The organism is Halorubrum distributum JCM 10118 (genome assembly GCF_000337335.1).
Taxonomy (GTDB): domain Archaea; phylum Halobacteriota; class Halobacteria; order Halobacteriales; family Haloferacaceae; genus Halorubrum; species Halorubrum distributum.
Map to the genome: position 1 here is coordinate 164,250 of NZ_AOJN01000018.1, position 54,078 is coordinate 218,327.

General features: G+C 68.8%; 59 protein-coding genes (2 of these 59 running past the window's edge). 28 read left to right on the forward strand and 31 right to left on the reverse strand.

Annotated features, from left to right (window positions below):
• The 4 genes in view from C466_RS02875 to sdhC are tightly spaced (at most 53 nt apart) and all read right to left on the reverse strand, a layout consistent with a single transcriptional unit that may run on beyond the window.
• Positions 1-147 carry the 5' portion of an FAD-binding protein gene (locus C466_RS02875; RefSeq protein ID WP_004596879.1) on the reverse strand. 1,683 nt of this gene lie to the left of the window's left edge, so only the first 147 of its 1,830 coding nucleotides appear in the window; its start codon is at positions 145-147; its stop codon lies off the left edge, out of view.
• A gap of 53 nt (positions 148-200) precedes the next feature.
• A complete protein-coding gene (locus C466_RS02880; protein ID WP_004599561.1) occupies positions 201-1,091 on the reverse strand; it encodes a succinate dehydrogenase/fumarate reductase iron-sulfur subunit in 891 nt (296 codons plus the stop codon).
• 7 nt (positions 1,092-1,098) lie between these two features.
• Complete coding sequence (locus tag C466_RS02885) at positions 1,099-1,470, reverse strand: succinate dehydrogenase hydrophobic membrane anchor subunit (protein ID WP_004596874.1); 372 nt, start codon at positions 1,468-1,470, stop codon at positions 1,099-1,101.
• Between the two features lies 1 nt (position 1,471).
• Positions 1,472-1,897: a succinate dehydrogenase, cytochrome b556 subunit gene (sdhC, locus tag C466_RS02890; RefSeq protein ID WP_004596872.1), complete on the reverse strand. Its 426-nt coding sequence runs from the start codon at positions 1,895-1,897 to the stop codon at positions 1,472-1,474.
• A 210-nt stretch (positions 1,898-2,107) separates the two neighbouring features.
• On the opposite strand from sdhC, the gene C466_RS02895 reads away from it, so the two are divergent.
• The 4 genes from C466_RS02895 to C466_RS02910 all read left to right on the forward strand — a co-directional run bounded on the left by C466_RS02895 (position 2,108) and on the right by C466_RS02910 (position 5,613).
• Positions 2,108-2,302 (forward strand): cold-shock protein, encoded by a 195-nt coding sequence (locus tag C466_RS02895; RefSeq protein WP_004596869.1) that lies wholly within the window; start codon positions 2,108-2,110, stop codon positions 2,300-2,302.
• A gap of 169 nt (positions 2,303-2,471) precedes the next feature.
• Positions 2,472-3,188 (forward strand): TetR/AcrR family transcriptional regulator, encoded by a 717-nt coding sequence (locus C466_RS02900; protein ID WP_004596868.1) that lies wholly within the window; start codon positions 2,472-2,474, stop codon positions 3,186-3,188.
• A complete protein-coding gene (locus C466_RS02905) occupies positions 3,185-4,561 on the forward strand; it encodes an MFS transporter (RefSeq protein WP_004596865.1) in 1,377 nt (458 codons plus the stop codon). The genes C466_RS02900 and C466_RS02905 overlap by 4 nt, the downstream gene beginning before the upstream one ends.
• A gap of 575 nt (positions 4,562-5,136) precedes the next feature.
• On the forward strand, positions 5,137-5,613 hold the full coding sequence (locus tag C466_RS02910) for a 50S ribosomal protein L11 (protein ID WP_004596863.1): 477 nt from the start codon (positions 5,137-5,139) through the stop codon (positions 5,611-5,613).
• 99 nt (positions 5,614-5,712) lie between these two features.
• Here C466_RS02910 and C466_RS02915 read toward each other — a convergent pair whose 3' ends face one another.
• Positions 5,713-6,444, reverse strand: coding sequence for a DUF4013 domain-containing protein (locus C466_RS02915; RefSeq protein ID WP_004596861.1), 732 nt, complete (start codon positions 6,442-6,444; stop codon positions 5,713-5,715).
• A 107-nt stretch (positions 6,445-6,551) separates the two neighbouring features.
• Between C466_RS02915 and C466_RS02920 the strand changes: the two genes are divergently transcribed.
• Positions 6,552-6,839, forward strand: coding sequence for a hypothetical protein (locus C466_RS02920; RefSeq protein ID WP_004596859.1), 288 nt, complete (start codon positions 6,552-6,554; stop codon positions 6,837-6,839).
• Between the two features lie 100 nt (positions 6,840-6,939).
• On the opposite strand, the gene C466_RS02925 is transcribed toward C466_RS02920, so the two are convergent.
• Entirely contained in the window at positions 6,940-7,392 is a 453-nt protein-coding gene (locus C466_RS02925) for a universal stress protein (RefSeq protein WP_004596857.1), read from the reverse strand.
• Positions 7,393-7,536: 144 nt separating this feature from the next.
• Between C466_RS02925 and C466_RS02930 the strand changes: the two genes are divergently transcribed.
• Positions 7,537-7,950, forward strand: coding sequence for an RDD family protein (locus C466_RS02930; protein ID WP_004596854.1), 414 nt, complete (start codon positions 7,537-7,539; stop codon positions 7,948-7,950).
• 13 nt (positions 7,951-7,963) lie between these two features.
• Here the strand turns inward: C466_RS02930 and C466_RS02935 are convergent, their stop codons facing one another.
• On the reverse strand, positions 7,964-9,856 hold the full coding sequence (locus C466_RS02935; RefSeq protein WP_004596852.1) for an ATP-binding protein: 1,893 nt from the start codon (positions 9,854-9,856) through the stop codon (positions 7,964-7,966).
• A 125-nt stretch (positions 9,857-9,981) separates the two neighbouring features.
• Here C466_RS02935 and C466_RS02940 point away from each other — a divergent pair, with 125 nt between their 5' ends.
• The 3 genes from C466_RS02940 to C466_RS02950 all read left to right on the forward strand — a co-directional run bounded on the left by C466_RS02940 (position 9,982) and on the right by C466_RS02950 (position 12,543).
• The gene (locus C466_RS02940) at positions 9,982-10,317 is read left to right on the forward strand and encodes a DUF7113 family protein (protein WP_004596850.1); all 336 of its coding nucleotides are present in this window, start codon (positions 9,982-9,984) and stop codon (positions 10,315-10,317) included.
• Positions 10,318-10,390: 73 nt separating this feature from the next.
• Positions 10,391-11,098, forward strand: coding sequence for a DUF2270 domain-containing protein (locus tag C466_RS02945; protein ID WP_004596848.1), 708 nt, complete (start codon positions 10,391-10,393; stop codon positions 11,096-11,098).
• 56 nt (positions 11,099-11,154) lie between these two features.
• Complete coding sequence (locus C466_RS02950; protein WP_004596846.1) at positions 11,155-12,543, forward strand: M28 family peptidase; 1,389 nt, start codon at positions 11,155-11,157, stop codon at positions 12,541-12,543.
• Positions 12,544-12,640: 97 nt separating this feature from the next.
• Here the strand turns inward: C466_RS02950 and C466_RS02955 are convergent, their stop codons facing one another.
• The 3 genes from C466_RS02955 to C466_RS02965 form a co-directional block, all read right to left on the reverse strand.
• Positions 12,641-12,832, reverse strand: coding sequence for a hypothetical protein (locus tag C466_RS02955; RefSeq protein WP_004596844.1), 192 nt, complete (start codon positions 12,830-12,832; stop codon positions 12,641-12,643).
• A 68-nt stretch (positions 12,833-12,900) separates the two neighbouring features.
• On the reverse strand, positions 12,901-13,641 hold the full coding sequence (locus tag C466_RS02960; RefSeq protein WP_004596842.1) for a helix-turn-helix domain-containing protein: 741 nt from the start codon (positions 13,639-13,641) through the stop codon (positions 12,901-12,903).
• A gap of 444 nt (positions 13,642-14,085) precedes the next feature.
• The gene (locus tag C466_RS02965; RefSeq protein ID WP_004596840.1) at positions 14,086-15,159 is read right to left on the reverse strand and encodes an aldo/keto reductase; all 1,074 of its coding nucleotides are present in this window, start codon (positions 15,157-15,159) and stop codon (positions 14,086-14,088) included.
• A gap of 146 nt (positions 15,160-15,305) precedes the next feature.
• Here C466_RS02965 and C466_RS16735 point away from each other — a divergent pair, with 146 nt between their 5' ends.
• Positions 15,306-15,482, forward strand: a complete 177-nt coding sequence (locus C466_RS16735; protein ID WP_159358901.1) for a hypothetical protein — start codon at positions 15,306-15,308, stop codon at positions 15,480-15,482.
• A 63-nt stretch (positions 15,483-15,545) separates the two neighbouring features.
• A complete protein-coding gene (locus C466_RS02970; protein WP_004596838.1) occupies positions 15,546-16,448 on the forward strand; it encodes an acyltransferase in 903 nt (300 codons plus the stop codon).
• A 32-nt stretch (positions 16,449-16,480) separates the two neighbouring features.
• Here the strand turns inward: C466_RS02970 and C466_RS02975 are convergent, their stop codons facing one another.
• On the reverse strand, positions 16,481-17,137 hold the full coding sequence (locus C466_RS02975; protein ID WP_049902369.1) for a helix-turn-helix domain-containing protein: 657 nt from the start codon (positions 17,135-17,137) through the stop codon (positions 16,481-16,483).
• A 216-nt stretch (positions 17,138-17,353) separates the two neighbouring features.
• Here C466_RS02975 and C466_RS02980 point away from each other — a divergent pair, with 216 nt between their 5' ends.
• From C466_RS02980 to C466_RS03000, 5 genes are all read left to right on the forward strand, one after another.
• Positions 17,354-17,533, forward strand: a complete 180-nt coding sequence (locus tag C466_RS02980; RefSeq protein WP_004596834.1) for a hypothetical protein — start codon at positions 17,354-17,356, stop codon at positions 17,531-17,533.
• Positions 17,534-17,622: 89 nt separating this feature from the next.
• Positions 17,623-18,678, forward strand: a complete 1,056-nt coding sequence (locus tag C466_RS02985; RefSeq protein WP_004596833.1) for a sensor histidine kinase — start codon at positions 17,623-17,625, stop codon at positions 18,676-18,678.
• Between the two features lie 198 nt (positions 18,679-18,876).
• The gene (locus tag C466_RS02990; protein ID WP_004596830.1) at positions 18,877-19,470 is read left to right on the forward strand and encodes a DJ-1/PfpI family protein; all 594 of its coding nucleotides are present in this window, start codon (positions 18,877-18,879) and stop codon (positions 19,468-19,470) included.
• Positions 19,471-19,488: 18 nt separating this feature from the next.
• Complete coding sequence (locus C466_RS02995) at positions 19,489-20,352, forward strand: Nmad3 family putative nucleotide modification protein (RefSeq protein WP_004596829.1); 864 nt, start codon at positions 19,489-19,491, stop codon at positions 20,350-20,352.
• Positions 20,353-20,412: 60 nt separating this feature from the next.
• On the forward strand, positions 20,413-20,823 hold the full coding sequence (locus C466_RS03000) for a DoxX family protein (protein ID WP_004596827.1): 411 nt from the start codon (positions 20,413-20,415) through the stop codon (positions 20,821-20,823).
• Between the two features lie 63 nt (positions 20,824-20,886).
• Here the strand turns inward: C466_RS03000 and C466_RS03005 are convergent, their stop codons facing one another.
• From C466_RS03005 to C466_RS03015, 3 genes are all read right to left on the reverse strand, one after another.
• Entirely contained in the window at positions 20,887-22,269 is a 1,383-nt protein-coding gene (locus C466_RS03005; RefSeq protein ID WP_193366040.1) for an ABC transporter substrate-binding protein, read from the reverse strand.
• Between the two features lie 209 nt (positions 22,270-22,478).
• Positions 22,479-24,137, reverse strand: a complete 1,659-nt coding sequence (ggt, locus tag C466_RS03010) for a gamma-glutamyltransferase (RefSeq protein WP_004596823.1) — start codon at positions 24,135-24,137, stop codon at positions 22,479-22,481.
• A gap of 91 nt (positions 24,138-24,228) precedes the next feature.
• Positions 24,229-24,432, reverse strand: a complete 204-nt coding sequence (locus C466_RS03015) for a hypothetical protein (protein ID WP_004596822.1) — start codon at positions 24,430-24,432, stop codon at positions 24,229-24,231.
• Between the two features lie 251 nt (positions 24,433-24,683).
• Here C466_RS03015 and C466_RS03020 point away from each other — a divergent pair, with 251 nt between their 5' ends.
• From C466_RS03020 to C466_RS16420, 3 genes are all read left to right on the forward strand, one after another.
• Positions 24,684-25,238: a hypothetical protein gene (locus tag C466_RS03020; protein WP_004596820.1), complete on the forward strand. Its 555-nt coding sequence runs from the start codon at positions 24,684-24,686 to the stop codon at positions 25,236-25,238.
• A 27-nt stretch (positions 25,239-25,265) separates the two neighbouring features.
• Entirely contained in the window at positions 25,266-25,721 is a 456-nt protein-coding gene (locus C466_RS03025) for a hypothetical protein (protein WP_004596818.1), read from the forward strand.
• Positions 25,722-25,881: 160 nt separating this feature from the next.
• Positions 25,882-26,913: a hypothetical protein gene (locus tag C466_RS16420; protein ID WP_152418565.1), complete on the forward strand. Its 1,032-nt coding sequence runs from the start codon at positions 25,882-25,884 to the stop codon at positions 26,911-26,913.
• A 922-nt stretch (positions 26,914-27,835) separates the two neighbouring features.
• Here the strand turns inward: C466_RS16420 and C466_RS03030 are convergent.
• A complete protein-coding gene (locus C466_RS03030; RefSeq protein WP_004596817.1) occupies positions 27,836-28,492 on the reverse strand; it encodes an HVO_0476 family zinc finger protein in 657 nt (218 codons plus the stop codon).
• 167 nt (positions 28,493-28,659) lie between these two features.
• On the opposite strand from C466_RS03030, the gene prs reads away from it, so the two are divergent.
• Complete coding sequence (gene prs, locus C466_RS03035; protein WP_004596815.1) at positions 28,660-29,520, forward strand: ribose-phosphate diphosphokinase; 861 nt, start codon at positions 28,660-28,662, stop codon at positions 29,518-29,520.
• Positions 29,521-29,523: 3 nt separating this feature from the next.
• Here prs and C466_RS03040 read toward each other — a convergent pair whose 3' ends face one another.
• Positions 29,524-30,087, reverse strand: a complete 564-nt coding sequence (locus C466_RS03040) for a maltose acetyltransferase domain-containing protein (RefSeq protein ID WP_004596813.1) — start codon at positions 30,085-30,087, stop codon at positions 29,524-29,526.
• A 420-nt stretch (positions 30,088-30,507) separates the two neighbouring features.
• Between C466_RS03040 and C466_RS03050 the strand changes: the two genes are divergently transcribed.
• Together C466_RS03050 and C466_RS03055 are read left to right on the forward strand one after the other, a co-directional pair.
• A complete protein-coding gene (locus C466_RS03050; RefSeq protein WP_004596810.1) occupies positions 30,508-31,158 on the forward strand; it encodes a LysE family translocator in 651 nt (216 codons plus the stop codon).
• A gap of 354 nt (positions 31,159-31,512) precedes the next feature.
• Positions 31,513-33,204: a Na+/H+ antiporter NhaC family protein gene (locus C466_RS03055; RefSeq protein WP_004599562.1), complete on the forward strand. Its 1,692-nt coding sequence runs from the start codon at positions 31,513-31,515 to the stop codon at positions 33,202-33,204.
• A 234-nt stretch (positions 33,205-33,438) separates the two neighbouring features.
• Here the strand turns inward: C466_RS03055 and C466_RS03060 are convergent, their stop codons facing one another.
• The 5 genes from C466_RS03060 to C466_RS03080 all read right to left on the reverse strand — a co-directional run bounded on the left by C466_RS03060 (position 33,439) and on the right by C466_RS03080 (position 37,852).
• Positions 33,439-34,569 carry an ATP-NAD kinase family protein gene (locus C466_RS03060; RefSeq protein ID WP_004596806.1) on the reverse strand — a complete coding sequence of 377 codons (1,131 nt, stop codon included), beginning with the start codon at positions 34,567-34,569 and terminating at the stop codon, positions 33,439-33,441.
• A 498-nt stretch (positions 34,570-35,067) separates the two neighbouring features.
• Positions 35,068-35,766 (reverse strand): competence/damage-inducible protein A, encoded by a 699-nt coding sequence (locus C466_RS03065; RefSeq protein WP_004596802.1) that lies wholly within the window; start codon positions 35,764-35,766, stop codon positions 35,068-35,070.
• A 75-nt stretch (positions 35,767-35,841) separates the two neighbouring features.
• Entirely contained in the window at positions 35,842-36,618 is a 777-nt protein-coding gene (locus tag C466_RS03070) for a DUF5803 family protein (RefSeq protein ID WP_004596801.1), read from the reverse strand.
• A 14-nt stretch (positions 36,619-36,632) separates the two neighbouring features.
• Entirely contained in the window at positions 36,633-37,328 is a 696-nt protein-coding gene (locus tag C466_RS03075) for a DUF2110 family protein (RefSeq protein WP_004596799.1), read from the reverse strand.
• A complete protein-coding gene (locus C466_RS03080; RefSeq protein ID WP_004596798.1) occupies positions 37,328-37,852 on the reverse strand; it encodes a transcription factor TFIIE subunit alpha in 525 nt (174 codons plus the stop codon). The genes C466_RS03075 and C466_RS03080 overlap by 1 nt, the downstream gene beginning before the upstream one ends.
• 215 nt (positions 37,853-38,067) lie before the next feature.
• On the opposite strand from C466_RS03080, the gene C466_RS03085 reads away from it, so the two are divergent.
• Entirely contained in the window at positions 38,068-39,033 is a 966-nt protein-coding gene (locus tag C466_RS03085) for a hypothetical protein (RefSeq protein ID WP_004596796.1), read from the forward strand.
• Between the two features lie 32 nt (positions 39,034-39,065).
• On the opposite strand, the gene C466_RS03090 is transcribed toward C466_RS03085, so the two are convergent.
• Entirely contained in the window at positions 39,066-40,574 is a 1,509-nt protein-coding gene (locus C466_RS03090; RefSeq protein ID WP_004596794.1) for an ATP-binding protein, read from the reverse strand.
• A gap of 74 nt (positions 40,575-40,648) precedes the next feature.
• Here C466_RS03090 and C466_RS03095 point away from each other — a divergent pair, with 74 nt between their 5' ends.
• Positions 40,649-42,127 carry an ATPase domain-containing protein gene (locus tag C466_RS03095; RefSeq protein ID WP_004596793.1) on the forward strand — a complete coding sequence of 493 codons (1,479 nt, stop codon included), beginning with the start codon at positions 40,649-40,651 and terminating at the stop codon, positions 42,125-42,127.
• A gap of 6 nt (positions 42,128-42,133) precedes the next feature.
• Here C466_RS03095 and C466_RS03100 read toward each other — a convergent pair whose 3' ends face one another.
• Entirely contained in the window at positions 42,134-42,751 is a 618-nt protein-coding gene (locus C466_RS03100) for a tRNA (cytidine(56)-2'-O)-methyltransferase (RefSeq protein ID WP_004596791.1), read from the reverse strand.
• A gap of 168 nt (positions 42,752-42,919) precedes the next feature.
• Here C466_RS03100 and C466_RS03105 point away from each other — a divergent pair, with 168 nt between their 5' ends.
• A complete protein-coding gene (locus C466_RS03105) occupies positions 42,920-43,966 on the forward strand; it encodes a phosphoribosylaminoimidazolesuccinocarboxamide synthase (RefSeq protein WP_004596789.1) in 1,047 nt (348 codons plus the stop codon).
• 97 nt (positions 43,967-44,063) lie between these two features.
• Positions 44,064-44,768 carry a DUF47 domain-containing protein gene (locus C466_RS03110; protein WP_004596787.1) on the forward strand — a complete coding sequence of 235 codons (705 nt, stop codon included), beginning with the start codon at positions 44,064-44,066 and terminating at the stop codon, positions 44,766-44,768.
• Positions 44,769-44,858: 90 nt separating this feature from the next.
• Here C466_RS03110 and C466_RS03115 read toward each other — a convergent pair whose 3' ends face one another.
• Entirely contained in the window at positions 44,859-45,416 is a 558-nt protein-coding gene (locus C466_RS03115; protein WP_004596785.1) for a diadenylate cyclase, read from the reverse strand.
• 69 nt (positions 45,417-45,485) lie between these two features.
• Positions 45,486-48,182 (reverse strand): AAA domain-containing protein, encoded by a 2,697-nt coding sequence (locus C466_RS03120; RefSeq protein WP_004599563.1) that lies wholly within the window; start codon positions 48,180-48,182, stop codon positions 45,486-45,488.
• Positions 48,183-48,317: 135 nt separating this feature from the next.
• Between C466_RS03120 and C466_RS03125 the strand changes: the two genes are divergently transcribed.
• Both C466_RS03125 and C466_RS16880 read left to right on the forward strand, forming a co-directional pair.
• On the forward strand, positions 48,318-48,869 hold the full coding sequence (locus C466_RS03125) for a hypothetical protein (RefSeq protein ID WP_004596780.1): 552 nt from the start codon (positions 48,318-48,320) through the stop codon (positions 48,867-48,869).
• 90 nt (positions 48,870-48,959) lie between these two features.
• Positions 48,960-49,127 carry a hypothetical protein gene (locus tag C466_RS16880; RefSeq protein WP_004596778.1) on the forward strand — a complete coding sequence of 56 codons (168 nt, stop codon included), beginning with the start codon at positions 48,960-48,962 and terminating at the stop codon, positions 49,125-49,127.
• 51 nt (positions 49,128-49,178) lie between these two features.
• Here C466_RS16880 and C466_RS03130 read toward each other — a convergent pair whose 3' ends face one another.
• From C466_RS03130 to C466_RS03155, 6 genes are all read right to left on the reverse strand, one after another.
• Positions 49,179-49,577 carry a hypothetical protein gene (locus C466_RS03130; RefSeq protein WP_004596776.1) on the reverse strand — a complete coding sequence of 133 codons (399 nt, stop codon included), beginning with the start codon at positions 49,575-49,577 and terminating at the stop codon, positions 49,179-49,181.
• Between the two features lie 82 nt (positions 49,578-49,659).
• A complete protein-coding gene (locus C466_RS03135; protein WP_004596775.1) occupies positions 49,660-50,817 on the reverse strand; it encodes a DUF7118 family protein in 1,158 nt (385 codons plus the stop codon).
• 3 nt (positions 50,818-50,820) lie between these two features.
• The gene (gene hisI, locus C466_RS03140; RefSeq protein WP_004596773.1) at positions 50,821-51,204 is read right to left on the reverse strand and encodes a phosphoribosyl-AMP cyclohydrolase; all 384 of its coding nucleotides are present in this window, start codon (positions 51,202-51,204) and stop codon (positions 50,821-50,823) included.
• A 70-nt stretch (positions 51,205-51,274) separates the two neighbouring features.
• Positions 51,275-51,712, reverse strand: coding sequence for a GNAT family N-acetyltransferase (locus tag C466_RS03145; protein ID WP_004596771.1), 438 nt, complete (start codon positions 51,710-51,712; stop codon positions 51,275-51,277).
• Positions 51,713-53,047: a DUF92 domain-containing protein gene (locus tag C466_RS03150; RefSeq protein ID WP_004596769.1), complete on the reverse strand. Its 1,335-nt coding sequence runs from the start codon at positions 53,045-53,047 to the stop codon at positions 51,713-51,715.
• Positions 53,048-53,322: 275 nt separating this feature from the next.
• Positions 53,323-54,078, reverse strand: the 3' portion of a protein-coding gene (locus C466_RS03155) for an HAD-IIA family hydrolase (RefSeq protein ID WP_004596765.1). It continues 24 nt past the right edge of the window; the window shows 756 of its 780 coding nt (coding positions 25-780); its start codon lies off the right edge, out of view; its stop codon occupies positions 53,323-53,325.

The following is a 54,078-nucleotide window of genomic DNA, read 5'->3' on the forward strand; positions in this document are numbered from 1 at the left end:
GATCCCGCCCTCTGCCGCGCCCGTGTGCGACCGGACGGGATGGAGCTTCGACACCATCGCCACGTCCGCGCCCGCCTCTTGTGCCGCGATCGCCGCCCGGAGTCCCGCCCCGCCGGCCCCGACGACGACGACGTCGTGTTCGTACATTGTTGGTATGAAAGTTGGTTAGGTCTGAATGCCCTTGAGCGTGTCTCCCGTCGCTACCAGAACTTCAGGTTGTTTTTGACCGCCTCGCGCTTCAGCTCCTGGATGTGCTCGGTGAGGGGGATGTCCTTCGGGCACACCTCCGTACAGGAGAACTGCGTCTGACACCGCCAGACGCCGTGTTCCTGCTCGATGATCTCCAGCCGCTTCTGTTTGATATCCTCGCCCTCGCGCTCGTCCATCGCGAACCGGTACGCCTTGTTGATCGCGGCGGGACCGAGGTACTCGTTGTCGCCCGCGGCGATGTTGCACGAGGACATGCACGCGCCACACCAGATACAGCGCGTGGACATCTTGATCTTCTCGCGGTTCTCCCGGTCCTGGCGCTGCTCTTCGAGCTCGCCGTCCGGGTACTCGTTCGTCTGGAAGTACGGCTCGACGGCCTCCATCTGGTCGTAGAAGTGCTCCATGTCGACGACGAGGTCCTTCGTCACCTCGGCGTGCGGGAGCGGCTCGACGCGGACCGGCTCGTCGAGGTCCGAGATCTGCGTCTTACACGCCAGCTTCTGGCCGCCGTTGACGAACATGGCGTCCGAGCCGCACACCGCCTGCCGGCAGGAGTGCCGGAACGTGAGCGAGGAGTCGTACGTGTCGCGCGCGTACATCAGCGCGTCGAGGACGGTCATCCCCTTCGTGAACGGGACGTGGAACGTGTCGAACCGCGGCTCCTGTTTCCCCTCGACCTGCGGGTCGTAGCGGAACACCTTCAGCTCCACCGTGCTCTCGTCTGCGGCCGCCTTCTCGGCCTCCTCCTCCTGCCGCTGTTCGCGGCGCTCGGCCGCGCGACGCCGCTTCTCCGCGCGGCGCTCCTCGCCCTTCGAGGCGGGCTGCGTCTCGGCTTCGGTCTCGCTCGATTCCTCGGTCTGCTTCGGAATTTGCGTGCTCATGGTCGGTTCAGTAGAGTCCGATACCCGCCCACGCGTTCGCGGTGCGGATTCCCTGGGCGATCAACACGACGCTCGCGGCGACGAGCGTCCACTTGATCACGGTGCGTTTCGTGCCGGTGAGCCCCTGGTTCACCAGCGCGTTGTAGACGCCGTTGACCCCGTGGAACGTCGCGGTCACGAGGAAGAGGATCATCAGCGAGTAGTAGCTCAGCTGCTCCATCCGAGCCGAACTGGCGAGGAACGACACCTCGTCCGCGTGGTGGACGAAGTGGAGCAGGAAGAAGTGGAACGCCAGCACGACCAGCAGGAAGACCGCCGTGACCCGCTGGAGGAACCACATGCGGCCGCCCGACTGGAACGAGGAGTAGCGCTCGGCCATCTCAGAACGCCCCCGCGATGAACGTCGGCACCGACGCGACGGTGATCGCTCCCGTGAGGATCAGCGACGCGTAGAAGCTCTTGTCCTGTGCCTCCAGCCCGATTCCGAGGTCCGTGAGAAGGAGGCGGGTCCCGTTGAGCATGTGGAACACCGCCACCGCCAGCAGGCCGACCTCCAGGAGGCGCACGAGAAGCAGCCCCTCCAGCGAGACGATGGTCTGGGTGTACACGTCGTTTCCCGCTGCGATCGCCGCCTCGCCGGCGCCGGCGGCCGGAATCCCCGTACTCAACACGGCGATGTGCGTGAACAGGTACCCGATGAGCACCCATCCCGTGAACTTGTGGAAGATCCACGCCCACATCCCCGCCTCGAACTCCCGCCAGCGGCCGAAGTCCTCGATGAGGCCTCGATTGTACGACTGACTCATACCTAACGGTTCTGAACCGGGGTCGTATAGTAGTTTCTAACACGGCGGCGCTCGCCCCCGCGTCCCCGGGCTCGGCGGCGGCTCGCGGCCGGGGCGGGTCGCCCCCTAGCCGCTCCGTGCCACGGCTCCGAGCCGCTCCGTGAGGCGGCGTTCCACGCCGCGGCACGTCACGGAAGCCTTATATGTTCCAGTCCCACTTCTACGGTCGCAATGGCGAAAGGCGAAGTTGACTTCTTCAACGACACTGGCGGCTACGGTTTCATTTCGACTGACGACGCGGACGAGGACGTGTTCTTCCACATGGAGGACGTCGGCGGCCCGGACCTCGAAGAGGGTCAGGAAGTCGAGTTCGACATCGAGGAGGCGGACAAGGGTCCGCGCGCGTCGAACGTCACCCGTCTGTAAGTCGGCGACACCCGAGGCGAATCGGCTTTTCGACTGTTCTCGTCCGCTGAGCGGCGGCGCCGACGCGCGTGCTGCCGCGGACGACGGGCGCTTTCGGCGCGGAACGCTTTCGGCGCGGAACGCCCCCGACCGATAGGAATTTACCGCTCGTTGACTGACCGGTCAGTCAATGAGCGACTCGCCGAGCGCGGCCGCGGAGATCATGGACGGGGTGTACAGCGCCCTCCGCGCTCACGGCTACGCCGACCTGACGATGCAGGACATCGCCGACGAGTGTTCGAAGAGCAAGTCGCTGCTCCACTACCACTACGACACGAAGGAGGACCTGCTCGTCGCCTTCCTCGACTACGTCGTCACCGACTCGGAGGAGCGGATCGCGGCCCGCGCCGACGACCCGCCCGTCGACCGACTGGTCCAGTTCGTCGGGTGGTTCGTCTTCGCGCCCGACGAGGCCGACCGCGAGGCGTTCCACATCGCCCTGCTGGAGCTCCGCACCCAGGGCCCGTTCAACGAGCGGATCCGCGAGCAGCTGGCGCGCAGCGACCGGCTGCTCCGGGGGACGGTCGCCGACATCCTCGCCGACGGCATCGAGGCGGGCGTCTTCCGCGACGTCGACGTCGAGGAGACGGCGGCCCTGCTCGTGGCGACCCTCGACGGCGCGCGGACCCGGCAGATCACGCTCGCCGGGGCCGAGCGCGACGCCGAGGGCGACGGCTACACCCGCGAGGTCGCGGAGGCGGCGCTCCGGCGGATCGTCGGGCCGCTGCTCGCCGACGGGGTCGAACTGCCGCCGCTCGACGACGCCATCGAGGCGCTCCGGCGCGACCCGGACGCATCTGAGAACGAGCGTCAGGAAGCCGACGCGGCCGCGGACGAGCCCGAATGACACGCTTCGGGTTCGAGCGACCGCCGCCGGTGCTACTCGCGGTGATCGCGAGCACGTTCTTCGTCGGCTTCGGCGGCGGCGTCGTCTTCCCGATCCTCCCGAACCTCGGCGCGGTGTTGGGGATCTCGGCGTTCATGGTGGGCGCGATCCTCTCCGCGAACCGGTGGGTCCGGCTCGTCGCGAACGCGCCCGCCGGCGCCCTCGTCGACCGGTACGGGACGCGCACGCCGTTCGTCGTCGGGCTGTTCGTGGAGGGAGTCGCCACGCTCGGCTACGTCGTCGCGCTCGCGATGCCGCCCGCCGAGACGCTCCGCCCGCTCGCGGCCTCGCTGCCGACGCTCGCGGCCGGCCCCCTCGCGGTCGGCCCCGAGGAGTGGTTCGCTCCGATCGGCGTCGCGGTCGCCCCGGAGACGTGGTTCCTGCTCGCGCGGATCCTGTGGGGGCTCGGCTCCGCGGCCGTGTTCGCGACCGCCTACACCATCGCCGCCGACCTCTCCGACAGCGGCTCGCGGGGGACGAACATGGGGATCGTCCGCGGCGGGATCACGATGGGGTTCCCGGCGGGCCTCGTGCTCGGGGGGATCGTCTCCGCGCTCGCGGGCAAAGTCGCCGCGTTCACCGTCGCCGCCGCGTTCGCGCTCACGGCCAGCGTGGTCGCGTACCGGTACGTTCCGGAGACCCACGTCACCGGCGACCGCTCGGGAGACTCGATCAAGCCATGGGAGGTCGACACCGCGATTCCGGCCGTGACGGTCGGGCTGGTCAACTTCGGGCTGATGTTCGCGTACATCGGCGCGCTGTTCTCGACGCTCGTCCTGTTCCTCGGCGCGAACGACATCTCGCTGTTCGGCCTCGCGCCGCAGGGCACCTCCGGGCTGTTCATGGCCGGCACGGTCGTCTCGGCAGCGTTCTTCATGCTCGTCGGCGGGCGGATATCCGACACTCGGAACTCCCGGACGCCCATTCTGCTGACGTTCCTCGCCGTCTCGTTCGTCGGGTTCCTGCTGCTCGCCAGGGCCGGGTCGGTCCTCTCCTTGGGCCTCGCCTGCGTCTTCATCGGCGCGGGGCAGGGCGGGACGAGCGGTCCGATGATGGCCCTGCTCGCGGACCTGACGCCCGACGAGCGGATGGGCCGCGCCTCGGGGACCAACAACGTCCTCGGCGACGTGGGCGGCGGACTCGGGCCGATGGTGTCGCTCCCGCTCATCGAGGCGGTCGGCTTTACCCCGATCTACGCCGCCTGCGCGGCCCTCCCGCTCCTCGCCGGGGGCGTCCTCCTCCTCGGGGTCCGCCGGGAGACGGGATCGTTCCTCCCCGGACGCGTCGCGGACGAGGCGGGTTCGAGCGACCCGTCGAGCGTCGTCGACTCGTAGTCGATTACGCCCTCGACCCAGCGTAGGCACGGTTTAAAAATGAACGAGGCGGTGGCGCGTGCCTGCGAGCGGCCCTCGGCCGCGAGCAGCACGCGCGAGGGAGTCAGTCGCCGGAGCGAAGCGACGGCGACTGACGAGGCTGGGGAGGTGTGAGGTGCGGTTGCTGTGCTGTGCGGGGTGGGAATCAAAGGGGCAGCCGCGAGGAGGCCGTAGGCGACGTAAGCACCGTAGCGAAGGAACGGAGTGACTGAGCGAGGAGCGCAGCGAGCGTACGGCCTCCTCGCGGCTGGGGCTTTGGAGGTGTTCTCCGCGGCAGCGACCACGTATCGCCGAGCGGGTGGGACTTTGGCGGTGTTTGCCGTTTGTCAGCAGTCAACGATTGATAAATAAACGGCGGGAGAGCTGGCGGAGCTCCACTCGACATCGAGTATTCATTTATAAGCACACACTGAACAGACGTGCTTCGTCAAACGAGTGGTTCACCGCCATGTAAGCCACTCGTAAGGTGTGCGAACCGCTGACTCCCCCTGCCCGAAAGAACAACCGTTAAAAGTCGGCGACGGGTTCGTACGGACATGGCTGGAACTATCGAAGCGCTCGTCCCCGGCGGGCAGGCCAATCCCGGTCCGCCGCTCGGTCCCGAGCTCGGACCGACGCCGGTGGACGTCCAGGACGTCGTCGCGGAGATCAACGACGAGACCGCTGCCTTCGACGGCATGGAGGTGCCCGTCACCGTCGAGTACGACGACGACGGCTCCTTCACCATCGAGGTCGGCGTGCCGCCCACCGCGGAGCTCATCAAGGACGAGGCCGGCTTCGAGACCGGCTCCGGCGAGCCCCAGGAGAACTTCGTCGCCGACATGTCGATCGAGCAGGTGAAGACGGTCGCCGAGCAGAAGTCGAGCGACCTGCTCGCGTACGACACGAAGGCCGCCGCCAAGGAGGTCGGCGGCACCTGCGCCTCCCTCGGCGTCACCATCGAGGGCGAGGACGCCCGGACGTTCGACGACCGCGTCGACGCCGGCGAGTACGACGACGTTCTCGACGAGTAGCTCCCTTTTCGCGGCTCTCCGACCTTCGGCGCCGCTTTCGATTCCGCCCGGTCAGACCGCGGACCGATCAGACCGTGGACCGATCAGACCGCGGACCGATCAGACCGCGGGCCGCTCCGCGAGCTCCGACTCGGGCGGTTCGGACGCGACCGGTCGCACGTCGGCCCACGTCCAGCCGACGATCGCGGCCGCGGCGACGAGCGCGTAGAACTGGACGAACACGCCGGCAATCGTTCCGAGCACGGGGACCACCGAGAGCACGCCGATCGCGAGCGCGCCGGCGAGGACGACGACGGCCGCGGCGATCCACCCCGTCGCGTACGCCCGCTTCGTGACGACGCCCCAGAGCGTCCCGACGGCGAACCCGTCGCCGACGCGCCCCGAGTCTGCCACCGCGGCCAGCGCCGCGGGCGTCACGTAGAGCCCGACCAGCGACAGGACCAGGGCGACGAGCCCCGCGACGAGGACGAAGATCCCGACTGCGAAGGTGCCGAGGAAGGTCCCCGCGCCGCCGTCGCCGGTTCCCGGCACCACGACGAACGCGCCGAGGCTCACCGCCGCGGCGACCGCGACGACCGCGAGCGGCAGCACCGAGTAGACGAACGCGACGGCGAACGCTTTCAGCCCGTCGACGGACAGGTCGCCCCACTCCCCGAAGACCGGCGGGGCGTCGTCGCCGTCGGCGGTGCGCCGCAGGACGCGCGTCAGGTAGCCGAGGACGAGGATCGAGGGGACGATCAGCGGACTCGCGAGGAGCAGGAGCCCGCCGATGACGGCGGTGGTGACGGCGTCGTCGCCGTCGCGGAGGTAGGTGAGCGATGCTTCTATCATGATGATTCTCACGCTCTCGACGCGCCGTGAGGTATTAAGGTAGTACGGCGGCGTTCAGCGGGCACCGGAGCCGACGGATTTTATCCGGCCCGACCCGACTCGCCGGTATGCCCGACCTCAACCCCGTCGCGAAGCGGATCCACAACGTCCAGCCTCGGCCGGTGCGGCTCGAACTCGACTCCGGCGAGAGCGGCGTCTTCGAGTTCTCGTCGACGGAGTTCTTCCAGCGAGAGTTCCGCGGCGAGGGCGTCCGGACCGACGCCGACGGCGACGCCGACTTCCGGCTGATCAGCTCCGACGACTACGACCGGATCCTGCTCGGCCGCTCGGGGCCCGACGAGGAGGGGTGGTCGATGGTCGGCGAGGTGGTCGCGGCCGAGCGCGCCGAGGAGTAGGGGCGCGCCGATCGCAGGTAGCGGCGCATCGATCGCAGGTAGCGGCGCATCGATCGCAGGTAGCGGCGCGTCGATCGCAGCGCTCGATTCAGTGGACGATTCAGCGGACGACCGTCACGGGCACCTCTGCGCGGCGCACCACGCCCTCCGCGACGCTGCCGAGGAGGACCCGCGAGAGCCCGGTCCGCCCCCGACTCGCCAGCACGACGTGGTCGAACGGCTCGGCCGAGTCCGGCTCCTCCCCGACCGGCTCCTCGCCGCCGGCCACCTCGAGGATCGTCTTCGTCGGCCGGCCGACCTCCAGGCGCGTCTCGATCTCTCGGTCGACCGCCTCGGCCGCCTCGCGTAGGGTCCGGTTGCCGCGCTGTTTGGCGCTCTCGTACCACTGGTCGGAGGCCCCCGGGAACCCGCCCTCCGCGCCTGTCGCCGAGTCCGCGGGGTTGATCACGTGGAGCGCCGTGAGTTCGGCGTCCGGCCACTCGCCGGCCGCGAACCGCAGCGCTTCGGCGGCCTCCTCCGACCCGTCGACCGCGACGAGGATGCGTTTGGGCATACGTGGCGGTTCGCCCGCTCCGGATAAAAAGAGCGGCGGCGACTCCGGCTCGGTGGCAATCCGCCGCCAGGGGGCAGCGGAACTCCTCGACTGCGTCGGCGCTCGGCCCAAAACACTTGCTGGGGCGCCGCTTCAACGATCCGCATGAGCAACACCCCGTACGCGCGGTCGCAGCTGGCGTCGGTCACCGCCCGCGGCGGCGCGTGGCTCGTCGACATGGTCGCGAGCCTCGCCGCCGCCGCCGTCGTCTCGTTGGCGGTCGGCGCCGTCTCGGGCGGCCTCGCCGACCTCGCTTTCCTCCTCGTCGCGGTGGGCTGGTACGTCGTCTCGGAAGCGGTCTGGGGGCACACGCCGGGGAAGTGGGTCGTCGGGATCGAGGTCGTCGACACGGACGGCGAGGAGATCTCCGCCAGCGCAGCGGTCGTTCGAAACGTCACGAAGATACTCGGCGGCGCCTCGCTCCTGCTGATCCTCGCTGGCGTCGTGTTCATCGCCGACGACCTCGACAACCAGCGGCTCGGCGATCGGTTCGCGGACACGCTGGTCGTGCGGGTTTAGGAAGGCTCCGCAGTCAGTCGTGCCGCGTCACGCACTCCGAGAGCCCGATCAGCTCGACGGGCTCGGAGTTGTCCGGCGAGTAGACGACCATCTGTCCCTTCTCCATGTACGGGACCTTCCCGGCGAGGTTCGTCGGGATGTTGACGCTGGAGATCGCGTCCTCGTCGCCGAGGTTCAACACGATCTTCGTGTTCACCTGTTTGAACACCGACTCGGCGACGTCCTGCGGGTCCTGCGTGATCAGGAAGAGGCCAAGTCGCTCCTTCCGGCCCTGCTTGGCGGCCTCCGTGAACTTCTGGACCACCTTCTGCGCTTGGACGTTGTCGGCGTCGGCGAGGAAGTTGTGCGCCTCGTCCATCCCGACCAGCAGCGGCGTCTCCTTGATCCGGTCGCTCGCCGGGTCGTTCGAGAGCTTGTCGTCGACGAGCAGCCCCGCGACCGCGAGGACGACGATCTCCTTCTGCCGGGAGGTCGGGAGGTGATACGTGGGGACGACGGAGAGCCCGCCGGGGCGCACGAGCGTGTGGTCCAGCTCCGTGATCGGCTTCGCGTCCTGGTCGAACACGCCGCTCGGGACGCCCCGGACCCGACGCTTGACGGCGTCGAACGTCGCCTCGTGGACCCGGCCGCTCTCGTGGAGCTCCTCTTTCAGCGCCGGGTCGTCGAGGTACGAGAGGAACTGGCTGTAGGTGCCCGAGTCCCCGTAGTTGTCGAAGAAGCGGTTGAGCAGCGTCAACAGCGCGGGGTACTGGTTGTCGTTGAGCCCGGAGCCCGCGACGAGCCACGGCATGTCGTCCGCCAGCGAGAAGGGGATCGTGAACTCGACGCGTTCGGCGCGGTGTCCCTCGCCGGGGTACGTCGCGTTCGCGACTCGCGGGACGAGGGCGACGGTGTCGTCGTGGCCGCCGTGGGCGATCCCCTCGCGCTCCAGCCGCCGCGCGAACGCGTCGTCGAGGTCGGGGTTGTCGTCGTGCATCTGCGCGTACTCGTCCTGCGGGTCGAACTGGACGACGGCCATTCGCGACTCGCGGCCGTCGCCCATGGGGTAGGTCCGGTCCGAGTCGAGGTACTGCCGGAGGACGTTCTTCGAGGCGTGGGTCTTCCCCGACCCGGTGCCGCCGGCGACGAGCGTGTGGCGGAACGCGAGCGGGTCGCCGTCGGCGTAGTCGTCCTTCACGCGGTAGTCGACCGTGGGGGGTTCCGCCGCGGTCCGGACCTTCTCGCCGCCGACCGAGAGGTGCCCGAGGAAGACGCCGTCGTCGGGGATCTTCAGCCCCGTCTTGATCTCGGCGTCGTCGGCCGCCTCCTCGACGACGGCGCCCGGCTTGGGCACGCGGTCCGTCATCCGCCGCTTCATCGAGTCGCCCTCGCCGTAGACGACGGACATCGGTTCGAGGTCGGCGACGAACTTGTAGTCGCGCTCGGCGAACTCGTCGCGTCGCATCTGCCGGCGGGCGTGGATCTCCGTCGCGTCGTCCGACTGGAACTCCTGTGCGTACTCCAGTCCGGTGATCCGACAGAAGAGGCGCTCGCCGTCGGGATACGGGATCAGGAGGTATTTCCCGAGCCGCACCGACTCGCGGTTCCCGGTCGTGACGAACGCCTTCAGCGACGTCTCGTCTTCCTCCTCCGCCACGCGGAGCCCCTGCGACACCGACACGACGCCCAGGCCCGAGTCGCTTCCGGCCGGCGTGGCGTCGTAGGCGGCGAACGCGTCGTCCCCGCGGTCGCCGCCCGCGTCGGGCTCGGGCGCGTCCGAGGGGGCCGCGCCCGCCGCGCTCCCGCCGTCGGCCGCGGACTCGCCGCCGTCTCCGGCCTCCCCGGCGCCGTCGGCCTCACCTCGAGCGCCGTCCTCGCCGTCACCGTCACCGTCACCGCTGAACTCGGTGAAATCCTCCAGCGTCATGGCGTATCCACCGGCCGCCGGGCCGAAAGCGTTTGCCCTCGCGTCGCCGGCAACCGTCTCGGCCCCGACCGGCCGCAGAGCGCCGGTCACGGCGCCCTTATCCGGCTCGGTCCCGTAGCCGTGGCATGATACTCGTTCGCGGCAGCGGCGGCGGGACGGACCTCACCGGCACGGTGTTCGAGCGCGGCGAGGAGCCGCCGGCGTACAAGGGCGCGCCGAACGAGGACGCGCCGTACGTGTGGGTGTGCGACTCCTTCTACGAGGTCGAGAGCGGCGGCTCCCCGCTCGTCGTCGACGGCGAGGAGATCCGCGTCGCCTTCGAGGAGCCGATGCCGCGCGGGTTCGACACCCGAGACCAGGCGGTCGAGGCGGCCCGCGACCACGTCCGGACGCAGTTCGCGCGGATCGGCGTCGACCCCGACGACGTCGCGGTCGAGGTGAGCGCGGCGGACCCCGCCTGAGCTTCGCTACCGAACTCCGGCCGCGTCCGCTACCGGCCCTCCTTTTACCCGTCCCGCTTCGGTACTGGTCGGTATGTCCGACCCGTCCGAAAATTTCGATCCCGAGTCGCGGGAGGAGCGCGAGGTCGCCGCCGAGGCCGCGACCGACCGCTCCGACTTCCTCTCGCTCATGGCCCACACCTACCGCGGCGAGCTCGGCCGGACGAGCTCGTGGCGGACCCGCATCGACCGGACGACCAACTGGGCGGTCGTGGTGACGGCGTCGCTGCTCACGTGGACCTTTTCGAACGAGTCGCGGCCGCACTACGTGCTGCTCATCGGGCTCGTCATGCTCAGCGTCTTCCTCGGCATCGAGACCCGCCGGTACCGAACCTTCGACGTCTGGCGGTCCCGCGTCCGACTGCTGGAGGAGAACGTGTTCGCGAACGCGCTCGACCCGGAGGGCGTCGAGCAGTCGAACTGGCGACAGCTGCTGAGCGAGGACCTCCGCGAGCCGACGATCAAGATGCCGAGCGTCGAGGCGGTGTCCCGGCGCCTCAGACGGGTGTACGCGCCGCTCTTCTCCGTCCTCATCGCGGCGTGGATCGTCAGGCTCACCGTGTTCACGCCGTCCGGGAGCGGCGTCGTCGCGACCGCCGCGGTCGGCGCGATTCCGGGCGCGCTCGTGCTGGCGATCGTCGCCTGCTTCTACCTCGTCGTGCTGGCGCTGACGCTGCGACGGGCCCCGAGGCTGGCCAAAGGCGAGATGCAGTCCGCCGAGAGCGTCGACGACTGGAAGTGAGCCGGGCCCGTCTCCGCTTCCCGAACCCCTTTTCGCCCGCGGTACAAGCGGATCGTATGACCGAGCTACCGGACCGCGTCGTCGGCGACGCGCGGACGAGCGACTTCGGGTGGAGCCTCCTCACGGACCTGACGGACATCGGAGATCGCATGGCGGGGTCGACCGGCGAGCGCCGTGGGGCCGAGCGCGTCGTCGAGGCGTTCGAGGCGGCCGGCCTGCGGAACGCCGGCCTCGACGAGTTCGAGATCCCCGGCTGGTGGCGGGGCGACTCGTCGCTGTCGGTGTCGGGCGCCGTCGAGCGGCGCCACGAGAACTCCCACGAGGTGATCGCGCTGCCCGGCACGCCGAGCGGCGAGGCGACGGCGCCGCTCGTCGACGTCGGGGACGGCACGGACGAGGAGTTCGCGGCCGCGGGCGAGGCGCTGGAGGGAGCGATCGCCATGGCTTCCTCGCGCACCCCCGACTCTCACGACCGGTGGATCCACCGGATGGAGAAGTACGTCGCGGCCGCGGAGCGCGGCGCGGTCGGGTTCGTCTTCCGCAACCACATCGAGGGGGCGCTCCCGCCGACCGGCGAGATCGGCTACCACAACCGACCGGGGCCGATCCCCGCCGTCGGCGTCTCGAAGGAGGTCGGCGAGCAGCTCGCGCGGCTCGCCGAGGCGGCCGAGGGCGACGGCGACGAGTCGGAACGCGGCGGCGCCGACCGCCCGATCGTCTCGCTCGACGTCGACTGCCGAAACGAGCCGACGACCTCGGTGAACGCCGTCGCGGAGGTCGGGCCGGACACCGAGGAGGCGGTGTACCTCACCGCCCACGTCGACGCCCACGACGTGAGCGACGGGGCCAACGACAACGGCGCGGGGTCGGCGCTCGTCGCGGAGGTCGGGCGACTGCTCGCGAGCGTCGAGGACGACCTCGACACGCGGGTACGCCTCGTCACCTTCGGCTCCGAGGAGATCGGGCTGTGGGGGGCGTATCACGCCGCGGAGACGACGCCCGAGGAGGAGATCGCCTGCGTGGTCAACCTCGACGGCGCCTGTAGCTCGCGGAACCTCCGCGTCGGGACGAACGGGTTCGAGGGGATGCGCTCGACGTTCGAGGCCGTCGCGGACGCGTTCGACGCGCCCCTGACGACCGGCGAGACGATCTCGCCGCACGGCGACCAGTGGGCGTTCGTCCAAGAGGGGATCCCGGCCGTGATGGCCTCGACGACCAGCGACCAGTCCGGGCGCGGTTGGGGGCACACCCACGCCGACACCCTCGACAAGCTCGACTCCCGGGACCTCCGCGAGGTGGCCACGCTCGTGACCGCGGCCGTCTACCGGTTCGCGACGGGGGAGGTCGAGGCCGAACACCGCTCGCGGGAGTCGATCCGCGACGCGATCGACGAGGGGTACGTCGAGGAGCTGAAGACGGGCGGGCGGTGGCCCTACGAGGAGTGAGGGCGGCGGCGGAGTTCGAACCGAAACGGGGGCGAGAACGGGTCCGAACGAGTCCGGCGCGGCGGCTCACGGACCGCTCGCCGGTCCCGCACCCGACTCACTCCTCGTCGGAGCCGTCGCAGACGCCGAGCGGGAGCGACTCGGGGGCGTCCCCCTCGCCGTCGAGGCCGGCGTACGCGTCGTCGATGAGCCGGGCCAGCTGCGTCTCGGGGCTCACGCCGCGGGCGGCGGCGAGGGCAGCGAGGCGCTCGTACTGCTCGTCCGGCACGGAGACGGTTCCGTCGTCCATACGCGCCGCTCCGTCCCGAAGCACCAAAAGCGTTGGTCCGAGTCGATTTTTCGCCTAATTCGACCGTTTCACGCCGAGTCCGTCCGGTCTCGCTCCCGGACGGCCCCGACCGGCTCCCCGTCCGCGAACCGGTCGAACAGCGCGTTCATCACCGTCGACTCCGCGCGCGAGAGATGTTCCCACACCGTCGTCGAGCCGAGGCCCAGCTCCGCGGCGACCTCCTCGACGCCGACGCCCCCGCCGTGGTCGTAGTAGCCCGCGGCGATCGCGGTCGCGAGGACCTCCCGCTGCCGGTCGGTGAGCCCGTTGAGGAGGCCGGACGCGGGGAGCTGCGGGGACCGCTCGATCGACGCCAGCTCCACGTTCCGTGCGAGCTCCACCTCGTTGCCGCCGCGCTCCAGTTCGCGCATCACCGCCGAGAGGTCGTCGTCGTCCTCCAGGTACGCCGTCCATCGCTCGACGCCGCCGGAGATGGTCGTCCCCGTCCGGTAGTGGATCCCCATCTGAGAGAACCGCTCGCCGATCCCGTCCCAGTCGGCCGCCGCGACGTCGATCGTCAGCGCGACGTAGGCGTGCGTCCCCTCGATCGGTGCGAGCGGCTCCGCGGAGACGATCAGGTCGAACTCGCGGAACTCCTCGACGAACGCCTCGATCTCCGCCGACGGCCCGGTGAGCTCGGCGATCCGCTTGTGCTCGGGGCCGCTGCCGGTCATCGAAGAGACCGACCGGTAGCGCACCTCCGGGTGGCGCGCGCTCACCTCGCACTCCGGCTCCCCCGCGTGGTGGATCCGGAACGTCACTTCCCGCATGGGAGTTCCGAGGGCGCCCGGGTTCAAACGGGTTCCGGAGCGTCGCGAGCCATTTATACCGGTGACCGCGCAATCGTCGGTGTGGTGGCCATGACGATCCGTTACCCCCTCTAAGCCCCTTGTGACGAAAGCCTTCAACCGAGCCACCACTTCTACGTGCCGAGTTACAACACCCGACACGCTCGCCACGGTCGCTTAGTAGTTCTCGATTTTCTCCACCGAGCCCCTCGTCAGTGGCCCACGACTGAAGCCGGGGGCTTCCTCCTCGTTACTCTGTGACGACGGGGTTCGACCGAGCCGCCGTTTCCGCGCTCGCCAGCGACGCGGCCGATCCGGGGCGGGGTGAAAGTGGTTCTTTTCGGGAAGAACCGCTCTCTGTCTGGCGCTTTCGAGGCGAAAGAAGCGGGTCGGCGGGACGCCGGGAGGGGCGGAGCCGGTCGCCGCTCAGTACGAGGCCGCGCGCTTGTCGAGGCCGGCGGCCTCGATGTCCTCGCCGTCGACGGAGGTGCGGAGGACGTCCATCCCGTCGTCGCGGTCGATATCGAAGTTCCGGGCGTACAGCTCTTCGAGGCGGTCGTACTCGCTGTCGGAGATCGGCGGCACGTCCGCCGCGGCGCTCCACTCGGCGATGTCGTCGCCGTCGCGGAACGTCGGCGTGACGGAGGCGACCTCGTCGTGCGCGAGCAGCCAGCGGATCGCGGCCTGCGCCATCGTGCGCGTCCCCTCGCTGTGCTCCGGATCTTCGAGGAAGCGGATCGCCTCGACCTTCTCCCAGCCCGTCTCGTACCACTCCTTCGGGCGGTGCGAGCGGTGGTCGCCGTCCTCGAGGACGGTGTCGGGCGTCACCTGCTCGTTGAGCAGGCCGGAGGAGTGCGGGACGCGGGCGATGACGGATGTGTCGGACCCGGACTCGCGAATACTGTCGACGAAGTGGCGACCGGGCTCCTGCTCGAAGAGGTTGAAGACGGTCTGGACAGCGTCGAACTCCTCGTACTCGACGGCGGCGTCGCCCTCGGCGAGCCAGCCGATCGAGGGGCCGAGCGCCCAGCCGAGCGCGCGGACGCGCCCCGACTCCTTCCACTCGCGGAGGAGGTCGCGCACCTCGGGCGTGACGTCGTCGACGTTCGCGTTGTGCAGTTGGAGCAGGTCGACGTGGTCGGTGTCGAGCCGGTCGAGCGAGCGCTCGAAGGCGGTTTCGAGGTACTCGCGGTCGAGCTCTTTCGGAAGCTCGCCGTGGCCGGCCTGCGGGTTGTTGTAGAAGTCGTAGCCGATCTTCGTCGCGAGCGTCACCTCGTCTCGGCGGCCGTCGATCGCCTTCCCGATTATCTCCTCGCTGTCGCCGTGGCCGTACACGTCGCCGGTATCGACGTAGGTGACGCCCGCGTCGAGCGCCTCCTCGACCATCCCGACCGCCTGGTCGTCCGAGCGGTCGCCCCACCAGTCGGTGCCGACGACCCACGCGCCGAAGCCGATTTCGGAGACCTCGACGCCCGAGTTCCCGAGTTCGCGGTGTTGCATGGCCACTGATTGGCAGTGGGGACACTTATCGGACGCGGTCGCTCCCGCGCCGGTGGAATCGGCGGGCCGCGGTCGCGAGGAATCGGCGGGCCGCGGTCGCGGTCTGAACCGGTATTTACTACTCGCCTCTCACCGATCCGACGCCCATGGACGACGCCCTCCGCCGTCGGCTCGACGCCGTCGTCGCCCTGCTCGCGGTCATCGCCGTGGTCTCGGTCACCGCCTTGTTGCTGTCGTTCAGGGTCGCCGGAATCGTCGTGGCCTTCGTCGTGCTGTTCGTCGGGCTGGTTGTCGCCCTGTTCGTCCGCGCCGAACTCCGCTGACCGGATCGGGCGTCGCGTTCGCACAACCGAATCCCTTTGAGTGACGGCGACGAAGGTGGCCCGATGACAAAGCGACACGTGTCCCTGCCCGACGGCGCCGAGGCCGGGGTCCGAGGGTTCATCGACGAGGTGGACGAGCGGCTCGCCTCGGACGAGGACACCTGCGAGGTCGTCCGCGACGTGCTGATCGACCTCCACGGCGACCGCGAGGCGTGGGAGGCGTGGCAGAGCGGCGAGTCGGTGTCGCGCGCCGAGCGCGTCCGCCTCCAGGGGTACGACCCGTGTAACGCGACGCTGGAGTCGGAGTACTACGCCGAGAAGGACGAGGACCGCTTCCAGCGCTCGAAACACCTCCAGTGGCTCTGGCGGCAGTTCGACGCCACCCCGATGGCCGACAACGTCGAGTTCGCGCTCCGCTTCCGGCAGATGCTCGGGAACCACCTGTTCGCCGAGTGCGGGGAGAACTGCCGCTTCTTTAAGGGAATCTCCGTCACCTACGGCCACAACATCGAGGTCGGCGACAACGTCGTGATCCACGACGACGTCCACCTCGACGACCGCGGGAAACTGACGATCGGCGACCGCGCCTCCATCTCCGACGGCGTTCACCTCTACAGTCACGACCACGATATCGTCGACCAGACCGAGGTCCGGAACTTCCACACGATCGTCGAAGCGGACGCCCGCGTCACCTACGACGCGATGGTCCGGGCGGGCTGTCGAGTGGGCGAGAACAGCGTCGTCGGCGCGCGGTCGGTCGTTCAGGGCGACGTGCCCGCCCATCACGTGGTCGTCGGATCGCCCGCCCGCAGTGTCCGCGTGAAGCCGGGGTGGGAGGAGGCCGCCGAGGAGATCGAGGACGGGCGGCTCCCCGACAACCAAGACGACCGGGAGATCGAGTACGACCTCCCGGACGACCTCGAACAGTTCGACGAGTTTCAGCGGGACCTCCGACCGCCGAACTGAGCGCGGAGCGGGCGAACAGAGCGCGACAGTTTCTACTCCTCCGGCTCCTCGACCAGCAGCGTGTTCCGCACCAGCGTGGAGATGCCGCGCCGGAGGCGTTCGGTGACGGCTTGGTCGGAGATGTCGAACGAGTCCGCGAGCTCTTGGGTCGATATCTGCCGCGGCAGCGAGTAGTACCCGGCCGAGACGGCGTCTGCGAGGGTCTCGCGCTGCGGCGGCGTCAGCCCGTACCACGGGCCGGCGTCGGGCTTCGTGGGGTTGTAGATGCGCTCCACGGTCACACCGATGTCCTCCTCGACGTAGTGGTCCTGGAACGCCGAGAGCGCCTCGTGGGTGGGGAAGCGAAGCTCCAGGCCCCACGAGTCGGTCGTTCCGGTCGCGCCGAGCAGGACGGCGTCTAAGTCGAGAATCCGGCGCAGCAGCGAGGCGTCCGACGGCTCCCAGTCCAACGCGTACAGCGTCTCGTCGTCGTGAGTGTCGACGAGCTGTATCTCGTTGACCGACGGGTGGTCGCTGACAGAGCGCTCGAACGTCTCCCGGGCGTCGTTCCGGATTCGGACGAACGGGGTGGGCTTGCCGCCCAGCGGGACCATCGTTTCGAGAGTGATCTGGGTCGGGCCTTCGACTCGGAGGATCCGTCCCAACTCGAAGGCCGTAGACGGAACAGTCAACTCGACGATAACGCTCATTAGATATCACCCCATTCTCCCGCAACTGCGTTAAAAACTCGGTAGGGAGGGTCTACCGGAGAAAAACCGACCTTGGTGTACCATGCGTTTCGCTGGTGTTATCCGTTCGGGAGACATATCAACGATCGTAGAAACACGCGGCTGCGGTTCTCGTTCGTGCGGCGGCGCGTTCGATGCCCCGACGGCGACGTATCGCAGTCGAGTGTGCGTTCCACCATGACAACTGATTCCACGCCCGACGACGAGGTATCGAGTACAGAGGAGTTCGAAGCCGCCCTCGGTCGGGTGATCCGTGACGCCTTCGAAAACGGCGTCAACCCCCGCGGAACGTGGGAGTACCGAAGCGATAGAGCAGGCGCGGACGTTGAAGTGATGGTCGTCGAGCTGGCGGACTGACGCGCGCGGAACCGCGGCGCTCAGTCTCTATTTAAATACCTTGGCAGGCCAGCCCGAAAGGATTCGTGATCGGAGGTTGACCTCCTCGCATGACGGACTCCCCCGATACTCCCGGTCCGCCGACCGGTCGGTCCGAATCGGGGGACGCAGTCGCCCGTCGGCTCCTGGAGGGCGTCTCCTCGCACGCCATCTTCATGCTCGACGCCGACGGGGCCGTCGCCACGTGGCCCGCGCCGTCGGCGACGCTCTACGGACACGACGCGGAGGCCGTCCTCGGTCGACACGTGCGGATGCTGTTCGCCGACGACGAGGGCGAGGCGGACTCCGACTCGCTCCCCGAGGACTTCTTCGCGGAGCCGAGGGAGGAATCGGTCGAGTTCGAACACTGGCACCGCTGCGCGGACGGCTCCGTCTTCTGGGGCACGCTGACCCTGTCGCCGCTGTGGAACGGTGATTTTCACGGGTACGCGGCGATCAGTCGGGACACAACGGCGACGAAGGAGTACGAGCGGATGTTAGAGCGGCAGAACGACCGCCTCAAGGAGTTCACCGACATCCTCGCGCACGACCTCCGGAACCCGCTGAACGTGATCGAGGGGAACCTGACGCTGTACGAGGCGACCGGCGACGAAGAGCACCTCGACGCGATCGACGAGACGACCGACCGGATGGCGCAGCTCGTCGACGACCTGCTCCGCGTCGCGCGACAGGGGAACGTCGTCAGCGACCCGGAGCCGACCGACATCGGCGAGGTCGTCGACTCGGCGTGGGCGGGACTGAACCTGGCCCCCGACGCGACGCTCGGCTACGAGACAGTCCGGTCGGTGAGCAGCGATCCCGACCGGCTCCGCGAGCTGTTCGAGAACCTCTTCCGCAACAGCGCGGACCACGGCGGCGATGACGTGGCGGTGCGCGTCGGGCCGCTCGACACCGGCTTCTACGTCGAGGACGACGGCCCGGGAATCGCCGCCGACCACAGGGAGGAGGTGTTCGATCACGGGTTCACCACGAGCGACGGCGGTCACGGGTACGGGCTCTCGGTCGTTCGAACCATCGTCAACGCCCACGGGTGGGACGTGGTCGCGGTCGACGCGGAGGGCGGGGGAGCGCGCTTCGAAGTGACCGGCATCGACTTCCTCGGCTGACGGCGGCGCCGGCGGCGCGTCCCGCGCTGCGGCCGAACGGAGAGCGGCGGGGAACGCGCGTCTAACGGCCGTCGAGCGCGTATCGCCCCGTCTCGGCGCCCCGCGGTCCGCGACCCTCGCCGGCTACTTCGCCTCGTGTTACCACAGGTCAGTATCGTTATTGGGCAGCAGCGCGTACGGGCGAGTGGTGTTACGCGCATGACAGGACAACGGATACTGCTGATCGTCGGCGACTTCGGCGAGGACTACGAGATAATGGTGCCGTACCAGGCGCTCCAGGCGGTCGGCCACGAGGTCCACGCCGTCTGTCCGGACAGGGAGGGCGGCGAGACGGTCAAGACCGCGATCCACGACTTCCGCGGCGACCAGACGTACCTCGAGACCCGAGGGCACGACTTCGAGCTCACCCACGGCTTCGACGAGATCGACCCGAGCGACTACGACGCCCTGGTCGTCCCCGGCGGACGCGCGCCGGAGTACCTCCGCGGCTACGACGAGGTGCTCGACGCGGTCCGGCACTTCTTCGAGGCCGACAAGCCCGTCGCGTCGATCTGTCACGGCCCGCAGATCCTCGCGGCGGCGGGCGTGCTCGACGGCTACGAGATGACGGCGTACCCGGCCGTCAAGCCGGAGGTCGAGGCCGCCGGCTGCTCGTGGGTCGACGGCGTGACGACCGACGGCAACCTCGTCACCGGGCAGGCGTGGCCCGACCACCCCGAGTGGATCGCGCAGTTCCTCGACCTCCTCGGGACCGAGATCGAACACGAAGGGGCCGCCGCGACGGCGGACTGAGTCCCCGCTTTTTTCGTCATGCCCGGTCCCCGCGCCGTCGCCGTCAACGTCGCCGCCAACACGAACGAACCGGGGTTCCGCGGCCCCGTCTACCCCGACGGCTCCTTCGCGTACGTCCCGATCCCGGAGTCGGCGGCGACGCTCCCGCGGGACCGGTTCCCCGTCGACGAGCCGCTCCCGACGTACGGCGACCTCGACCTCCCGTTCGCCGTCCCGGCGGACCTGCGCGAGACGGCGGTCCACGCCGACCCCGAGTTCCCGGGCGTCCACGGCCGCGAGTGCGCCACCTACGGCGACCCGCACGGCGTGAAGGCCGCCCGGATCGCCGACCTCGGCCCCGGAGACTGGCTCCTATTCTACGCGACCCTCACGCTGCGACCGCACGGGTGGGCGGGGCCGGGCGGCGGGCAGGTCGGCGACGCCGCCGAGCGCACAGGCGGCGGCAGCGCGGGCGACGCGGGCGCCGACGAGCGCGACGGCGCGTGGCTCCGCCAGCGCGGGGTCGCCGTCGACGACGACCTCGCGCCCGACTGGGGCGCGTACCTCTTCGCCGGGATGCGGGTCGAGCGAGTGCTCTCGGCGGCGGACGGCGACGGGGACGGCGGGGCCGTCGACCGCGCGGCCGCCGCCGCGGCCGCGCCGACGAACGCGCACCTGAAACGGGACCCGTTCGACGCCCGCGTCGTCGCGGTCGGCGATCCCGATGCGTCCGGGCTCTTCGACCGCGTCGCCCCGCTGAGCGCGCCCGACGCCGGGAGCGAAGCGAACCCGATCGTCACCGACCTGTCGAGCGACTCCGGGAAGGGCCCGTGGTGGCGCCGCCCCATGGCCTTCGACGCGGCGGCGACGAGCCGGTTGCTGGCGCGGATCGACGGGATCTGACGAAGCGTACCGCTCCCGGCGCCACCGCGATTTATGAGGCGCGGCCGCGTTGTACGGCGTATGAGCGACGAATCCACGGAGACGACGGACGAGGCGGTCGGCCGCGGCGCGCCGTCGCGGCTCGGCCGCGTCCTGCTCGGGGTCGGCCTCGCCGCGCAGGCCTCGGAGGACTTCCGCGACATGGAAGACACGATCGAGTACGCCGAGTCGGCCGGCGTCCCGATGCCGGACGTCGCCGCGCCGTTCGCTTCCGGTATGATGGTGGTCGCCGGCCTCGGGATCGCGCTCTGGCGACTCCCCAAGATCGCGACCGGGGCGGCGGTCGCGTTTCTGACCGTCGTGACCGGGACGATGCACGACTTCTGGAACGCCGACGAGGACGACAAGAGCGGCGAGCGGCTCGCCTTCTTCGGCAACCTCGCGATGCTGGGCGGGGCCTTGGTGTTCCTTCGCGAGGCGTACAAGAAGTGACCGACTAAGGCGAGCGCAGCGGCTCGCCCGCCGCGAAAAAACGGGAAAAGGTCGGCGAGTTCCCTACTCGTTCAGCACGCTCGACCACTGGCTGGTGTACGTCGCCTGGTTCGGCTCGAAGGAGACGCGCTGGTCGATCGTCCCGTCGCGCTCCTCGAAGGCGTTCACGTACGCCTCCTCCAGCGACTGCCCGTAGGCGTCGTTGAGGTACAGCGTGCCGGAGCTCTCGGCGCCGACGTTGTCGCCCACGGCGAGGTCCGCCATCGCGGGTCCCTGAAGCAGGTCGGAGGGGGCGGTCCGGAAGATGTAGCCGTTGTCCTCGAGGTCCGTGACGTTCGGGTCGGTCGAGGACGGCGAGATGCCGACGACGCCGTTGGGGATGAACACCTGTTCGGAAACCTGGAGGTTGACGTTCGACGACGCCGGGCCGACGACCGCGCCGTAGCCGGCGTTGACGATGGCGTTCGCCCCCGAGATGCCGGCCTGCGGGTCGGTCTGTGTGTCCTCGACTCTGGTCTCGACGTCGACGTTGATGCCGGCGTCGTTGACCTGCGTGGCCGCGAGCAGCGCGCCGTCGCGGATCGGCACGCCGAGCGGGCCGAGGTCGCCCGTCTCCGGCATCAGAACGCCGATCCGAGCGGTGAACGAGTCGACGCCGACCGGAGCCGCGGCGGTCGCGTTCAGGTCCTCCTCCGAGAGCTCGTTCCCGAACTCGACGGTGTCGAGGGTGACGAGCTCGCCGTCTTGGAAGTCGATGACGTCGTAGGCCGCGGTGGCCATGTCGCCGTTGACGTCGAAGTTGACGCTCGAGGACGCGCCCACGTAGTGGACCGGGTCGCCCCCGGCGACCGTCTCGACGGCCTCGGGGAGGTCCGCGGGACCGAACTCCTCGCCGCCGGGGTTGGCGACCGTCCGGACGCGGTCGCGAATCGCCTCGCCGTCGTTCTCGCCCGCCGCGGTCGCCGCGAGTATTTCGACCGCCATCGCGTCGTACGCCTGCGCGGTGAACACGCCCGGCTCCTCGCCGTACTCCTCCTGATACGACTCGGTGAAGAACTCCGCGCCGGGACCGCCCGCGGAGGGCGCGGTGCCGATGACGTTGTTCATGTCGTTGTCCACCTCTGCGGGGAGGTCGCCGTCGATCAGGCCGTCGGGGACGATGATGTCCAGGTCCGGCGCGCTGTCGGCGAACTCCGAGTAGAAGTCGCGGAACAGCTGGATACCGGACTGCGGGAAGCCGACGACCATCACGGCGTCGGGGACGTTGTTGGCGTCGCCGCCGTCGCTCCCGTCGCCGCCGTCGCCGCCGTCGGAGCCGTCGCCGCCGTCGGAGCCGTCGGAGCCGTCGCTCCCGTCGCCGCTCTCCGTCGAACAGCCGGCGAGCCCCGCGATGCCGACCGCGCCGGCGCCTCTGAGCACGTCTCGTCGCTGGATTCTTCGCGTCATCCTGTGAGAGTATACCATACGAGCCGTTATAAGTGTATCCACGACCACAAATACGACGCCGGTCGAATTCGAACCCATCAGGCGCGTTCTATTCCGCACAGGCACGCTCTACCGACCGTTCGTCGATCGGCGGTCGAGCGCGAAAGCGGCGTCGTTCCCGCTCGCTGATAGGATATTTGGCCGGCGCCACGAACGCGGTCGTCCCCGGCTCAGTACCCCTGTGCGTTCCCGTCCTTCCGGGGCTCCGTGGCGGCCGACAGCACTCCGTCTTCGTTCCGGGCGATCTGTGCGCCGCCGAACATCACCGGCGAGAGCGTCCGCACGTCGTGGTCCTTCCGGACCAGCTTCGCCGCGGCGTCGTCGTCGAAGTGCGGTTCGAGTCCCAGTTCGCCGCTCTCGCGGTAGCGCCACCGCGGCTCGTCGAGCGCGCGCTGGAGCGGCATGTCGTAGTCGACGATGTTCGAGATCACCTGGACGTGGCCCTGCGGCTGCATGTAGCCGCCCATCACGCCGAAGGCGGCCCAGTCGTCCTCGTCGAATCGGACGACGCCCGGGATGAGCGTGTGGAACGGGCGCTTGCCGGGTTCGAGCGCGTTCGGGTGGTCCGGGTCGAGCGAGAACGACGCGCCGCGGTTCTGTAAGGCGATGCCGGTGTCGCCGGCGACCAGTCCGGAGCCGAAGCCGGCGAACCGAGAGTTGATGTACGAGACGACGTTGCCCGCCTCGTCGGCGACGGTGAGGAGGACGGTGTCGGCGTCCTCGGCGTTCGCGTTCGGCACGCCGAAGGAGACGTCGTGCGAGGCGGTCGCGCCGACGCCGGCGGCGCGCTCGCTGGCCCATTCGCTCGACGCCAGCGGCGGAATCTCCTCGTACTCGGGGTCGGTGATGTAGCGGTGGCCGTCGTGGAACGCCCGCTTCATGGCCTCCGCGAAGTAGTGGACCCGCTCCGGCGAGTCGTAGTCGTACTCGCCCGCGCCGAGCTCGCTCGCGACGTTGAGCGCCTCCAAGGCGATCAGCCCCTGGTTGTTCGGCGGCAGCTCGTACACCTCGGCGCCGTTGTAGGTCGTCGACACCGGGTCGGGCCACTCGACCTCGAAGTCGGCGAGGTCGTCGACGGTCATGAACCCGCCCTGCGACTGGACCTCGTCGGCGATCGCCTCGGCGATCTCGCCCTCGTAGACGACGTCGGCGCCCTCCTCGGCGATCGTCCGCATGGACTCGCCGAGCCGCGGGAGCGTCACCGTCTGCCCGACGTCCGGCGGCTCGCCGTCGAACAGGAACGCCTCGCGGGCGTGGTCGTCGGTGAACAGCGCGTCGGCGCTCGCCCAGTAGGAGGCGATGACCTCCGACACCGGGTACCCCTCGGTCGCGTAGCGGATGGCCGGCGCGAGCGCGTCCGCGAGGCTGAGCCGCCCTAGCTCCTCGACGGTCGCCTCCCAGCCCCGCGCCGTCCCGGGGACCGTGACCGCGTGCGGGCCGTAAAACGGCATCCCGGCCTCGCCCGCGTCGTCGACCGCGTAGCCGCCGTCGTCCGGGTAGTAGGCGCCCGCGTCGTCGTCCTCCGCGAGCGCCGCCCTGACGTTCTCGATCGTCGCGTCCGCGGGGGCGCCGCCGCACGAGCGCATCGCGCCGACCTCGCCGTCGGCGGTCCGGTACAGCGCGAACACGTCGCCGCCGAGCCCGGTCGAGGTGGGCTCGACGACGTTGAGCGCGGCCGCGGTCGCGACCGCCGCGTCGAACGCGTTGCCGCCCTCGCGTAACACTTCGATGCCCGCCTCGCTGGCGAGCGGCTGACTGGTCGCCACCACGCCGCGCTGGCCGTACACGGTCGACCGGCGCGACGTGAATCGGTCCAGGTCTGGCTCCATACGCACCCCTCCGGCGCGGGGGAGAATAAAGGCCCGACCGGAACTGTCCGGTGTCGGTCGCGTGCGGTCGACGGTGCGGCGATCGACGCCGTCACTCCTCGAACTCGGCGTAGTGGCGGACCAGCCCGCACTCGGGACACATCACCGTCGTCAGCTCCTTTCGCTCGTTCATCCCGAGCTTCCCGAGGAGCCCTGACCGCTTCTCGCCGGTCCTGACGTGCGCGTTCCACGCGTCGCCCATGCTGAACTCGACCTCCTCCATCGTCACGGCGCAATCGGGACAGCGGTGGTCCATGGGCATCGGAACGCGCGGCGGCGTGAAAACGGTTGCTCGGGCCGCGACTATATCCTTCTCGTGTAGAAACTCAAGCACTCGTTCGTCAGCCTGCGTCATCCAGTCAACCCGCGGTCGCATTTAGTGACCGAAATACAGGGTTTGACTGTTTTAGAGGGCGTCAAAACGTGGTTATAGACATTAGAATACAGTTCTATAAACACAATTTCTTGTGGTTAATGCTATGTTGGTAGAGATGTTCCGCTGAGGTAATGGACTTGGGCCGGCGCGTACTCGAACAGCAAGAGCCACTGTACGCTGAAGAAGAGGAGATGTACGAGGACGAGGTCACCCGGCTCGAATCGTTACCAACTGCCTTCGAGGAAGACGAGTGGACACACGAGGACTTAGAGTGGATAATCGAATGGAAAGTCAGAGTGTTCACGAAGCCGACCCTGAAGCACCTCGATAAAAACGACGATGAAGAGATTCGAGCGCGGATCAACGAGGCAGTTCACGAGTCGAACATCAGGACGAAAGTCGAGGCGCTGACCTCTCTAAGCGGTATTGGTGTCCCGGTAGCCTCAGCAATCCTCCTGTTCATCAACCCTGACCGGTTCACTGTCATCGACAAACGGGCATGGAACGTCCTACAGGAGACAGGATATCTCCGGCAAGAGATTTCAGACGATCCAACTGTTGACGAGTATTTACTGTATCTCGGGGCGTGTTGGGCGATAGCGAACGAATACGGTGTGAGTCTCCGGACGCTGGACAGGGCGCTGTGGGTGCTCGATATCAAAGAGGACAGGAACTCTAGCGATTAAATACTGTCAGGAGACATACTACAACGCATGGACGACCCCGAACGGCCCGATCGCCCCGGTCCCGACGCTGATGCCGCCAAGATAGCGGAGTGGATGGAGGAAGATTTCGGACGGGCCGTTGCTGAGGGGATCGCAAACGCTGTCGACGAGGACGGTCCCGACGACGAGTACGGGGTCGTAGAGGTCGAGATACACGATCACGAGCGAGGCGAAGTCGTCGGGACAATAGACACAGATGGCAATCTAAACACGGAGAATGAGGCGCTCAGGTGCGTCTCACAGGAGTATATTGAGGAGGGAATTCCTGTTCTCATCCCCACGACCTACGAAAATGAAGACGGTGAGATGGTTCACGCGGACGCCGAGGTGATCGTGGAGCCGGGAACTATTGGATTCGTGCGAGCCTTTGTTGACCAACTGCCAAGTCCGTTTGACTGCGACTCTGAGGCGCTTGCTGACTTGCCTGTTCACGACGAAGAGTGACCGAACAGCAACTTGCTGGACTACGCTATTCCGGAATAAAGATATCTAAGAATCGGGATCTCTCGTTTTCAGAGAGAGACCTGTTCTCTGACTAGTTCAACCTGAATGGGGATTTAAACTGTATGGTACCTTATTCCGCAGACAAATCCCGTTTCGTGATATGAACGCTTCAAGCAAACCTGATGCTGAGGAACTAATCGTGAAAGCGAAGTATTTCGCTCCTATGGACGTTGAAGAGGCTAATTTGAAGCAATTCCAGCACGAATTAGTTCGAATTCTTCAACAAGAGGGGTACCGGCAATCGGATACTGAGTTGATTCCATGGGGGCCGACACAGCGAACAATGGATTTCTATCTCTATGATGGAATCCCGATAGAAAAAGAAAATTCAGTCAGCAAGCGATTACAGAGCCTCCTTGGATCTGGGCGCAGTACGGAACAACAGAAGATCAGCACGGAAGAATTCTTGAACGGTCTTGAAAAAGTGCGTGATGACCTTCCCTTTCGGTTTATCTTCCATTTCAAAACGTACCAAGACGAAGAAATAGAGGGGTTCGATATTGAGGTAGAGTCAATTCCCGCACTTCTTCAGAAATACCGCCAGCTGTCTGTCAGAGGAGATTATGAATATAATACGAACAATGTAGTAAATGAAAATAAGCGAGAACTGAAACGTATCATGGGAAAATTCGGTCTTGAGCCACTAGTCGGGCCCGAAGTTGAATCCGAATTAAATAACGAAGATAGGGACCCGAAATCCGGCTCGGCTGAGCTATTCAACCAACACAGCGTTACTGCACAATTACAGGCGATTGTTGAAACGGATGAGCAATTACATCAGGACTACCAGAAAGCGGTCAGGGAATTCAATGATGGTGAATATGAGGACGCCGTTCGCGATGTTGGCCGAGCAGGCGAGGCTATAATCGAATTACTGTGTGTTGATCTATACGAAGAAGAGGATGTTCCCGGAAATATGAGTGGTAGACTAAACAAATTAGATAATACTGAGGACGGCATTCCCTCGTATATTGGAAAAACGATCTCTCCCCTCTGGTGGCTCAGAAACAAAGTAAACCACCCCACAGAGTATGAAATCACGAAAGATGACGCTCATTACGCACTAATCTGTTTTCAGATGGCCGTCGAAAAATACGCAGAAAAATATTCTGACATAGATGTTGTTTATTGAACCGCTAGCGAGACCCTTCTTCGTGAATCCCCAGCTTTGATCAATAGACCTCCGACAAGAGTTACCCGTTCTATAGCTTGAGTGTGTGGCTGATGCCATTCTCTGGAATAGACATAAAACCGGATCTAGTCGGATCTCCCAGCCTTAACCGGTCAGCGACGAGGCGAGCTATTGATTACTGAATAAGTGCTCTCACATCGAGAGTGACAGTAAGTCGTCTCTCAATTGTAACTGCCTTCCGATCTCAGGTACTTCCGAGAGAGGCAAGTTGTCTGACTCTCAGAGTTCCCTCTATTCAGCTTTAATTACGACTGTCCTCTCTCAGAAGGTAGCAGACACGATTCTATGACGTTCGTACACTTCTCCTCGCAAATGTGTGGATAGAAAGCTGGCCTCGGCACTCATAGGGCTCGTCGTCGCCGGGTGCCGAGTCCGGCTCGGAGCGGTGGTTCGTCATCGGCCGCTCGTCGGTAGTCGCGCCGTCGAATAAAAGGATCCGGCCGCGTCGTCAGTGCGACGAGCCGGCGTACTCGTTCCAGCGGTCGGTGCCGTTCGCGATCCGCCGGGTGTCGGACGGATCGAACGTCGCCGCCGCCTGCGCGACCGCCTCGGCGGCGGTCGGCAGGTCTTGGATTCCGTCGTCGGCATCCGTCGCACCGTCGTCGGCCGGGTTCGTCGATGGACCCGATTGCTCGGTCGTCGGTTCGGTCTCGGTCGCCTCGCGCGTGCTCGGACCGCCGGGACCGGTCGTCGTCCCCGCCGTCGAGCGTGCGTCAGTCGTGTACTACGGGTGGCACGACTACGTCCACGGGCGTATCCTTCATAATTGTTTATGTTAGTATGAGGCTCGCCGGGCGCGTACGGGTCGACCGGGTCGACCGCGGCTGGCGCGCGGGCGCGGCGAGACGCGCGGCCGCCGCGCCTACCAGGCCGACCACGCCGTCAGCGTCTCGTCGCGGGCGTACACCCGCTTGAGGTCCTTCGCGTAGGCGAGGTCGCCGGGGTGGTCGAGCTTCTCGTGGCGGTACTCGGGGGCGTCCTCGCGGATCTGGAGCCCCTCGACGGTGAACTCCTCCTCGCCGAACTCCACCGTCTCGTCGACGGTGAACTCGTAGTCGCCGGGGACGTTCACGCGCAGCGAGCGCGTCTGGTCCGCCTCCCCGTCCTTCGGGTGGAGCGTGACGGGGACCGCGACGTTGTCGACCGCGCGGGTCCACAGCGTCGCCACGTCGGTGATGTCGGCCTCCTCGACGCGGTTCTCCGGGCCGAGCTCGATCCCCGTGATCCGCACCTGCATCAGCGCGTCGTCGGTGTCGACGACGAACTCCTCGCCGGTGCCGACGTCGCCGTCCGCGGGAACGTCCATCGTCGTCGTGAACGAGTCGCCGTCCTGCGAGACGACGATCGTGACGGCGACGGTCTCCTCCTCGGGGATCTCGGTCTTGTGGGTGTGGTCGCACTCGGTACAGCGCACGGTGGCCTGCCCGCCAGGGCTGAGGACCTCGTGGACGGTCGGCTCGTCGGGCGAACACGACGGACAGGGGAGTCCGACGCGCGCGCCGGCTTCGGTGTCGCTCATTGGGCGCTCGTACCCGCCGCGCCCGTAAATATCCGCCCCTGTGGGGCCGGTGTGGGTCGCGCTCGCGTGGCGCGCGGCGGCGCCGAGGGCGTTTCCGGTGGCCGGGGCCGCCGGCGGGGCCGCGCGGTAAGGAAACTGGTTTACCGGTGTCCGCGGAACGGTCGCCCATGATCGTACCCGGGTCCAGCTCGCAGCAGCTCGCGGCCGCGCTCGCCGCGGAGACGGGCCGGGCGCTCGCGACCCCGACATACGACCGGTTCCCCGACGGGGAGGGGCTCGCCGCGGTGCCCGACTTCGACGCCGACGAGGCCGTGATCGTCGCCGCGACCGACTCAGACGAGGCGTGGGTGGAACTGCTCCAGCTCCAGGACGCCGTCCGCGAGGCCGGCGCGACGGACGTGACCACCGTTGTCCCCTATATGGGGTACGCCCGCCAGGACGACTCCTTCGGCGACGGAGAACCCGTCTCGGCCCGCGCGATGGCGCGGGCGATCTCGACCGGGACCGACCGCGTCCGCCTCGTCAACCCCCACGAGGCGACCGTCGCCGACTTCTTCGACGTCCCCGCCGAGGCGGTCGACGCCGCGGGCGTCCTCGCGGACCCGCTTCCCGCCGACCTCGACGACCCGCTCTTCCTCGCCCCCGACGAGGGGGCGATCGACGCGGCCGCCACCGTCCGCGACGCCTACGGCGCCGGCGAGACGGACTACTTCGAGAAGCATCGCGACCGCGAGACGGGCGCCGTCGCGGTGTCGCCCTCCGACGCGCCGGTCGCCGACCGGGACGTGGTCGTCGTCGACGACATCATCGCCACCGGCTCCACGATGAGCGAGTCGGTCGCCGTCCTCACCGACCGCGGCGCCGCGCGCGTGCTGACGGCCTGCGTCCACCCCGTCCTCGCGGCCAACGCGGTGACGAAGCTCCGCGCCGCCGGCGTCGACCGGATCGTGGGCACCGACACCGTCGAGCGGGGCTGTAGCGTCGTCAGCGTCGCGCCCGCGGTGGCCGACGCGCTGGACTCGCGGTAGAGGTCACTCGTCGTCGACTTCTCGGATCACCTCGGCCGGGTTGCCGCCGACCACCGTCCGCGCCGGCACGTCGTCGACCACGACGGCGCCGGCCGCGACGACCGCGCCGTCGCCGACCTCGACCCCGGGCGTGAGCACCGCCCGTCCCCCGATCCAGACGTCGTCGCCGACCGTGACGGGGTCGCCGAACTCGCGCCCGGCCGCGCGCTCCTCGGGGCCGAGCGGGTGCGTCGGGGTGTAGACGTGGACGCCCGGCCCGAGCATGCAGTTGTCGCCGAACGCGATCGGCCCGGCGTCGAGGAAGACGCAGCCGAAGTTTGCGAAGAAGTCGTCGCCGACGCCGACGTTGTACCCGTAGTCGCAGTGGAACGGCGGCAGGACCGTCGCGTCGTCTCCGACGGCCCCGAACAGCTCGCGAAGGAGTCGGTCCCGGCGGTCGGTCTCCGTCTGGGCGGTCTCGTTGTACCGCCGGCAGCGGTCCCGGGCGCGCTCTCGCTCGCGCCTGAGTTCCGGATCGGTCGGGTCGTACGCCTCGCCGGCGAGCATGCGCTCCTTCTCGCGTCCCATACGATTCCCGGCGCTGCGAGCGACAAAGGCCTGTCCGTCGGCGGCGCCAACGGTCGGCGTTTATAAATTGAATCGCGTGTGGTCGGCCGATGATTATGATCTACCGCCATCTCGTGACGGCGTCTCAGCGGGGAGATGCGGAGCTCGGGGCCGCCGAACTGATCGGCCTACGCCTCGTCGACCGAGACACGAACAATGGCTCCCTCAGATACTGCGGTAGCCGTGTCGTCCTCGGAATCAACAAGGCAGACTGCCCCCAAGATCGCGGGAGGACCAAACGCTTTTTATCCGGCTTCGTTGAAATCTGCGGTAGCCGATAGCAGACCTGTGCTGAACACAGATCCCCACCCCGCATCGACGGTTTCGTCAGGAAATCATCCCGCATCGCCGGGGTGAAAATCCCGCAGTAGTCTCTTTTAAATGAACGCACTCGTTTTTGATCACGCGACCCTCGCCACGTTTATTTCGGCGGCGATAGTGGTCATTATTTCCCCCGGCCCGGATACGATATACACCTTGACGGAGAGCCTCCGTCGCGGGCGCTATGCCGGGGCGGCCGCCGCGTGCGGAACGGCCACAGGAATCCTCGTTCACACGACGGCAGCGGTACTCGGATTAGCCGCGATCCTCCGAACCTCGGCGCTTACATACACCGTCGTGAAGTACCTCGGCGCCGCCTATCTCGTCTACTTGGGCGTTCAGACGTTCCGACACGACGAGGAGTTCGAGGTTCGGAACACCATCTCAGAAACGAACACCTCGCTCAGACGGTCATACGGGCAAGCAGTGACGATCAACGTCTCCAATCCGAAGGTTGCCGTCTTCGTCCTCGCGTTCTTCCCGCAGTTCATCTCCCGGACCGCGAGCGTATCTCTCCAGATGTCGATTCTGGGGCTGACCTACGCCGCTCTCAGCGTCCTCTACCTCCTGGCCGTGGTCGCGTTCGCCAGTCGGGTCCGGCACATTATCGTCGACTCGGAGATGGTTTCCAGATTCATCCAGTACGCGAGCGGTAGCGTACTGATCGGGTTCGGGCTGAAGCTGCTAACCGAGAAGCAGCCCGGTACGTGACCCCGGAACTCTTAAGAATCCTACTGTACGGCCCCAGCGCGCGATATCTACGCCCAGTCTCTCGCACGGCCAGAGCGAACTGCGGATTGTTGGTAGAAACACCACACGCGATGTGGACGTGTCCACGGAGCGATATAAATGGCACCTGTGAGACGTAACTGATCCGGCTGTTTAGCGAACACTACTTATGATGTATTTCGACCGAGGAGAGTTCAGAATATTCCGGTATCCCACGGGAGCCGTTGTAGATATATACAAATATTTTTGATGGACCAATATTCAATCCTGTCTGTGACCACCACAACCTACGGTCTGTTGGCGTTGGCACCGCCACTTCTCGCAATCGTACTGGCGATGACGACACGGCAGGGGTTAGTGTCCCTGTTCGCCGGCGTCTGGATCGGTGCGATGATCGTGGCCGGGTGGAATCCTATCGCCGCGACAGCACTCACTATGGACTGGCTCGTCGAGGTGTTTCGGTCGCCGTTCAACACAAAGTTCATTATCCTCATCATGTTCATGGGGGCGGGCGCGGCGTTCATTCACCGCTCCGGCGGCATTCTGGCACTGGAGCAGTGGATCGGTGACCGGGTCGACAGCGCCCGCGAGTCGCAGATCCTCACCTGGCTCATCGGGGTGTTCATCTTCTTCAGCTCGTACACCAGCACGATCGTCACGGGCAACGCCACGCGGGACCTCGCTCAGGAGAACCGCTCCTCCCGAGAGATGCACGCCTACGCGCTCGACTCGACGACCTCGCCCGTGGCGACGTTCGGGCCGGTGTCGTCCTGGATCGGGTATCAGGTATCGATGATTATCGCCGGCTTCGAGGCTGCCACGGTCACCGCCTCGGAACTCGGGATGACTCCCTTCGGACTGTTCCTCCAGAGCATCCCGTGGAACATCTACTGTTTCATGGCGTTCTTCATGGTCGGGTTCATCGCGATCACCCAGCGGTTCTTCGGTCCGATGCTCGACGCCGAGTGGCGGGCGCGTTCCACCGGTCAGACCATTCGCGAGGACGCGACGCCGCTGTCGGACGTCTCGCAGGACGTCGGCGAACCCAGCGATAAGAATCCGACGCTCGTGAATTTCTTCGGCCCTATCTTGGTGCTGCTCGTCGTTAGCTTGGTCTCGATGTGGTGGCTCGGTGGTGGCCACAACCCTGGCGTCAGCGTCTCGGAGGCGTTCCAGGAGACCGACGTGGCCCTCGGCCTGCTGTACGGTTCCTTCGCGTTCATGGTGTCCGGCTTTATCGGCGCGCTCGGCTACCGGACGATGGACCTCGAAACGGCCAGCGACACCATCATCCAGGGATTCAAAACGATGAACATCGCCATCGCGATCATCGTGCTGGCGTGGTCGATCGGCTTAGCCGCCGAGAAGGTCGGCACCGCGCAGGTCATCGTCGACGCGATGGTCGGCAGCGGCATCCCCGGGACTTTCCTCCCGGTGATTATCTTCCTCGCGGCGATGTTCGTCGCCTTCACGACCGGCACTTCCTGGGGAACCATGGCCATCCTGACTCCACTGGCAATCCCGCTGGGGTACGAGCTGGTCGGTCCCTCGATCCTCCCCGTCCTCGTCGGGGTGCTGTTCGGCGGCGCCATCTACGGCGATCACAGCTCGCCAATTAGCGACACGACGGTCATGTCGTCGATCTTCTCGGGCTCTGATCACATCGACCACGTTAATACCCAGATTCCGTTCGCGGGAACTGCCGCGGTGGTCACGGTGTTCGTGCTCATACTATACGGTCTGGGCCTCCAGACGGCCTACATCGCCTTGCCGCTGGCGCTCGTTTTGACGACGGTCGCAGTGCTCGCCCTGAATAAGTTCGACGCCAGACGCAAGGGACTCCCCGAGGTAATGCCTTCTGCCGACGCCATCGAATCCGGCGAAGTCGACGTTGACGCCGTCGAGCGTGGTGAGGTCGACGGCAATAACGGGAGCCACAACCACTTCACGCTGGTCCCGGTGTTGGCGGTCGTCATCGTCGCCGCGTACCTCGCGGTCGTGTTCACGTTCGCGGCGATAGGCGCCTAAACCGAGCTCGACCCCCGACCGTTTTCCGCGTTCCGGCCGCCTTCCAACACCGGCTTCGCGTCCACGTCTTCGATTACGTCGGCGAGCGATCGTCCGGCGGGTGCGTCCTCGCTGCGGGCACGAGTCGGGCGAACTACCCTCTCGTCGAAGCCGTTCCGTCCGCCTGCCCGTCGCACAGCCGTCTCGGTGCGTTGTCCGCTCGAAGCGGCTCCGACGGGAGACGACACGGCCCGGTCAAACGATCTTCATCATCCGCGTCTCGAACTTCCCGACGCGGACGCGGACCCACCCCGCCAGCTCCGCGTCGAGGTCGGGGTCGTCGGTGTCGACGCGGAGCGCGCGCACGTCGTCGAGCTTGGCGCGCGAGGCGACGATCCGCAGGTCGCAGCGCCGGATCACCGCCGGCGAGATCTGGGGGTTGCCGCGGCCGAAGACGAACCCCTGCCCGCCGATGGGGGAGACGACGATCACGTTCTCCTCGCCGAGCGCGTCGAGGATTTCCGCCTCCGTCGCGTCCCGGACGATCACCTCGCCGTCGCGCCACATGTCGACGCCGATCGGCGACGGATCGAAGCCGAGCTCGTCTTTGATCGCGCCCACGGTCGACCCCGGGCCGAGGACGAAGGTGACGCCCTCGCCGTCGCGCTCGCGGATGTCCGCCGCGACGCCCTCAGCCAGCGACTCGACGGTGCCGCTCGCGGTCTGCTTCGACGACTGGAGGTCGTCCGCGACGGGGACGTGCGCGACCCCTCTGAGCTCCGGGTGGACCTCCCCCTCGCGGTAGGCGTCCTCGTCGATGTCCATCACCTCGCGGCGCTCGGTCCGCGAGAACGAGGCCGCGACCTCGGCGGCGTCCTCCGGCGACACCGCGAACACCGACGAGTACACCTTCACGCCGGCCGGGACGCCGAGCATCGGCACGTCGGTGCCCTCCAGCGCTTCCGCGACGTCCGCGGCGGTGCCGTCGCCGCCGACGAACAGGACGATCTCGACGGGGTCGGCGGTCTCACCGGCGTCGCTCCCGCCTTCTTTCCCGTCGGTTCCCGCGAACGCTCGGACGACGGCGGCGGTGTGGGCCGCGGTCGTCTCCGTCGGCTCGGGCGGCCCTCCGTCGAACGGGTCGACGACCCGGACTGGGTCGAAGCCCGCCTCGCGGACGATGGACTCGCCCATCGGGTCCGCGGCCACCGAGACGGTCGTCTCCGGGGCGACCGCGGCCAGCCGGTCGACCATCCGCCGCGCTCGATCCGGTGCCCGCGGCTCGGCGCCGCGCTCGACCGCCTCGGCCACCTTCCCGTCGGTCCCCTTCAGTCCGACGCGGCCGCCCATCCCGGCGACCGGGTTCACCGCGATCCCCACGTGCATGCCCGACGTTCACCGCGCCGGCCCCTTAAGCGAGCCGCGTCCGGCCGAGCCGCTGCGGTTCCCGAGAGCGCCGGCCCGTCCGACCGAGTTTAAAACTCCTCAACAACGAGGCACGGGAACCAACTGGTGTCTCCCCGTAGGACCGAACGCCGATGGAGTGAGCCCGCCATCGGCGAACCCATCTGCTCGTCTCACCGGGACTGGATCCCTCTCGCGGTAGCTGCCACACGCCCACGCCGCCCGGTCCCGTTTTCGCGTCGCGCGGCGGTACTCGTCCGTCGGATAGCTCCCTCCTCGCCCGAGAATCAATACTTAAGATGCCCCCAGAACAACCCCGAGATATGATCCTCGAAGCCGCCGTGACGGAGCCGCTGCCGATCAGCGCGACCGCGGGCGCGGTCCTGCTCGCGAGCCTCGCGCTCGTCGCCGTGTGGGTCGCGTACCTGTACCGGTAGGAACCGCTTTTTCCGGCCTCCTCCCGCCTCGCCGACCGACCGCTCAGGCGGACTCCTCCTCGACCGCGTCCGCGTGCTCGCGGACCCACGCCGCCGCGCGCTCGGCCTCCGCCTCGCTCTCGGCGGTGATCTTCACCGTCACGACCTCGCCCGGATAGGAGCCGACGCGCACGTCGAACCGCTCGCGCAGCGTCGCGACCCGGTCGAGCAGCTCGCTCTCTGGCTCGTCGACGTCGACCGTGACCACGTGGGTGAGCGTCCCCGCGAACTCGTCTTCGATCAGCTCGAACATCGCCTTCATCTCCGTCGGCACGCCGGGCAGGACGTAGACGGACTCGACGACCGCGCCCGGCGCGACCCCGGCCTCGTTCGGCAGCGGCCGGCAGTCGGCCGGGAGGTGCGTCGTCTCCGCCGCGAGGTCGCTCCCGCTGTACCCGCGCTCGGCGAGCCACGCGGCCGCCTCCTCGTTCTCGGCGAGGTCGCGGCCGAACGCGGCCGCGACCCCCGCCATCGTCACGTCGTCGTGCGTCGGTCCGAGGCCGCCGGTGACGATCACGGCGTCGTACTCGGCGTGGTACTCGTTGACGACGCGCGCGATCTCGCTCACCTCGTCCGGCACGACGGTCACCCGCCTGACCGTGACGCCCCGCTCGTCGAGGCGGTCGCAGAGCCAGGTGGCGTTCGTGTTCTCGGTGTCCCCGACGAGGAGCTCGTCCCCGACGGTGACGACGGCGGCGTTCATACCGAACGCAAGCGCCGCGCGGTAGAAAAGGACCGCGGCGCGGCCGTCGCGGGAAACTCGGTTCGGTCCCGCCCGCTACAGCCAGCCGTCGTCGTCGTCCTCGTTGACGCTCAAGCCGAGGTCGCGCCGGCGCTCGCGGAGCGCCTCCAGCTGCCGCCGGAAGTAGATCGTCCCGATGACCGCGGCGATCGCCGCGATGACGAGGATGACGCCGAACACCACGAGGTCGCCCTCGCGGTACGACTGGACGACGATCGAGCCGCCGGTCACCTCGTCCCACACGATCCGGTCGCGGTCGCCGACGGTCTCGACCGCGTGGTCGCGCGGCGACACGTGGCCGACGATCGGCACCTCCGTGCTGAACTGGGGCGGGAGCGTCACGGCGTACGACCCCTCGACGTACGCGCGCATGGTGAACCGGCGCGGCGATCCCGCGCCCGAGAACGCCGCCTTACCGCCGGCCATGTCGTCGGCGAAGCGGATCCACGTCTCGTCGGTCGTCCGCTCGATCTCGCCGCCGCGCGCGCGGAACTCGCTGCCCGTGATCACCTCGCCGTCGGGGTACTGATACCGGAACGCCTCGAACTCCAAGGGCTGGTCGCCCGCGTACGGCGTCTGCTCGTACAGCCGGATCTCCTCCCGGTCGCCGACCGCGTACACGGCGGTGTACCTCGCGTCCGTCGAGAGGGTGAACGCGGCGTCGCGGTCCGTGTCGAACTCGTACTCGCGGGGCGGCTCGGCGTCGAGCGTCTCGTTCGTCACCTCGCCCCCGCCCGTCGCGTAGCCGAGACAGCCGGCGCTGACCGCGAGGAGGGCGACCGCCGCAACCGCGAGCGCGAAGCGTCTGTTCACGTGCGTAGGTTCAGTTAGACGACACAGCGCATCTCGGCCGGGAGGTACGAGCCGATGGCGGCGAGTAACCCCGGCGGGTCGGTGCCTTCCGCGCAGACGATGCTCTGTTCGAGGAGGCCCAGCCGCTCGACGGTGACGATGTCCTGCGCGTGGCCCGCGCGGTTCACCGTCGCGCGCGTCTCGCCGCGCGTCGCCGAGTTGACGTTCACCCGGCCGTCGCCGCGCTGCCAGTCGTACAGGCGGTCGCGCTCCGCGTCGGCGAGCCGCGACGGCTCCGCGTCCGGGTCGCCGGCGTCGCCGCCGTAGACGAACCGCATCGGGAGGTGCTGGACGAGGCCGAACCGCTCGACGACCTGCTCCGGCGAGCCGACGCCGAGCCCGAGCTCGTCGGCGGGGACGAACACGTCGACGCCGGCGTCGAGTGTGAACCCGACGTCGTCCCACGACTCGAGGGTGCCGACGTACTCCTCGCCCGCCTCCAGCCCGCCGTCGTGGGCGACGATCTCGCCCCACGTCTCCGCGAGGACGTTGCGCGCGACCGGCGCGTCCTCGCCGCTCACGTCGACCTGGACGAACTCGTCGTCGCGGACGCCCACCTGCCAGTCGGCGTCGAGCTCACCGACGTCGTTGGCGACGAGCGAGTCCATCCCGTCGAGCGCTCGCTCGCGGGCGTCTCCCTCCACGTAGCACTTGGTTGCGAGGACGACCATCAGCCGGTCACGTCCACGTTGAGCTCGTCGCGGAGCGCCTCGATGCGCTGGTCCATCGCGTCGCGGAGCCGGTCGTTGTCCATCGCCTCCAGCGGGGAGCCGCACTCGGGGCACTCGAAGCCGAAGTCCATCGCCTCGCCGAACTCGAAGCGGATGGAACACACCTCACAGAGGTAGAACTCGTGGGTGCGCTCGTACTCCTCGCGCTCCTCTAAGGCGTCGAGCAGCCGGTACATCTCCTCCTGAAGGTTCTCCGGGATGTTGTCGTAGTGGAACGTCCACAGGTACGTGAGCCACCCGGAGTCCTCGTCGCGGACGCGGCGGTACGTCGCCAGGTCGTTCTCGTACAGGATGAACAGCGCGCGTCGGACGTCGTTGAGCTCCAGGCCCAGCTCCTCGGCCAACTCCTCGTCGGTGACCTCGCCGTCGGGCGGCGCGGCCGCGACCGGCATCCCCGTCGGCCCCACCAGCTCGTGGAGGTACTTCTGGATGACGGGGTCGTTCAGTAGATCCTCAAAAGCCATTACGGGAAACTGGTGGTGGAATCCGGTTAAAACCTCCGAAAGGAGCGGTCGCGACGCCCCCGATTCGCCGCCGGCCCGCCGGCCCGAACCCCTGCCGATGGACCGAACCCCTGCCGCCGGCCCGAACCCCTGCCGACGGCCCGAAAGCCCGAACCCCAGTCGATCACCCCGCGGGTCCGGCAGAGCTTTACGCGCCGTGGCTCACACTCGCCCGTATGGCAGACTCGGTCGACGGACGGGGGCGACGCGCGCTCGGCGCCCTCGCGCTCCTCGCGGTCCCGGCGGTGCTGGCTGCGGTTCCGCTGGTCCCGCTCGCCGCGCTGCTCGGCCCCGGCGGGCTCGGGCTCGTCCCGCTCGGCGCGCTCGGGGGACTGCTCGCGGCCGTCCTCGTCGGCCCGGCGGCCTCCGCGCTCCTCGGTCCGGTCCTCGCCGACAGGCGGATCGCCCGGCTCCCGGACGCCGACCTCGACGACCGCCGCGCCGACTTCGTCGCTGACCGCGTCGAGGCGCTCGCGGGCGAGGTCGGGGTCGACGTTCCCGAGGTCACGGCGGTCCGCGCCGACGCCGCGAACGTCGCCGTCGTGGACGGGTACCGCGGGTCGCGGCTGGTGGCCTCGACGCGGCTGCTCGCCCTCCCGAAGGCCGACCGCGACGCCGCGCTGCGCCACGCGCTCGTCAGGCTCCGGACGCGGCAGGCGCTGCTCACGACGGCGACCCTCCCGGCGCTGGCGGCCGTCGAGACCGCGGCGCTGCTCGCGACGCTGCTCGTGGGGCGCCGCGGGGACCGAACCGCCGCCGACCGGCGCGTCAACCGGATCCACGGGTACGAGCCGGACCGCGAGCGCGTCCCCTCCTGGGCGTACGCGGCCGCCGGCGTCCTCTGCTGGCTCTTGCTCCTCCCGGCCTGGGTCCCCGCGACGGCCGGCGACCGGCTCTCCGTCGCCGGCGGGCGCCGCGCCGCGGACGCGCTGGTCGCGCGGGCCGGGAGCGAGGAGCGGAACGGGCTCGGCAACGCGGTCGCGTTCGCCAGCGACGCCGCGGGCGCCGGCGACTGGCCGCCGCTCCTCGACCGGCTCTCCTTCGTCTCCATGGCAGACGCCGAGACGGGCCGCGTGCGCGGGACGAGCAGGCAGGAGGCGCGGACGCGGCTCGCGCGGCTCCGCTCGAAGCGGGCCTTGTAGCGGGCAGCACCATCCGGGACGCCCGGACTCGGTCAGGGGTGCGCCGGGACCTCCAGTCGGATCGTCGTCCCGTCCTCGCCGGTGTCGATGTCGAACTCACCGCCCGCCTTGGCCACGACCCAGTATATGAGCCAGATGCCGAGCCGGTCGGCGTGGGTCAGCGACGTCTCGCCGGACTCCAACACCTGCGTCTCGTGGTCCGGGATTCCGGGGCCGTCGTCCTCAACGCCGATCGTGACCCACCCCTCGGAGTCCTGTTCGACCCGCACCTCGACCGACGGTGAGGGGTCGTCGTTGTGTTTCACGGCGTTTTCGACCGCCTCCGAGATGGCGGCGGGGAGGCCGACGACCGTCACCTCGATCGGGTCGTCGCCCGGGATCGACAAGGCGATCTCGGCGTCCGGATAGCTGCTGCGGATCCGGTTCCGGAGCTCGATCAGCTCGTCGCGGAGGTCGATCGGAGCGGCGAGCGGGGGCGCGGAGGCCGTCTCGTCGACTTTCTGGACGGCGGTCGCGATGCCCGTGAGGTCCGAGGCCGTCTCGGAGATCACGTCGAGCGCCCGGCGTTGCGACTCCTCGTCTGGTGCGTCTCGGAGCAGGTCCGCGTACCCCGAAATGAGGTTCATCTTGTTCCGGAGGTTGTGGTTGAGTACCCGGGCCATCACCTCCAGTCGGCGTTCGCGGATCTTCCGCTCGGTGATATCCGTCTGGAACCCGACGAAGTGCGTGGTCTCGTCCGCCTCGTTCCGCAGGGGCTCGATCTGGAGCCGGTTCCAGAACTTCTGTCCGTTCGCTCGGTAGTTGAGGATGTCCACGTCGACCGACCGCTCCGCGTCGAGTCCTGCCCGGATCTCGTCGGTCGTCTCCTCGGCCGTGTCGGGACCTTGAAGGAAGCGGCAGTCCTCGCCGAACCGCTCCTCGCCGTAGCCGGTCAGCGCCTCGAACTCCTCGTTGAGGTACGCGAGCGGGTTGTCGTCGCCGTCCGTCGCCCGCGCGAGGGTGATCCCGACCGGCGCCTCGTCCATCGCCCGCTCCTTGAGCCGTAGGTCCGCGACGGTCCGCCTGAGGCGGAGCGAGGTGGCCCGGCGCTCGATCAGGTTCGAGACCCGCGTGAGGAGCGCCCGCCGGGCGACCGGCAGCTCGATGACGTCGTCGACGCGATCCCACGCGCGGTTGGCCGGCCGCCCCCGAGACTCCTCGCTCACCAACAGCACGAACGGAAGGAACGCGGGATCCGCGCGCTCGCGCCGGGAGTCCAGCGCGTCGCCGGCGGCGTCGAAGGCCTTCGCGTCGAGGACGCAGCAGTCGAACTTACCCTCGAGCGCGGACGGGTCGCTCCCGGTCCGGATCCGATAGCGCTCGCCCAGCGCCTCGGCGAGCAGGTCGCGGTCGCGGTCGGCGTCCATCTGGAGCAGCACGGTCGCCTCGGCGTCCGCGTCGGGGGTGGCGGCGCCGCTCCGTTCCGGGTCGGGCACCGCCCCGCGCTCCGCGGACTCGTCGCCGTCGGCGGCATGGTATGTCCGGTCCGGCCCAGAGTCCATCGTCAGTGTACCGACGGGCGGTGCCCACTAAGAACTACCCCATATATATGACAACCCCGCCCGATTGATAAGGCATGACACCACCGCTATCCGAGCGCGCGTCGACCGGCGTCGCCGGGCTCGACGAAGTGTTGTCCGGCGGGTTCGTCCCCACGCGGAGCTACATGATCCGCGGGCAGGCCGGCAGCGGCAAGACGATCTTGAGCTTCCACTTCCTCCAGCAGGGGATAGCGGAGGGTGAGACGGCGCTCTTCATCAACCTCGAGGAGGACGTCCGCGACCTGAAAGCGAACGCGGCCGCGCTCGGCTTCGACACCGACGCCATCGAGTTCCTCGATCTGAGCCCGAGCGCGGATGCGTTCGTCGAGGACGAGTCGTACGAGGTGTTCGCGCCCTCGGAGGTCGAACGCGAACCGCTGACCGACCGCATCGTCGAGGGCGTCACCGCGGTCGACCCGGACCGCGTCGTCGTCGACCCGCTGACCCAGCTCCGCTTCCTGCTGTCCGACGACTACCAGTTCCGGAAGCAGGTGGTCGGGTTCATGCGCTTCTTAAAAGACCGCGGGGCGACGGTGCTGTTCACCGTCCAGAACACCGAGTCGCTGCCGACCGACGACCTCGAGTTCATCACGGACGGGACGATTCGGCTCGACGCCGCGTCGTACGGCAAGACGGTCCGCGTTCCGAAGTTCCGCGGGTCGGCGACGCAGAGCGGCGACCACGCCTACCGGGTCACCGACTCGGGGATCGAGGTGTATCCGGCGCTCCAGCCCGGCGCTCATCGCGGCGAGGACGTCGCGTTCGAGCAGATGTCGTCCGGCATTCCCGAGATCGACGAGCTGCTCGGCGGCGGGCTCGAGCGCGGCACCGTCACCATCGTGAGCGGGCCGACCGGGGTCGGGAAGACGACCCTCAGCACCCAGTTCATGAAGGCGGCCGCGGACCGCGGAGAGCGCTCGGTCATCTACCTGTTCGAGGAGAACAAGGGGACGTTCCTCACACGGTCGCGCGCTATCGGCATCCCGGTCGACGAGATGATCGAGCGGGGGACGCTTCAGGTGAACGAGGTCGAGGCATTGGAGCGCTCGCCACAGGAGTTCGCGCGGATGGTCCGCGAGGAGGTCGAGGAGCGGGGCGCCGACATCGTCATGATCGACGGCATCTCCGGGTACCGGCTGACGCTCCGCGGCGGGGACGAGCAGATGCTCCAGCAGATGCACGCCCTCGGGCGCTACCTCAAGAACGCGGGCGTGACGTCGATCCTCGTCGACGAGACGCGGAACGTCACGGGGGAGTTCCGGGCGACGATGGAGAACGTGAGCTACCTCGCCGACAACATCGTCTTCCTCCGGCACCTCGAGGTCGGGGGCGAGCTCCGCAAGGCGATCGGCGTCTTGAAAAAGCGGACGAGCGACTTCGAGCGGACGATCCGCGAGTTCGAGATGACCGACCAGGGGATCACCGTCGGCGAGCCGATGTCGAACCTCCGGGGCATCCTGAGCGGCACGCCGGAGGTCGTCGACGGAGGGTCGAAGGAAGACTGCGACGAGTAGCGCGGGTCAGTCGCGCCCGGTGTTCTCGCCGGCGTCGCCGTCGTCGGATTCCCCCTCGGCGTCGACCACCGTCTTCCCGGTCGCTTCCGGCACCACGCGTCGGTCGGCGTTCTCCCACTCGCGGTCGAGTTCGGCCCCCTCGAACAGGCGGTCGAGGAACACCGCGAGCCCGGCGACCTCGGAGTGCGGCTGGTTCGTCACGCCCACATTGAAGTCGGCGCGCTCGTACAGCGCCCACGGCACCTTCTCGCCGCCGACGACGACGAGGAGGTCGCGCGGCGGCGACGCCTCCCCGATCACCTCGGGCTCGTCGAGGCCGACCGCCTCGCGGACCTCCGCCTCGACGTCTTGGACGCGCTCGCCGTACATCGTGAGGTGGACGACGACGCCCTCGAAGTTCTTGACGACCGCCTTCTGGTCGCCGCGGAGCTCGACCGCGAACGGCCCGCCGAAACGGCCGGTGATGTCGCGGACCGTCTCCGCGGACTGCCCGGCGTTGTCGGGGAGTATCAGCCGGTCGGCGCCGAGCGCCCGCGCCGTGAGCCCGACGTGCGTCGTCATGCGGTCGTCGCGCCCCGGCCGGTGACCGTACCGGAGGACGACGACCTCGCGCGCATCGTTCATGCCACTGGGTGCGAGGGCGAGCCCGGTGTCGCTTTCGATGCGAGCGCGGGCTCGGGGAACGTTACGCCGCCCAGAATGATGCGCATACGTGGATCAAAATGACTCAAAAATAACCGAGGTGACCACGTAACTGAAAGTTTCATGTGGGAGGCGGTCGCGGTATCCGCCATGACGAGCGTCAAGGAGTTCCGGGTCGACGAGCCGGCGACCGCCGAGGGGCTCGGTCGGGGGCGGTTCGTCTTCACGGACGCCTACTCGGTGTTCGACTGGGGGCAGATGCCCGACGCGATCCCGAACAAGGGCGCGAGCCTCTGCGCGATGGGCGCGTTCAACTTCGAACTGCTGGAGCGCGAGGGGGTTCCGACCCACTACCGAGGGGTCGAGGACACCGACTCCGGGGATGTCGTCCCGCTCGACGAGGCGACCGCTCCGCCGACCGAGATGGCGATCGACCTGACGCAGGTACCCGACCTCCCGTACGAGGGCCCGCACGCCGGCTACGACTACGAGTCCTTCCACGCCGCGGGCGGCGAGAACTACCTCGTCCCGCTCGAAGTGGTCTTCCGCAACCGGGTCCCGGTCGGCTCCAGCCTGCGGACGCGCGCGGCTCCCGCCGACTTCGGGCTCGACGACCTCGCCGGCGCCGACGGCGAGTGGCCGGACGAGCCGATCGACCTCCCCGAGCCGGTCGTAGAGTTCTCGACGAAGTACGAGCAGCAGGACCGCTACCTCGCCCGTGCCGAGGCCGACGAGGTCGCGGGCGTCGCCGACGTCGACGCCCTCGAATCGCTCGCGCGCGACGTGAACCGCGTCGTCACCGACCGCGCCGAGGCGGCCGGCTTCGTCCACGAGGACGGGAAGATCGAGTGCCTCTACCGCGACGGCGAGCTCCGCGTCGCCGACGTGGTCGGCACGTTCGACGAGAACCGGTTCTCCTACGGCGGTCGGGGTATCTCGAAGGAGGTCGTCCGCCAGTGGTACAAGGCGAACGACCCCGACTGGGTCGCGGCCGTGAAGGCGGCGAAGGAGTCGGTCGCGGGCCGCGACATCGACGACTGGCGCGAGCTCTGCGACGAGTCGCCCGATCCCCTTCCAGCGGACGTCGTCGAGGCCGTCTCGGACCTGTACGCCGCTGGGACGAACGCCTACACCGACCGCGAGTGGTTCGACGTTCCCGACGTCGAGGCGGCGCTGGACTCGGTCGACGCGCTGTAGGACGGCGCCGGCGAATCTCCGGCGAGCGGCCGTCAAATCTTCACGATCGACGAAACGCGAGGGAACCTCTTTACCGCCGACGCGCGTGATTCCGCCCATGGCCACCGACGCCGACTTCGGGGAACGGCTCGAGACCCGGACGGTCGCGTACCTCGACCGAATCGACGACTGCGTCGCGCTCCTCCCGCGAGCGCTCGACCAGTTCGCGACCGAGGGCGGGTTCGACGAGACGGTCGACGAGATCGCCGCGGTCGAAAGCGAGTGCGACGACCTCGTCCGGGAGCTCACGGCGCTGATCACCGACGCCGGGCCGGACGACATCGGGCTGTTGAACACGCGGATCAACTTCAACGAGTCCGCGCTGCTGGACTTCTACAACGAGCTCGACGTGGTCGCGAACCACACCGAGCGGATCGTCCAAGAGGTGGCGATGATGCGTCCCGCGGCCGACGTCGACCCGTTCGACGACATGCGCGAGATGGCCGACCGGATCGCCGAGATGACCGACGTCCTCGCGGACGTCGTCGAGGGGTTCGTCCGAGGCCTCGCGCGCGCCGACGCCACGGAGACGCTCGCCGAGGGGATCGAGTCGATCCGCGCGCTCGAAAGCGAGTGCGACGACCTCCGCAACGACGCCATCGAGACGGCGTTCGCCGACGGCTCGATCGACCAGCCGCTCGTCTACCGCGAGCTCGCGATCCTGTTGGACGAGCTCGCGAACACGATCGAGGACCTCACCGACCGGATCGTCGTGATCGCGAGCAAGGAACCGGGGATCGTCACCGACGCGGACGGCGAGTAGCGCGCGCCGCGCACCCCTCCCGCAGACGCGCCCCGAGGCGCGGCGGGCTCCCCGCCACGTGCCGATCGCGGCGTGTCGGCCACGCCGCCGCTACTCACCGGGCCGCCACCGACCGCCGATCTCCTCGCGGGGGTAGTCCTGATACGTGCCGTCGAGATACGTGGTGACGCGGCCGTCCTCCTCGCTGAGCGTGACCGCCCACAGGACGTTCTGTCGGAGCGACGTCTCCAGGGCGCTCATGTGTTTGGTCCCCATCCAGTCGGGGTATTCGAGCTCCGCGACCCCCGGCACTTCCGCGTGGTGAGGGCTCCGGACACGGACCATCTGCTGCTGGATCGTCCCGTCTCCCGTCACGATGATCGCGCCGTCACGGCTGAACCCGACGTCCTCGGCGACCCGTCGGAACGCCTCGGGCGAGTCGAGCACGATCTTACACCGGTCGGTCGGCCAGACGTTCTCTCCCAGCGGGTCGGTGTACGCCTCGAAGTCGGTCTCGGCGACGACGAGGAAGTACAGGCTCGGACCGCTCACGTACTGGTCGTCCCACTTGTCGAACTCCATGCTCAACGTCTCGGCCACGTATCGGATCCGGTCCATGAGATCCTGGCTGGTGGCGTACTTCTTCAACACCCGATCGAGTTCTTCCATTCGGCTCTACCGTCTGTAGCGGCGGGAGCGTGTTAAACGCTCTCCAGGCCGAATTCCTCCCGTGTCCGCCTACCGTCGCGCCCAGTCGAGCATCCGCGCGTAGAAGGGGTCGGAGCCGAGCGCGTCGGCGTCGCCCACGATCGTCAGCTGCTTTTTCGCCCGGGTGAGCGCGACGTTCACGCGGCGGTGGTCCTCGAAGATGGGGCCGTCGAGGTCGCCGGTCGCCACGAACGAGACGAGTATCACCTCCTTCGAGGAGCCCTGGAAGCGGTCGACGGTGTCAACTGTCACGTCGGTTCGACGGCCGATCTCCGCGACCTGCGCGCGGAAGGGCGCGATCACGCCGACGTCGTCCGGGTCGACGCCGGCGGCGACGTAGGCGTCGACGACCGCGGTGACGCGCTCGGCCTCGCGGACGTTCCGGTTCCCGTCGCGCTCGCCGTCGGGGTCGACGAACCCCACGCCGCCGGTCAGCTCCGGGGCGAGCGCGTCGGGATCGACCCCGAGGTCCGCGAGCGTCTGCCCCGCGACCTCGGGCGTGGCGGGCCGGAGCGCGCCGTCGTAGAACTCCGCGGAGGCGAACGCCTGGATGCGCTGGCTCATCCGGTACTGGCGGTCGAGCATGACGCTCGCGTCGGGGTATCGCTCGATGAGCCGCTGGAAGAGGGAGGTCTGAAGGTCGTTCTCGGCCCGGACGACCGGCGGCAGCTGCTCGTGGTCGCCGACGAGGACGAACCGGTCCGCGCGGTTGATCGCGGCGTGGGTGCCCGGCTCCGTGAGCTGGGAGGCCTCGTCGACCAGCGCAACGTCGAACTCGCACTCCCGCATGACGCGGGAGCCGCAGGCCGCGGTGGTGGCGGCGACGACCGGCGCGTCCCGCAGCTCGGCCGCCTTCGCGTTCGGCTCGCCGCGCTGGACGAGCCGCACGTCCTGCATGTCGCCGCGGACCCCTGTCTCGGTCCCGACCCGCAGCACGTCGTCGAACCCCTGGTCGCGCAGCGCTTCGAGCGCGTTGTCGACCGCGCGGTTCGTGAACGCCGACAGCAGCACCCGGTTCCCCTCCGCGACCAAGGCGCGGATCGTCCGGGCGATGGTGTACGTCTTCCCGGTTCCCGGCGGCCCGTGGATCAGCGCGAGGTCCTCGGCGTCGACCGCGAGCTCGACCGCCTCGTTCTGGGACGCGTTGTTGTCGATGTACGCGCCGGGGGCGTCTGCGGGGCGGTCAGCGGCGTCCCGGAACTCGGGCTCTCGGCGGCCGAACAGCACGTCCTTTCGGTCGGGCTCGCCTTTTAAGACGGCGTCGTGGAGCGCGGTGAGCGAGCGATCGACGGAGATCTCCGAGGGGTAGACGTCGAGCCGGCGCAGCTCGACCGGCTCGTCCGTCTCGACGACGACCTCGTCTTTCCCGAGTTCGGTGATCCGGCCGAGTTCGGCGTGGCCGGAGACCGGATCGCCGTCGCTCGCGAGCGCCACGTCGCCCTCGCGGAGCTTCGAGACGGCGTCCCCCGGCTTCCGGGCGCGGAGCTCCCACCGGGCGTCGTCGATCTCGGTCTGGGCGACGGGTTCGAGGTCGATCAGCGCGCGGTCGTCCGCGGCGCGCTCCGCGGGCGTCTGCTCCCACAGCTTCCGGTACTCGGCGTGGGTCTCGCGGCGCTCCTCCTCCAGGGCCGTATAAAAGCGGTCGAAGTAGTCGCGCTCCGCGTCGGGCACCGGCGTCCCGACCTGCCCCGCCTTCGACTCCTGGTCGAGCCGCCCGGAGACGACCATACACGTGTCCTGTTCGAAGCAGTAGCTACAGGTCGCGTCCGCCTCGTACCCCGTCGGGACCGTGGGGCGCTCGCCGGGGTCGTTGAGCGCGCGCCACTCCATCGCGGCGAGGGCGTTGCGCTCGCGCACGACGAACTCCAGGAAGCCGCGCCCGACGGTGAACTCCTTGGCCGGCGCGAGGTCGCCCGACTCCTCGTTGCGGTCGAGGGCGGTGTTCTTCGTGTACAGCAGCGTCCCGATGTCCGGGTCGACGCCGCGCTCGTCGAGCATCAGCGCGTAGCAGGCCGCCTGAACCTTGTCGTGGAAGCGCGGCTCCCGCTTGGTGTTCTTCCCCGTCTTCAGCTCGACCGGGGTGCCACGTCGGAGCGCGTCGGCGCGCCCTTTTAAACCGAACGTGGGCGAGATGAGGGTGAACTCCGAGCGCCACGTGTCCTCGTCGGCGAGCGTCCCCTGCGCGAGCCACCCCTCGACCGCCGCGGCGTTGCGGCGCACCTCGTCTTCGACTTCGTCGGTCTCGTAGCCGAGCAGCCCGAGTTCGAGGCCGGCCTCCGCGACGCGGTCCGCCACGGACGCCTCCAGCTCCATCCCGCGGAGCAGGTCGCCGAACACCTCGTGGACGATGGTCCCCTTGACGACCGGATAGTTGAGCGGGATCCCCGAGAGTTTATTTAAATAGTACATCCGCGGGCACTGGACCCACGAGCGGATCCCCGTCACGTCGACGAGGAAGTCGGGCTCGAGGACGACCCACGACTCGTCGGTCGTCGCGTACCCCGTCTCCCCGCGGTACTCGTCCTCCTCGGGGTCGGTGACGAGCAGTTCCATCCCGGGCTCCGCGTGCTCCGCCGTCTCCGTCCACTTCCCCCACAGCGTCACGTCGACCGGGTCGCCCGCGCCGCGGTCGGGCCGGACCCGCACCTCGCGGAGGTCGCGCTCGCCGTACGACGTCGACACCGTCCGCGCCTCCCCGACGGAGACGATCGGCCCGCGAACGTTCACGTCCCCGCTCGGCGGCGGCACCGAAAAACGCTGTCGGTGGGGGCGGTCGGCCGTCGCCCCCGGGCGCGACTCCGTCCCCTCGTACGCCCGCCACCGACACGCTCTTGCGCTCGCGCGACCGAGGAATCGACCGACATGCGCGTACGAGACTGGGACGACATCCTCGCGGACGTCGCGAGCGACTCGACCGACCCCGACGGCTGGCGCGCGGTCGCCGGCTCCCGCCGCGGCGGCCTCGGCGAGGACCTCTACTTCGGCCACCCGAGCGTCGGCCTCTACCACCTGAAGACGTACGCGAAGAACCCCCGCGACCTCCGCGGCGTCGGGGCGCGGGTCGCCCGGAAGGTCGACAACGAGCTCGACCCGCTCCTCCCGGACGCGGAAAGCGACGGGCGGTTCGCGGTCCAGTCGGCGCCCGAAGACGAGGACCACGCCGAGGAGATGGCCACGCGGCTCACGGAGACGCTGAAGGTCCACGCCGAGGCGCCCACCGACCCCGACCACCTCTTCGAGGACGTGATGGAGGCCGTCGAGTCGCCCGCGTTCGGCCCGATGGAGTACGAGTTCGACGGCCGACCCGACGAGCTCGACGAGCTCTCGGACACCTTCGAGGAGGCCGAGGAGCTGCTCACGGGCGAGCTCGACGACCTGATCGAAGACGACGACGTCGACCGCGGGTTCCACTAGGACGCGCTGGTCTCGTCGCGGTCGACCGTTCGCCGGGACGAGAGCGAGCACCGCCGCATCGGTTTTGTCGCTGCGCCGTCAACACCGGGTATGGGACTCAAAGAAGACACGGCGAACGGCGTCATCTCGCTCGGCATCGGCGTCGCAGTCACCTGGCTCACCGCCGGCGACGGCGACCACGACACGACGGACCTCCTCGTCGCGGTCGCGATCAGCTCGTTCCTCTCGGGATTCTTCACGAGCTACTTCGCGAAGTAGCGCGCGGAGCGGCGACGCGCGAGCCGCCGCCGGCGACCCGCCCGGTCGGCGTCAGATCGCCGTCACCCACGCCCGGTACTCCGCGTCGAGCCCGTACACCTCGCGGAAGGCGCGCTCGACGAACCCGGCGACGCGGTTCGCGTCCGAGCGGGCGGTGACGACGGCGTTCGTCCCCTCGGCCTCCTCCGGGCTGACGAGCTCGTCGATCCGGAACTCGGGGAACTCCGAGAGCAGGCCCTTCAGGCGGTCCAGCTCCTCGTCGGTACAGTCCATGATGAGCTCGGTGCCCGCCAGCTGGATCCACGGCGGCACCTCGCCGCCCTCGGTGTCGTCGCTGTCGGGGTCGACGTCGACGGTCATCACGTCGCCGGAGCGCGCGCGGTGCGCGGCCGCCGCGTCGGCGAACAGCTTCAGCCGCTCGTCTTCGGTCGCGGCGTCGAATCTGGTCATACCACCGCTCGGCCGCGACGCGGCTTAAAAATCCGCACTCCGCGGCGGCGGGCGTCCCGTCACCGAGCGCGCCGGGTCGGACCTACTCCCGCTCCGTCTCCGTCAGGACGTCGTCGACGAGCGAGCGCGTCCGCTCGGCCTCGGCGACGCGCTCGTCGGCCTCGCCGCGCTCGATCAGGGCGAGGTCGTCGCCGTCGAGCGCGTCGCGCACCTCGGCCGCGCGGCGGAGCCGCTCGTATCCGTCGCCGCGCGCGAGCTCCCGGACCGAGCGCAGGGTCGCGACGACGTCGTCGTCGGCGATCCGGCCGACGAGCGGGACCAGCTCGTCGATCTCGTAGGCGAGCTCGTCGCCCGGCTTCGGCGGCCAGTCGAGCGTCAGCGGCTCCCCGTCGAGCCGCTCGAGGTACGTCCGGTGGACCGCGACCGCGGTGCGGAGCGCCCCCGGGTCGTCGACGTAGTGCTCCAGCTTGGAGTTCGTGTAGTCGGCGTACTCCAGCAGCGTCGCGGGCGGCTCCTCGCCCGCCGCGTGCGTCTCGACGTACTCCGCGAGGTCCGTCGGCGGCACGTCCACGTCGACGAACGGCGTCGCGTCCGCGCGGTCGAGGAAGTCGAACACCTCGCGGGCGGACGCCGACTTGAAGAACTCCCGGAACGCCTCTCGGATCCCCTCGTCGTACGCCTCTATCGGCTCGCGGAGGCGGGCGAGGTCGGCGTCGAGGTCGGCGTCGGCCATGTCGGCGACCTCCCGGAGCTCCTCCAGCCGCGACTCCAGCCGCTTGCGGGCCTCCTTGGCCGCCTTCCGGGCCGCCCGGTAGTCGTCGACCGCGTCGTCGTACGCCTCCAGGAGGTCGACGAACTCCCCGGCCGGCTCCAGCGCCTCGCGCGCGGCCGCGAAGTCCGACTCCGAGAGCCGGCGCTTGTCGACCGCCTCGTCGGCCGCCTCGAAGGCGTCGCCTGCGGGCGTGTCGTCGTCCACGTCGACCGCGTCGCCGAACTCGCCGCGGAAGCGGACGTACGACTCGAAGTCGCCCGAGCCGACCGCGTCCTCCTCGAACCGGTCGAGGACCCGCTGCGCGCGGCGGTAGGCGTCCGCGGCGGCCTCGACGCGCTCGCGTCCGTGGTCGTCGATCCGCGATTCGATCCGGCGGAGTTCGTCGTAGCGCTCGCGGAGCCGCGCGGCCGCCTCGCCGGCCTCGGTGACGGGGCCAGCCCCGTCGCTCTCCGTGACGGCCTCGGTCATCGGTCAGTACACCTCGTCGGGGTCGAAGACGCGCTCACCCACGTGCTCGCCGTCGATCGTCCGGTGGAAACACGACCGGTGGCCGGTGTGACAGGCCCCCCCTTCCTGGTCGACGAGGTACAGGAGGGTGTCGGCGTCGCAGTCGACCCGGACCTCGCGGACCGTCTGGGTGTGCCCCGAGGTGTCACCCTTGTGCCACAGCTCCTCGCGGGACCGGGAGTAGTAGTGGGCCTCGCCGGTCTCGCGGGTGCGAGAGAGCGCCTCGGGCGAGACGTACGCGAGCATCAACACCTCGCCGGAGTCGGCGTCCTGGGCGACCGCCGGCACCAGCCCGTCCTCGCCGAAGTCGACGTCGATCGGCTCGGTCTCCGCGTCGGCGTCACTCATGGCTGTCCGGAGGCGTGGCGTTCGAATAGTCCTTGTGTCTGCGGCGGCCCGCGGAGACGAGGGGGAACCGCTACGCCTCCGGATCGAGCCGCAAGGCGAGCCCGTCGCCGTCGGCGTACGCGTCCGGCCGCCGCTCGACGACCTCGAAGCCGAGCGACTCGTACAGCGCCAGCGCCGCGTCGTTGTCCGGGTGCGCCTGGAGCGTCACCGGCCCGTCGGCGTCGGCGATGACCGCGCGGAGGAGCCCGCGTGCGCGACCCTCTCGGCGGAAGCCGGGCGCGACGACCAGTTCGGCGAGGTGAACGCCCGGTCGGTTCGGCGCGTCCACCGGAAGCAGGTAGCCGACGACGCGGGCGTCGGCGACGCTCACCCGGACGGCGCCCACCGCGAGCCCGTACTCCAGCAGGTCCGGGCTCGGCTGCCGGAGGTGCGACTGGAGCTCCCGGATCCGGTCGGCGTCGGCGGTCCGACCCGGACGGACTCGGGGGTCGGGATCTTCGCCCGCCATTTACACCACCGCCCAGAGCGCGACGGCGACGACCGCGCCGCCGAGCGTCGCGAGGAAGTTCACGGCCTGGTTGCCGATCCGGTCTCCCTCGACCAGGGCACCGAGCAGGCTGTCGACGGTCATCCCGGCGACGCCGGCGGCGACCACGGCGCCGCCCGCCGCGACGCCGCCGGGGGCGACCGGGTCGAGCACTGGCGCCCCGCCCGCGGCGAGGAGGCCGACGAGGAGCGCGCCGGAGAGGCCCGACAGCTCGCCCTGCCAGGTGATCGCGCCGTCGGTGCCGGGCTCGACGCGGCGGAGCGTCGTCACCAGCCGCGGGCCGTCGAAGAGGCCGCCGATCTCCGAGGAGAGCGTGTCGGCCATCGCGGTCGCCGTCGCGCCCGCGAACGCGAAGCCGAAGGGCGCGGCTGGGACGGCGAGGTGCGGCGCGGCCGCGTAGCCGACCACCGCCGCGAGCGCGACCGCGGAGTTCGCCAGCACGTTGCCGGTGCCGCGGGCGCCCTCGTTCTCCTGGGCGACGCCCCGGGCCGCCTTCTCGTCGAACCGGTACTTCGAGGCGAGGCCGCCGATCGCGTAGAAGGACATGAGGGTGAGGAACCAGCCGACGCCGCCGAGGACGACCGCGAGCAGCGCCGAGACGACGCCGGTGAGCATGCCTGCGACCGAGGCGGTGCCGATGGCGAAGGAGACGTAGCCCAGCGCGCCGGTCACCGCGAGGCCGACGACGATGAGGAGGGGGCCGACGGTCGGTTCCAAAGCGAGGAAGCCCCAGACCGTGAACGCGACGAGGATCGACGTGATGTGCGCGTCCCGGGAGAACACGAGCGAGCGGACGAGCGCCGCCGTCAGCGCGGCCGCCGCGGCGAGGAAGACGAGGAGGGGAACCGTCTCAGCGTCGACGGGGGCGCCGGTCTGGAGCCGCACGGCGACCTGCCCGGCGAGGGCGGCGGCCGTCCCGGCGGCGACGTAGCCGGCGACGAGCGGGAACTCGTCGGTCGTCCGCCGGGAGACGAGCGTGCGCCCGAGGCGGCCGGCGCCGACCGCGAGCGTCGCCGCCGCGAACGCCTCGTACGGCAGCGGGGCGCGCGGCAGCGACGCGAACAGCGCGAGGCCCGCGCCGGCGAGCGCGAAGGAGACGAGCCCGTAGAGGCGCTCCGCCTCCCGGTCGCCGGGCAGCGCGAGCGTCTCGAACCACTCCCCGTCGCGGACGCCGAAGAAGGCCGCGCCGGCGACGGCGAAGAAGGGGACGGCGGCGGCGGTCTCGAGCGACGGCGCGAGGACCGCGAGCGCGGCCACCGCGGCGAAGACGCTCGCGCGTCGGAGCCTCCGTATCACACCTTCGGCTACCCCCGACGACCACTTAACGGTCCCGACAGCCGTCGGGCGGTCGATCGCGGACCGAAGCGCTCGCGACGCCGCTCTCAGTACCGGTACTCGTTGAACTGGACCGCGTGTCCCTCCAGCACGCGGACGGACTCCTCCGGATCCTCCTCGTCGTCCCCGGTCCGATCTTCGTGTGAGTCAACCACTCCCATATGCGAGCGGTGCGCTCGCCGGTACATAACTGTTTCCCACGCGGCGAACGTAGTTGGCGGCCCGTTGCGCGGCCCTCAGTCGACGACGCGGTCGATCTCGCCGAGGTGGTCGATCACGTGGTCCGGGTCGATCGCGGACGCGGCGAGGTCGTCGTCGTCGGTGACGCCCGAGCGGACGAGGACCGTCGTCATCCCGGCGCGCTCCCCGAGCGCGATGTCCGTGTCGAGCCGGTCGCCGACGACGAGACACTCCTCGGCCGGGTAGGGGAGCCGCTCGCGCACCATCTCGATCGCGGTATCCGAGGGCTTGCCGAGGACGGCGTCCGGCTCGCGCTCCGCGACGCCCGCGATCGCGTTGATCACGGCGCCGGACCCCGGCACGTCGCGCTCGGGAGCCGGGATCACCACGTCTGGGTCGGTGCCGATGAACGGGATCTCGCGCTCCAAGGCCCACAGCGCGGTACAGAGGTCGTCGTAGTCGAACTCGTGGTCGATGGAGGCGACCAGGGCGTCGGCGGCGTCGACGTCGTCGGTGGTCGAGAGGCCGGCCTCCGCGAACTGGTCGAGCAGTCCCGGGGCGGCGATACAGAGCAGGTCGGCGTCCGCGTGGTGTTCTCGGAGGTACCGCGTCGTCACGCTGCCGGCGGTGAAGACGCGGTCGGCGTCGACGTCGTACCCCGCCGCGCCGAGGCGGTCGACGTACGCCGGCGGCGCCTTCGTCGGGTTGTTCGAGACGAACAGGGGCTCGACTCCGGCCTCGCGGAGCCGCCGGTACCCCGCCGGGGCGCCCGGGATCGGTTCGTCGCCGCGCACGACAGTGCCGTCGACGTC

Excerpts from the sequence above, each read along its gene's own strand:
- C466_RS02880 (WP_004599561.1), bottom strand. The coding sequence starts at position 1,091 with ATGAGCACGCAAATTCCGAAGCAGACCGAGGAATCGAGCGAGACCGAA.
- C466_RS02885 (WP_004596874.1), bottom strand. The coding sequence starts at position 1,470 with ATGGCCGAGCGCTACTCCTCGTTCCAGTCGGGCGGCCGCATGTGGTTC.
- sdhC (WP_004596872.1), bottom strand. The coding sequence starts at position 1,897 with ATGAGTCAGTCGTACAATCGAGGCCTCATCGAGGACTTCGGCCGCTGG.
- C466_RS02895 (WP_004596869.1), top strand. The coding sequence starts at position 2,108 with ATGGCGAAAGGCGAAGTTGACTTCTTCAACGACACTGGCGGCTACGGT.
- C466_RS02900 (WP_004596868.1), top strand. The coding sequence starts at position 2,472 with ATGAGCGACTCGCCGAGCGCGGCCGCGGAGATCATGGACGGGGTGTAC.
- C466_RS02905 (WP_004596865.1), top strand. The coding sequence starts at position 3,185 with ATGACACGCTTCGGGTTCGAGCGACCGCCGCCGGTGCTACTCGCGGTG.
- C466_RS02910 (WP_004596863.1), top strand. The coding sequence starts at position 5,137 with ATGGCTGGAACTATCGAAGCGCTCGTCCCCGGCGGGCAGGCCAATCCC.
- C466_RS02915 (WP_004596861.1), bottom strand. The coding sequence starts at position 6,444 with ATGATAGAAGCATCGCTCACCTACCTCCGCGACGGCGACGACGCCGTC.
- C466_RS02920 (WP_004596859.1), top strand. The coding sequence starts at position 6,552 with ATGCCCGACCTCAACCCCGTCGCGAAGCGGATCCACAACGTCCAGCCT.
- C466_RS02925 (WP_004596857.1), bottom strand. The coding sequence starts at position 7,392 with ATGCCCAAACGCATCCTCGTCGCGGTCGACGGGTCGGAGGAGGCCGCC.
- C466_RS02930 (WP_004596854.1), top strand. The coding sequence starts at position 7,537 with ATGAGCAACACCCCGTACGCGCGGTCGCAGCTGGCGTCGGTCACCGCC.
- C466_RS02935 (WP_004596852.1), bottom strand. The coding sequence starts at position 9,856 with ATGACGCTGGAGGATTTCACCGAGTTCAGCGGTGACGGTGACGGTGAC.
- C466_RS02940 (WP_004596850.1), top strand. The coding sequence starts at position 9,982 with ATGATACTCGTTCGCGGCAGCGGCGGCGGGACGGACCTCACCGGCACG.
- C466_RS02945 (WP_004596848.1), top strand. The coding sequence starts at position 10,391 with ATGTCCGACCCGTCCGAAAATTTCGATCCCGAGTCGCGGGAGGAGCGC.
- C466_RS02950 (WP_004596846.1), top strand. The coding sequence starts at position 11,155 with ATGACCGAGCTACCGGACCGCGTCGTCGGCGACGCGCGGACGAGCGAC.
- C466_RS02955 (WP_004596844.1), bottom strand. The coding sequence starts at position 12,832 with ATGGACGACGGAACCGTCTCCGTGCCGGACGAGCAGTACGAGCGCCTC.
- C466_RS02960 (WP_004596842.1), bottom strand. The coding sequence starts at position 13,641 with ATGCGGGAAGTGACGTTCCGGATCCACCACGCGGGGGAGCCGGAGTGC.
- C466_RS02965 (WP_004596840.1), bottom strand. The coding sequence starts at position 15,159 with ATGCAACACCGCGAACTCGGGAACTCGGGCGTCGAGGTCTCCGAAATC.
- C466_RS16735 (WP_159358901.1), top strand. The coding sequence starts at position 15,306 with ATGGACGACGCCCTCCGCCGTCGGCTCGACGCCGTCGTCGCCCTGCTC.
- C466_RS02970 (WP_004596838.1), top strand. The coding sequence starts at position 15,546 with ATGACAAAGCGACACGTGTCCCTGCCCGACGGCGCCGAGGCCGGGGTC.
- C466_RS02975 (WP_049902369.1), bottom strand. The coding sequence starts at position 17,137 with ATGAGCGTTATCGTCGAGTTGACTGTTCCGTCTACGGCCTTCGAGTTG.
- C466_RS02980 (WP_004596834.1), top strand. The coding sequence starts at position 17,354 with ATGACAACTGATTCCACGCCCGACGACGAGGTATCGAGTACAGAGGAG.
- C466_RS02985 (WP_004596833.1), top strand. The coding sequence starts at position 17,623 with ATGACGGACTCCCCCGATACTCCCGGTCCGCCGACCGGTCGGTCCGAA.
- C466_RS02990 (WP_004596830.1), top strand. The coding sequence starts at position 18,877 with ATGACAGGACAACGGATACTGCTGATCGTCGGCGACTTCGGCGAGGAC.
- C466_RS02995 (WP_004596829.1), top strand. The coding sequence starts at position 19,489 with ATGCCCGGTCCCCGCGCCGTCGCCGTCAACGTCGCCGCCAACACGAAC.
- C466_RS03000 (WP_004596827.1), top strand. The coding sequence starts at position 20,413 with ATGAGCGACGAATCCACGGAGACGACGGACGAGGCGGTCGGCCGCGGC.
- C466_RS03005 (WP_193366040.1), bottom strand. The coding sequence starts at position 22,269 with ATGACGCGAAGAATCCAGCGACGAGACGTGCTCAGAGGCGCCGGCGCG.
- ggt (WP_004596823.1), bottom strand. The coding sequence starts at position 24,137 with ATGGAGCCAGACCTGGACCGATTCACGTCGCGCCGGTCGACCGTGTAC.
- C466_RS03015 (WP_004596822.1), bottom strand. The coding sequence starts at position 24,432 with ATGGACCACCGCTGTCCCGATTGCGCCGTGACGATGGAGGAGGTCGAG.
- C466_RS03020 (WP_004596820.1), top strand. The coding sequence starts at position 24,684 with ATGGACTTGGGCCGGCGCGTACTCGAACAGCAAGAGCCACTGTACGCT.
- C466_RS03025 (WP_004596818.1), top strand. The coding sequence starts at position 25,266 with ATGGACGACCCCGAACGGCCCGATCGCCCCGGTCCCGACGCTGATGCC.
- C466_RS16420 (WP_152418565.1), top strand. The coding sequence starts at position 25,882 with ATGAACGCTTCAAGCAAACCTGATGCTGAGGAACTAATCGTGAAAGCG.
- C466_RS03030 (WP_004596817.1), bottom strand. The coding sequence starts at position 28,492 with ATGAGCGACACCGAAGCCGGCGCGCGCGTCGGACTCCCCTGTCCGTCG.
- prs (WP_004596815.1), top strand. The coding sequence starts at position 28,660 with ATGATCGTACCCGGGTCCAGCTCGCAGCAGCTCGCGGCCGCGCTCGCC.
- C466_RS03040 (WP_004596813.1), bottom strand. The coding sequence starts at position 30,087 with ATGGGACGCGAGAAGGAGCGCATGCTCGCCGGCGAGGCGTACGACCCG.
- C466_RS03050 (WP_004596810.1), top strand. The coding sequence starts at position 30,508 with ATGAACGCACTCGTTTTTGATCACGCGACCCTCGCCACGTTTATTTCG.
- C466_RS03055 (WP_004599562.1), top strand. The coding sequence starts at position 31,513 with ATGACGACACGGCAGGGGTTAGTGTCCCTGTTCGCCGGCGTCTGGATC.
- C466_RS03060 (WP_004596806.1), bottom strand. The coding sequence starts at position 34,569 with ATGCACGTGGGGATCGCGGTGAACCCGGTCGCCGGGATGGGCGGCCGC.
- C466_RS03065 (WP_004596802.1), bottom strand. The coding sequence starts at position 35,766 with ATGAACGCCGCCGTCGTCACCGTCGGGGACGAGCTCCTCGTCGGGGAC.
- C466_RS03075 (WP_004596799.1), bottom strand. The coding sequence starts at position 37,328 with ATGGTCGTCCTCGCAACCAAGTGCTACGTGGAGGGAGACGCCCGCGAG.
- C466_RS03080 (WP_004596798.1), bottom strand. The coding sequence starts at position 37,852 with ATGGCTTTTGAGGATCTACTGAACGACCCCGTCATCCAGAAGTACCTC.
- C466_RS03085 (WP_004596796.1), top strand. The coding sequence starts at position 38,068 with ATGGCAGACTCGGTCGACGGACGGGGGCGACGCGCGCTCGGCGCCCTC.
- C466_RS03090 (WP_004596794.1), bottom strand. The coding sequence starts at position 40,574 with ATGGACTCTGGGCCGGACCGGACATACCATGCCGCCGACGGCGACGAG.
- C466_RS03095 (WP_004596793.1), top strand. The coding sequence starts at position 40,649 with ATGACACCACCGCTATCCGAGCGCGCGTCGACCGGCGTCGCCGGGCTC.
- C466_RS03100 (WP_004596791.1), bottom strand. The coding sequence starts at position 42,751 with ATGAACGATGCGCGCGAGGTCGTCGTCCTCCGGTACGGTCACCGGCCG.
- C466_RS03105 (WP_004596789.1), top strand. The coding sequence starts at position 42,920 with ATGACGAGCGTCAAGGAGTTCCGGGTCGACGAGCCGGCGACCGCCGAG.
- C466_RS03110 (WP_004596787.1), top strand. The coding sequence starts at position 44,064 with ATGGCCACCGACGCCGACTTCGGGGAACGGCTCGAGACCCGGACGGTC.
- C466_RS03115 (WP_004596785.1), bottom strand. The coding sequence starts at position 45,416 with ATGGAAGAACTCGATCGGGTGTTGAAGAAGTACGCCACCAGCCAGGAT.
- C466_RS03125 (WP_004596780.1), top strand. The coding sequence starts at position 48,318 with ATGCGCGTACGAGACTGGGACGACATCCTCGCGGACGTCGCGAGCGAC.
- C466_RS16880 (WP_004596778.1), top strand. The coding sequence starts at position 48,960 with ATGGGACTCAAAGAAGACACGGCGAACGGCGTCATCTCGCTCGGCATC.
- C466_RS03130 (WP_004596776.1), bottom strand. The coding sequence starts at position 49,577 with ATGACCAGATTCGACGCCGCGACCGAAGACGAGCGGCTGAAGCTGTTC.
- C466_RS03135 (WP_004596775.1), bottom strand. The coding sequence starts at position 50,817 with ATGACCGAGGCCGTCACGGAGAGCGACGGGGCTGGCCCCGTCACCGAG.
- hisI (WP_004596773.1), bottom strand. The coding sequence starts at position 51,204 with ATGAGTGACGCCGACGCGGAGACCGAGCCGATCGACGTCGACTTCGGC.
- C466_RS03145 (WP_004596771.1), bottom strand. The coding sequence starts at position 51,712 with ATGGCGGGCGAAGATCCCGACCCCCGAGTCCGTCCGGGTCGGACCGCC.